General features: G+C 46.2%; 38 protein-coding genes. 25 read left to right on the top strand and 13 right to left on the bottom strand.

The genetic code is table 11. The features are described 5' to 3' along the window. Positions 1-2,084: hypothetical protein (locus IM638_17915; GenBank protein MCA6364913.1), on the bottom strand; the 2,084-nt coding region annotated here is incomplete at its 3' end. Positions 2,085-2,505: 421 nt separating this feature from the next. Between IM638_17915 and IM638_17910 the strand changes: the two genes are divergently transcribed. The 3 genes from IM638_17910 (at position 2,506) to IM638_17900 (ending at position 8,973) form a co-directional block, all read left to right on the top strand. Beyond that, positions 2,506-4,047: a hypothetical protein gene (locus IM638_17910; protein MCA6364912.1), complete on the top strand. Its 1,542-nt coding sequence runs from the start codon at positions 2,506-2,508 to the stop codon at positions 4,045-4,047. A gap of 56 nt (positions 4,048-4,103) precedes the next feature. After that, positions 4,104-5,666: a hypothetical protein gene (locus IM638_17905; protein MCA6364911.1), complete on the top strand. Its 1,563-nt coding sequence runs from the start codon at positions 4,104-4,106 to the stop codon at positions 5,664-5,666. Positions 5,667-5,751: 85 nt separating this feature from the next. Further along, positions 5,752-8,973, top strand: a complete 3,222-nt coding sequence (locus IM638_17900; GenBank protein MCA6364910.1) for a SpoIIE family protein phosphatase — start codon at positions 5,752-5,754, stop codon at positions 8,971-8,973. Between the two features lie 38 nt (positions 8,974-9,011). On the opposite strand, the gene IM638_17895 is transcribed toward IM638_17900, so the two are convergent. Further along, positions 9,012-10,493 (bottom strand): hypothetical protein, encoded by a 1,482-nt coding sequence (locus IM638_17895; protein MCA6364909.1) that lies wholly within the window; start codon positions 10,491-10,493, stop codon positions 9,012-9,014. A 284-nt stretch (positions 10,494-10,777) separates the two neighbouring features. On the opposite strand from IM638_17895, the gene IM638_17890 reads away from it, so the two are divergent. The 6 genes from IM638_17890 (at position 10,778) to ilvA (ending at position 18,235) form a co-directional block, all read left to right on the top strand. After that, on the top strand, positions 10,778-11,665 hold the full coding sequence (locus IM638_17890; GenBank protein MCA6364908.1) for a branched-chain amino acid transaminase: 888 nt from the start codon (positions 10,778-10,780) through the stop codon (positions 11,663-11,665). A 68-nt stretch (positions 11,666-11,733) separates the two neighbouring features. After that, positions 11,734-13,413, top strand: coding sequence for a dihydroxy-acid dehydratase (gene ilvD, locus IM638_17885; GenBank protein ID MCA6364907.1), 1,680 nt, complete (start codon positions 11,734-11,736; stop codon positions 13,411-13,413). A 244-nt stretch (positions 13,414-13,657) separates the two neighbouring features. Further along, entirely contained in the window at positions 13,658-15,355 is a 1,698-nt protein-coding gene (ilvB, locus tag IM638_17880; GenBank protein ID MCA6364906.1) for a biosynthetic-type acetolactate synthase large subunit, read from the top strand. 7 nt (positions 15,356-15,362) lie between these two features. Then, positions 15,363-15,902 carry an acetolactate synthase small subunit gene (gene ilvN, locus IM638_17875; protein MCA6364905.1) on the top strand — a complete coding sequence of 180 codons (540 nt, stop codon included), beginning with the start codon at positions 15,363-15,365 and terminating at the stop codon, positions 15,900-15,902. A gap of 33 nt (positions 15,903-15,935) precedes the next feature. Further along, positions 15,936-16,973 carry a ketol-acid reductoisomerase gene (gene ilvC, locus IM638_17870; GenBank protein ID MCA6364904.1) on the top strand — a complete coding sequence of 346 codons (1,038 nt, stop codon included), beginning with the start codon at positions 15,936-15,938 and terminating at the stop codon, positions 16,971-16,973. Between the two features lie 17 nt (positions 16,974-16,990). Next, positions 16,991-18,235 carry a threonine ammonia-lyase IlvA gene (gene ilvA / locus IM638_17865; protein MCA6364903.1) on the top strand — a complete coding sequence of 415 codons (1,245 nt, stop codon included), beginning with the start codon at positions 16,991-16,993 and terminating at the stop codon, positions 18,233-18,235. 449 nt (positions 18,236-18,684) lie between these two features. On the opposite strand, the gene IM638_17860 is transcribed toward ilvA, so the two are convergent. Continuing rightward, positions 18,685-20,226, bottom strand: coding sequence for a YifB family Mg chelatase-like AAA ATPase (locus tag IM638_17860; GenBank protein ID MCA6364902.1), 1,542 nt, complete (start codon positions 20,224-20,226; stop codon positions 18,685-18,687). A 301-nt stretch (positions 20,227-20,527) separates the two neighbouring features. On the opposite strand from IM638_17860, the gene IM638_17855 reads away from it, so the two are divergent. Next, on the top strand, positions 20,528-20,974 hold the full coding sequence (locus tag IM638_17855) for a hypothetical protein (GenBank protein MCA6364901.1): 447 nt from the start codon (positions 20,528-20,530) through the stop codon (positions 20,972-20,974). Between the two features lie 153 nt (positions 20,975-21,127). Here the strand turns inward: IM638_17855 and IM638_17850 are convergent, their stop codons facing one another. The 5 genes from IM638_17850 to IM638_17830 all read right to left on the bottom strand — a co-directional run bounded on the left by IM638_17850 (position 21,128) and on the right by IM638_17830 (position 26,968). After that, positions 21,128-21,757 carry a hypothetical protein gene (locus tag IM638_17850; GenBank protein ID MCA6364900.1) on the bottom strand — a complete coding sequence of 210 codons (630 nt, stop codon included), beginning with the start codon at positions 21,755-21,757 and terminating at the stop codon, positions 21,128-21,130. An 80-nt stretch (positions 21,758-21,837) separates the two neighbouring features. Next, positions 21,838-22,089 (bottom strand): phosphoribosylformylglycinamidine synthase subunit PurS, encoded by a 252-nt coding sequence (gene purS, locus IM638_17845; GenBank protein ID MCA6364899.1) that lies wholly within the window; start codon positions 22,087-22,089, stop codon positions 21,838-21,840. Between the two features lie 62 nt (positions 22,090-22,151). Then, positions 22,152-22,919, bottom strand: a complete 768-nt coding sequence (gene pssA, locus IM638_17840; GenBank protein MCA6364898.1) for a CDP-diacylglycerol--serine O-phosphatidyltransferase — start codon at positions 22,917-22,919, stop codon at positions 22,152-22,154. Positions 22,920-23,332: 413 nt separating this feature from the next. After that, positions 23,333-24,811 (bottom strand): OmpA family protein, encoded by a 1,479-nt coding sequence (locus IM638_17835; GenBank protein ID MCA6364897.1) that lies wholly within the window; start codon positions 24,809-24,811, stop codon positions 23,333-23,335. Positions 24,812-24,982: 171 nt separating this feature from the next. Continuing rightward, entirely contained in the window at positions 24,983-26,968 is a 1,986-nt protein-coding gene (locus IM638_17830; GenBank protein ID MCA6364896.1) for a hypothetical protein, read from the bottom strand. Between the two features lie 252 nt (positions 26,969-27,220). Between IM638_17830 and IM638_17825 the strand changes: the two genes are divergently transcribed. Continuing rightward, positions 27,221-28,642, top strand: a complete 1,422-nt coding sequence (locus IM638_17825) for an MBOAT family protein (protein MCA6364895.1) — start codon at positions 27,221-27,223, stop codon at positions 28,640-28,642. On the opposite strand, the gene IM638_17820 is transcribed toward IM638_17825, so the two are convergent. The 3 genes from IM638_17820 to IM638_17810 form a co-directional block, all read right to left on the bottom strand. Then, complete coding sequence (locus IM638_17820; GenBank protein ID MCA6364894.1) at positions 28,627-29,835, bottom strand: hypothetical protein; 1,209 nt, start codon at positions 29,833-29,835, stop codon at positions 28,627-28,629. The genes IM638_17825 and IM638_17820 overlap by 16 nt on opposite strands. Before the next feature lie 288 nt (positions 29,836-30,123). After that, positions 30,124-30,546, bottom strand: coding sequence for a TIR domain-containing protein (locus IM638_17815; protein MCA6364893.1), 423 nt, complete (start codon positions 30,544-30,546; stop codon positions 30,124-30,126). Positions 30,547-30,586: 40 nt separating this feature from the next. Beyond that, positions 30,587-31,009 carry a DUF4231 domain-containing protein gene (locus IM638_17810; protein MCA6364892.1) on the bottom strand — a complete coding sequence of 141 codons (423 nt, stop codon included), beginning with the start codon at positions 31,007-31,009 and terminating at the stop codon, positions 30,587-30,589. A gap of 129 nt (positions 31,010-31,138) precedes the next feature. On the opposite strand from IM638_17810, the gene IM638_17805 reads away from it, so the two are divergent. Together IM638_17805 and IM638_17800 are read left to right on the top strand one after the other, a co-directional pair. After that, positions 31,139-32,071, top strand: coding sequence for a hypothetical protein (locus IM638_17805; GenBank protein ID MCA6364891.1), 933 nt, complete (start codon positions 31,139-31,141; stop codon positions 32,069-32,071). A 14-nt stretch (positions 32,072-32,085) separates the two neighbouring features. After that, entirely contained in the window at positions 32,086-32,745 is a 660-nt protein-coding gene (locus IM638_17800; protein ID MCA6364890.1) for a hypothetical protein, read from the top strand. Between the two features lie 21 nt (positions 32,746-32,766). Here the strand turns inward: IM638_17800 and IM638_17795 are convergent, their stop codons facing one another. Continuing rightward, a complete protein-coding gene (locus tag IM638_17795; protein MCA6364889.1) occupies positions 32,767-33,621 on the bottom strand; it encodes a T9SS type A sorting domain-containing protein in 855 nt (284 codons plus the stop codon). Between the two features lie 242 nt (positions 33,622-33,863). Between IM638_17795 and IM638_17790 the strand changes: the two genes are divergently transcribed. The 12 genes from IM638_17790 (at position 33,864) to IM638_17735 (ending at position 49,099) form a co-directional block, all read left to right on the top strand. After that, positions 33,864-34,976: a PorV/PorQ family protein gene (locus tag IM638_17790; GenBank protein MCA6364888.1), complete on the top strand. Its 1,113-nt coding sequence runs from the start codon at positions 33,864-33,866 to the stop codon at positions 34,974-34,976. 59 nt (positions 34,977-35,035) lie between these two features. Beyond that, the gene (locus IM638_17785) at positions 35,036-40,042 is read left to right on the top strand and encodes a hypothetical protein (protein ID MCA6364887.1); all 5,007 of its coding nucleotides are present in this window, start codon (positions 35,036-35,038) and stop codon (positions 40,040-40,042) included. 92 nt (positions 40,043-40,134) lie between these two features. Continuing rightward, positions 40,135-40,989: a hypothetical protein gene (locus IM638_17780; protein MCA6364886.1), complete on the top strand. Its 855-nt coding sequence runs from the start codon at positions 40,135-40,137 to the stop codon at positions 40,987-40,989. A gap of 68 nt (positions 40,990-41,057) precedes the next feature. Further along, positions 41,058-41,591 carry a hypothetical protein gene (locus IM638_17775; protein MCA6364885.1) on the top strand — a complete coding sequence of 178 codons (534 nt, stop codon included), beginning with the start codon at positions 41,058-41,060 and terminating at the stop codon, positions 41,589-41,591. Positions 41,592-41,761: 170 nt separating this feature from the next. Then, positions 41,762-42,301 (top strand): sigma-70 family RNA polymerase sigma factor, encoded by a 540-nt coding sequence (locus IM638_17770; GenBank protein ID MCA6364884.1) that lies wholly within the window; start codon positions 41,762-41,764, stop codon positions 42,299-42,301. Then, on the top strand, positions 42,282-42,554 hold the full coding sequence (locus IM638_17765) for a hypothetical protein (protein MCA6364883.1): 273 nt from the start codon (positions 42,282-42,284) through the stop codon (positions 42,552-42,554). The genes IM638_17770 and IM638_17765 overlap by 20 nt, the downstream gene beginning before the upstream one ends. Before the next feature lie 94 nt (positions 42,555-42,648). Further along, positions 42,649-43,341 carry an ATP-dependent Clp protease proteolytic subunit gene (locus IM638_17760; GenBank protein ID MCA6364882.1) on the top strand — a complete coding sequence of 231 codons (693 nt, stop codon included), beginning with the start codon at positions 42,649-42,651 and terminating at the stop codon, positions 43,339-43,341. Between the two features lie 59 nt (positions 43,342-43,400). Beyond that, a complete protein-coding gene (gene lnt, locus IM638_17755) occupies positions 43,401-45,017 on the top strand; it encodes an apolipoprotein N-acyltransferase (protein ID MCA6364881.1) in 1,617 nt (538 codons plus the stop codon). Between the two features lie 87 nt (positions 45,018-45,104). After that, the gene (locus IM638_17750) at positions 45,105-45,653 is read left to right on the top strand and encodes a hypothetical protein (GenBank protein MCA6364880.1); all 549 of its coding nucleotides are present in this window, start codon (positions 45,105-45,107) and stop codon (positions 45,651-45,653) included. A gap of 160 nt (positions 45,654-45,813) precedes the next feature. Further along, entirely contained in the window at positions 45,814-47,220 is a 1,407-nt protein-coding gene (lpdA, locus tag IM638_17745) for a dihydrolipoyl dehydrogenase (GenBank protein MCA6364879.1), read from the top strand. Positions 47,221-47,322: 102 nt separating this feature from the next. Beyond that, complete coding sequence (hemH, locus tag IM638_17740) at positions 47,323-48,336, top strand: ferrochelatase (GenBank protein MCA6364878.1); 1,014 nt, start codon at positions 47,323-47,325, stop codon at positions 48,334-48,336. 496 nt (positions 48,337-48,832) lie between these two features. Beyond that, positions 48,833-49,099, top strand: coding sequence for a transposase (locus tag IM638_17735; GenBank protein MCA6364877.1), 267 nt, complete (start codon positions 48,833-48,835; stop codon positions 49,097-49,099). A 139-nt stretch (positions 49,100-49,238) separates the two neighbouring features. Here IM638_17735 and IM638_17730 read toward each other — a convergent pair. Further along, a partial coding sequence (locus tag IM638_17730; protein ID MCA6364876.1) for a T9SS type A sorting domain-containing protein occupies positions 49,239-51,069 on the bottom strand: 1,831 nt, incomplete at its 5' end.

The following is a 51,069-nucleotide window of genomic DNA, read 5'->3' as shown; positions in this document are numbered from 1 at the left end:
CTGGCCGTGGCCGTTACAGTGGGCAATGCATTTACTGTAACCGTAAGATTTGATGTACCTGTACAACCCGCAGCCGATGTTCCGGTTACCGTGTATGTGGTCGTAGCCGTGGGCGATACAGTTACCGAAGCACCACTCAGGTTACCGGGATTCCATGTGTATGTGCTGGCGCCGCTTGCGGTGAGTGTGGTGCTGCCGCCTGCGCAAATGCTGGTTGTGCTGGCCGAAGCAGTTACTGTAGGAAGTGGGTTTATCGTAGCAATTACCGGAATTCTTGGCAATATCTGACAACTAGCTCCTATTGCACTTACATAATAAGTGGTGGTTGTAGAAATAGAGGGTGTGGTAAAAGAAGCACCTGTGAAAAGCGGAGTGCCTCCTGTAGCCGAGCTAAACCATTGTATAGTTGATGCATTTGAAGTCGCACTTAGCGTTACTGTTCCTGCACCACAACGGGATGCCGGGGTGGTGGTATTAATCTGGTAAGGTGTATAAATATAACGCTGACCGGAAGCGGGTTTAAAGGTATTCTCATTAATCTCCGCAAACACATCAAAAAGTGTATTCGCATTTGCTGAGGTTGCCCATGTATGTACTGTCTCCAACACAGTACGGCCAAGAAAATCATGGAATGCGCCTGTGGTATCGCCAACAAGACCTACTTCAAAAAAATTAAACGCGCCGGCAGGTTGAGTAAATGCACCGTAAATGATCTGAATTACGTTGGTTGTCTCAAATAACTTAATTTGGAAGTTATAATTCATGCCGGTACCACCCGCAAAACGATAGTTTGACCACTGTATAGTTAATACACGATTGGGTGAAGTACCCGTAGTTTGATAACGTAATACAGATCCTGCCTGGCCTGCCAGATCCCCTCCTAACGCAGAAATAACATTGTCATCAACCGGAAAAGTAACAGGCGCAGTAGAAAAAGTGGTGGTAGTGGCTCCGAGCGAAATGTAACCGTCTGTAGCTGCACAGAATTGTGTGTAGTTAGTTCCGCGGTAATTAAAGGTAAAGCCAATGGGCAATGCGTTAAAATAGTTTGTATCGTTTGCAGTAGTACCAAGTACGGTTCCACCAGTTATTGCAGCATATGTGGAGCTGTTTTGTGTAAACGCAAAACGTGAAGACAATTCACCGCTTATATCCACATATACGGGAACACGTTGTGTATTGCAACCGTTCATTGCCACGAAAAAGGTATCGGATCCATTGATAACAGGAGTAGTATATGTGGCACCCGAACCAAGTATCGTAGTGCTGGTAGCTGTAGAATACCAGTTTATTGTGCCGCTTGATGCGGTAGCATTCAATGTTACCGAAGAACCGGGACAAGCACTTACCGGCGTTACAACATTGGTTAAAGTTGAGGGCGCCCATTGATATCGTAAACCTGAAGAAGGCCGAAAGGTCGGCGCCTCAATACCGCATGATGCATAAAGATCATTGCCCAAAATAACAGGTGTAGCCCACGTATTAACGGTGTTCTCCACATAAACATTATTGAAATCATCGAGATTGGCTGTTACACCACGCAATCCTACTTCTGCAGCAGCAAATGTTAGCGGATCAAGCGTAAAAGAACCATAATTAAACTGAATATTGTTTGATCCTTCAAGCAGTCGGATTTGAAAGTTAATATTATCAGCATTGCCAAAAGTAGAGTAATTGAGCCACTGCACAGTAAGTATCCGATTAGGAGACGTACCTGTAGTCTGGTAGCGAAGCACCGAACCGGTCTGAGCCGCAAGGTCAGTGCCCAAACCGGAGATAACATAATCATCATTTGCAAAAGAAATCGGATTATAGGAAGCCCCGTTTTCAGTGGGCCCCATAATAAGATAGCCATTGGTGTTTACACAAAACTGTGTGTAATTAACACCCTTAAAGTTGAATGTAAACCCAATGTTCAATGCCGTAAAGGCATCATCATCGTTGGCAATTGTACCCAATACAGAACCACCAGTTATCGCACTGTAGGTAGCTGTTGATTGAGTAAAGCAATAGGGAGCTACTTGCGCCTTAAGTCCGGTAAGGCCTAAAAACAGCAAGATGAGGAAGAAATATTTCCTTTGCATGGGAGTGAGTTGTGTGAAGATGTGTGAGTCGTGGCAAAAGTATTTTTCGACTCATCGCAAACAAATTTTTGCAGGGAAAATATTGAGCCAAAATGGATTAAGAATTACAAGTCGAACAGAACAAATAAACACATATAGTATTGATATTCAAGATTTTAACAAATAGCAATATGTTCCTAAAATCACACTTACAGTAAATCTACATAACCATCAAAAAACATATATTGAACAATTCTCTCATTTAATGGTAGTCATAGATTATCTCATCATACATCACCCACCAATAAAAAATCAACGAATACAAGGAACCCGAATACAAATAAGCGTAATTGAATTTACACCTCGTTGAAAAGAATACATCACTCTGCACAAAAGATAAATCGCAAAAAAATATATTTGGCTCAATTAAACTCTTCACAATATGCAGAAGGATGATTTATTTGAACTAATTCACTCAATGAATAAGATTGAGAAAAGTCACTTCAAAAAATATGCCCAGAGACATATACAGAAAGATACCGTAAACTATTTTCTTTTATTCGATGAGATTAGTAAGATGAGCGTGTATGATGAAATTAAACTAAAGAAAAGAATCAACAATAAAAATCTGATAAAAAACTTACCTCGTTTAAAAAACTATCTCTACGAACTCATTCTTAAATCACTACGTAGTATATCCGCACCACAATCGCCGGAATACCAAATAAAGGAAAATCTATTTCGGGCTGAAATGCTTATGGACAGGGCACTTTCTGAGCAAAGTAAAAAATTCATTCAAAAGGCCAGAATAATTGCACAGAGCTATGATATCCCGTTAGGACATATTGAAATAAATCAGGCAGAAAAAAAGCTGGAATACAACTTCACACGTAATCAGCATACTAAAACGAACATCAATAAACTACATGATCATACCATTGCACAGATAAATGAACTAAGTATTCAGGAAGAGTTTAAAAATATCCTTCTATACCTATCAATTTCACACAGTTACAATTCGGGAGATACGAAACATGAGGCGTACATTAATGCTGTAAAGACAAACAAGCTGCTAGCGGAGGATAGTTATTCTAAGCTTTCAATTAAAAATAAAATCTATAGTCATCTGATAAGACATTTTTTTTCTGAAAATGAAAAAAACACTGCCACACTGATTTCTGATCTAGAAATAATAATTCAGCTGATAGAATCAGACACACATTTACGCAAAGTGTTTGCGGCAGAATACTGCAACTCCCTGCTAAATCTTTCAAGTATTCTGATGAGAGATGAGCGATACGACGAGGGCTTTAAACGACTTGAACAATTGAGGCAAGAATATATAGAACAGAATTTTCTTCCAACACATAGTTCATCAAGAAAAGTGATATCGTTTTACTATGCCGTTCTTTTACTTTCAACAATTCAATCGGGAAGAATGGAATTAGCACATTCTGAGTTTGAGAAAGCGCAACAGCATTATGAATTTGAAATCAATCATAATGGAGATCAGCTATTGCTGGCTTACCTGAGTGTTAGTCTGGCCTACCACCTTTTTGTACATGAAAAATACAGACAATGCAATAAAATAATTAATAACCTGCTTAATGATAAGTCCAATATCAACCATTTAGCACATTATGACATGTTGGTTCTGAATTTCATGAATCACTATCACTTGGGAAATTATGATTATCTGAAAAGTACAATCAAACAGATTATCAGAATAATTAAAAACACTGAAAAGATGGGATACTTTAATGAAGTATTACACTACGTCAATCATACAAAAAATGAAATTGTAACCCAAACCGATGCAAACGAACTTCTTGCTGAAATAAAAAACCTGTTACTTACAAAAAGCACACCCGACACTTTTCATCAGACAAGAATAATTAATAAAAGAATTCTACTTGACTGGATTACATGTGCTATCGAAGGGAATTCATTTTATCAGGTTTTGAAAAACAGAAGAAATACTTAATTAATTATGCCGTGGCGTAGTTTAAGCATCTCATTCAGCAACAAAACAGTTCAAAAATGAATAATAAACTTCCCTCAGACGAACTTTATGAACTTGTTCAATCATTGAGTAAAAATGAGAAGCAATATTTCAAAAAGTACGCAAGAATTCATATCAATAGCCGGGATAATAATTATGTTGTTTTGTTTGACGCGCTCTGCAAGCTCAAGGTTTATGATGAAAAAAAGCTCCGGATACAATTGGAGCACACTGAATTTGTAAACAACCTTTCACGCGTAAAAAATTACCTGTACGAACTAATCACTAAATCACTAAAATCCTACCACTCTGAATCATCAAACCCAGCTTTGGTGTTGGATTTAATCCAAAGAGCGGAAATTCTTCTTACAAAGAATCTGGTGGAACATTCAGGAAAATTAATCAGAAGAGCACGGAAAATTGCAGAAAAATACGACTTGAGTTTTTATCTGATTGATATTATTTTGTGGGAGATGATAATTGAAATTAAAGAAATACCCAGTCACCAAGTATCCAGTTATTACGACCGCAAACTGGATGAACTCGATTATCATTCTAAATTACTTCGCGATCAGATTGAAATAGATATTATCGGACGAAAATTATCATTCTTAATTTCCTCACAAATAAACAGAGTTTCAAATACCGGAAATTCTGAATACGTGCACTTATTCGATAGAATAAAGCAATTCGAAAATGAAACGACAAATTATTCTTCACGAAAAAGACTTAGCATTTTACTAATTAAACAGATGGAATTCTTAAGTGGAGGAAATATCGATGAACTAAAAATTGTTCAAAATGAACTCTTCGATTTTTTCCAAAAACAACCACATCTGATTTCTGTTTATCCAACTCACTACATTGCTTCTTTACAAAATCAAACAGTTTCACTTATACAGGAAAAAATGTATGATGAAGCTGCTTCAATGGCTAACAAACTACTTATGTTAGAAAATGACTATCCGGAGATAAATAATGATTTTGCGCGTGAAATTATAAGAGACTACTACTATACTCAAATGCTCGCCTGTTTATCAAAGAAGGGCGATTTGGATAATACGAATCAAATTCTGGAAGACGCTTCAAAACACATAACCCGCAATTCAAAAAACTCTACCAACCCGGCGCGGAAAATGAATCTATTCCACAGTATTGCCTTCTCTTCATTCGTTTCGGGGAATTATAAATTATGCCTCAAAATGACAAATCAGATTATTAATAATAAACAATTTAGAAATCAGTTAATTTATTTCCGAACTATCTTATTGAACATACTAGTACATATTGAAAAAAAGGATACTGACTATGCAAGTTACGCGCTTGAGAACTACAAAGCGCTGCTTCACAAAAAAGGCGATCATCAGGAATTTGATGAATTAGAATTTGAGGCAATAAATAGTGTATGTAAATACTACAGCAAAAATCAGGAAAAAGTAAGCGAGCTATGCAATATGTATATAAAGAAACTGGCAGAACTGAAAAACCCTTACGAAAACGACTACCTTCAAATTTCACAATGGCTAAAAGCAAAAGCAGATAACAACACTCTGGCCGTATTTTTACAGAACGAATACAAATCACACAAAAATCGAATATAACACACACTCCATCAGTCAGTTTTTTTTGAATATTCTTTTTTGGTTGCAAAAGACTGTTTAACTTTCCTGTGTTACTCCGCAGGTTATGTCAGGAAGATTTTTTCTTTTGATTCTTGTTTGTCTCGTAAGGCTACTTTTGCCGGATCGCCTCATCGCGCAGCATCATGGCTACTATATAGAAAATCATTTACCGGCAGCGTACAACGGATTTGATCAGGTATGGCATACTGTACAGGATAAGCACGGGCTTATGTTTTTCGGCGGGACATCAGAAGTATTTTGTTTCGACGGGCAAAACTGGGATCATATTGCTGTAAAACCGGGTGCGGCATGCCGTAACTTGTATTACGACGAAGTGAATGATGTGGTGTATATAGCTTCAGTGGGAGATTTTGGTTACCTGAGGCGAAATACCGGCGGCAATTTTGTGTATGAATCCCTTTGTAAAGGGTTGCCTGAGAAACAAAAAGCGTTTACCGATGTATGGAAAGTAAATGCGGCCGGCGGAGCTATATATTTTCAGTCTGCGGAACGCATTTTTCAGGTAAAGGATAAAAAGATTACCCAAATTATTGAGGCCGGAGTCAATACATTCGCCCTTTCCTTTACGGTTAACGAAAAACTGTATGTACGGCAGCGCAATGTGGGACTAATGGAAGTTTCGGGTAACCGGATATGGCCGGTAGCGGGTTGCGAACGTTTTGCCACCGAACGCCTGATGGGTATGCTTAGTGAAAAAAACGGCACCCTGCTTTTGCTCACCGGTGATCATGGTTTTATGCGCTATTCGCCCGCCCGGAAAACACTGGATACCATTCCTTGCATAAACGATGAATTTCTAATGCGTGCAGGTGTACTCGGCTGCATTTATGCCAACGACTCAAGCATTGCCGTGTGCAGCCGAAGCGGCATTGCGTTCTACACCACCTCCGGAAAAATTATTTCAATTGTCAATAAAAAATCAGGACTCAGCGACGAAACAGTTTCATCCGTATTTACCGATAATTACAAAAATATCTGGGCCACTCATAATTACGGTATAAGCCGTATTACCTTCAATTCGCCCATTCGCATTTTCAATTCACAGGCGGGATTCGAAGGAAGTCTCATTTCTCTTGGCTATGCCGACAGCGTGCTCTACTTCAGTACCACCGAAGGACTTTACGCAGCACGTGAACCGGAGAGCGGATATTCTCCACTTTCCTTTCAGAAAATAGCAAATCTTCAAACAGAAATCTGGGAAATTTTACCCGCAGAAAAAGATCTGTTACTGTGTACAAGTGCCGGACTTATTCTCATTCGTAATCAACAACCACAATACATTACACACTCCTATACCAATTGCCTGCGAAACATACCGGGAAAAGACAAAAGCTATATCGCTTTTGAAAAAGGGAGCATTAGCCTTGTGGAATGTAACGATGCCGGACAATACAGTGTAATTCATCAATTCAATCTTGATGCAGAAGAAATAATCCGTGTTTCCTCACCACAGCAAATCAGCACATCGAATGAAAACTATGTAATCTGGGGAGCAAACCGATTTAAGCAAGGTCTCCGCATCGAGCTCAATCTGAAATCAAACACAATACAGATACGTAAATACGGGCAACAAAACGGATTTCCGGAAAACGACTTTTACCCTGTAATTATTAACGACAGCATATACTATATACACAACCACAGTGCTATTCGCTACCAGCCAGCCAAAGACAATGGCCGAAACGCTGTTTGCTTTACGAATGCGGCTGATATCTTTTCAAAGTTTTACACAAACACCGGCCTGCGCATATCACCACCTGCAGATCCCGGACTTTTGCTGGAACCGCTTGATAACAAACCGGAAATATTATTTGGAAATTTTGGTAATACGGTGCGTTACTTGCCTTATCAGCTTACGAATATGCCCGACAAGTCGGCCATTAACCAGTCGCTGCTTACATCAAACTATATCTGGACGGTTTCTGCCACCACTATCATGTCAATAAGGCATCACAATACGATGCCGGCCTCCGGAAAGCCTTTTGTAGCTATGGTGCGCAAGGTAATTGCGGGCAAAGACTCAATACTGCGTTCCAATATCACGCTCAGCAACTATAGCTTTTCAACCCCAATCAGCTATTCACTCCGTGATATTACGTTTCACTTTTCATCGCCCTGCATTGAGTTTGTATCAGAAATGAGTTTCAGATGTAAGCTCGAAGGCTTTGATACAGCGTGGTTCAATACAGGTTCGCTTACCTTTAAATCATACACCAACCTGCCTGAAGGCAATTACACATTTAGCGTACAGGCCATTTCAGTAACCGGAAACGTATCAGAAAATGCAGTCTTTCATTTTGTCATTCTTCCGCCCTGGTATCGCACCGGATGGGCTTATGCAGGCTACATATTTATTTTGGGTGTGCTTATCACACTTACAGCTAAATTAAGTGCCGCACGCTTACGTAAACAAAAACAGCGGCTTGAGCAAGTGATACAACAACGAACCACCGAAGTACAACAGCAGAAAAAACTAGTAGAAACACAAAAGGCCGAACTCGAAACCGCATATACCGATATCCGCGACAGCATCCATTATGCACGTCGCATACAAAGCGCCATTCTCCCGCTCGAAAGCGATATGCAAAAACTCTTCGGCAGTTTCTTTGTGTTTTATCAGCCACAGGATATTGTAAGCGGCGACTTCTACTGGTGTGCTGAACATCAGGGACTGAAATTTCTGGCATGTGTAGATTGCACAGGACATGGTGTGCCGGGTGCATTTATGAGCATGATTGGAAATACATTGCTCAACCATCTAATCGTTGAACGCGGACTCACACAACCGCACGAAATACTGGAACATCTACACAACGGCGTGCGACATGCACTCAAGCAGGACTCCGTGGGCGAAACGAAAGACGGCATGGATTTGGCCCTCATTGTCATCGACAAACAAAATAACCTGCAGTATGCCGGTGCTAACCGCGCACTCTGGTATATCCGCAACAGCTCATTACATGAAATAAAACCGGTTAAACGAGCCATTGCCGGCGATATGCATGCATTGCCCCCGGCATTTGTTTCACACACGCTTATTCTCGAACCGAACGACTGCATTTATCTCAGCACCGATGGCTATGCCGATCAGTTTGGTGGTGAACGCGGGAAAAAATTCATGGTAAAACGCTTCCACGAATTACTGATCAATCTGCACAAGTTACCCATGAACGAACAGCAAACCATCATTGCAAACACCTTTAACAAGTGGAAAGGTAATTTACAGCAGGTTGATGATGTACTGGTGCTGGGTATTTCAGTATAAATGAAATGTTTGTCCTGCATCTCAAGTAATACAAACAACTATTGCCTGATACGTTGTCCTGAAAATTCATTCATTGTTTTGCCCTTTATTCGTGCTTGTGCCCAAAAAGTAAAGTCAAATAAATTCAATGCATTACGCTCAAAACTATTAACAGCTATTTCATTCAGACTCTTGTGAAGCTCCGTGAGTAAGTGTTGAATTGTATGATTGAGATGCGCTCCTTCGGCTTGCTTTAAAAAACCAAGAACCACTTTCTCTGTCTCATACAACCTTCTTCTTTTCCTGTAAAAATTATAGACAGAATTATACTGATAACCCAGCAACTCATAATTGCCCAACTCATATTGATTGAGCATACCAAGCAACTTAGCCTGATAATAAATATCTGGTCGCTGATCTTCTTTAAAGCTATTAATCACGTGATTAAAATATTTTAGTGACTCGTGAAACTTACCCATAGCAAAACATATATATCCAAACATATAGTACATCGAAATGTAATAGCCTTTCTCCATAGGCGTGGCAATTTTTTCAAGTTGGAGGGCAATCCCTTTTATTAAGACATAACCAGATGAAAAGTCTTTATGTTCAATAAGCATAGCCAGTTCAGACATGGATGAGTACACAAAAACCCTGTCGATTATTGTTTGTCTCGAAATTTTCACACGATCAGGAAATGCACGCATCTTCCGCAAATCAGCTTCTATTTCTTTACGTCCTTTACCTCTTTTCAATGCAAGGAGACGACTGTATATCGTAACATAATCAAGCGGATTTTCATTCCAGTAGATTTCATTACTGTCTATTAAATCAATCAGTCGAAGTGTATGTACGAGTTCTTTTTCCTTATCGTCTTTTATAAAATAAAACAGCGAATAAATCTGATGAAAACGCACTAGCGCCGAAAAAGAAAGTGCATTCTCCTCATTTTCCAAGAGGGGATTATCCATTATTTTCTTAAGCTTTTCAAACACAATCGACTTTTCTCCTTTATTGTAACGTTGCCTGAGCAAGGCTATCCGAAAAAAGATATCCGAATACTTTTTCTGATTTACCGCCTGCTTCGAATAAACAGATATCTCCTTATTTGCCTGATAGGCTACTTTTATACCTTGTGAATACCCCAGGCATTTACGCTCCCAGACAAGGATATCAAGCAGTAGTTGAAAATTTTCTATGGAAAGTGCCAGCCCCTTAGCCCGCTTAATCAATTTCAGACATTGGTCATAAATCCCTTTACTAAAAAGGATTTCTACTGAAATCAAAATCTCTTTTATTTCAAGACTAAGACTTTTTGAGGAATGAAAGGAGTTAAGGGATTTAAGAATATGATGATACAAGTAATTCTTATCAGCAGAAAGATAATCGACGTTGATATTTTGCTTTTTCAACTCAACCTTTAAAAGCACATCATTTTCTTCAACCTGAGAGTCGAGTGCATCAAATAATGAAATATACTTATTCTGACTCCCTATAATATGCCTCGATGACCAAATTTTATAATATCTTTTTTCAGACATAGTCATTGATTTAACAAGCAAGAAGCAGGGATGAGATTTTGAAGCGGACATAATTTTACTTAATCAGACGCACTAATATATAAAAAATATTATTTGTGCTTACACAAAGGAGCGTATATGTTTGCCGAAGTAATCCAGAAGCAAAATGCAACCTGCAAAAAATACATCCTTCATTGTCAATATCATCCCTCTTTAATGAAGATGGAGGAAAATTGCTCATTATGAAGCTCCTTCTCTCTAACAAGTAAGGAGCTTTTTTTATATCTCAACACCACACAAAACACATGTACTACCAACCTAACACCAAAGTATTTTTAAACGGCAGTTTTCTGCCAGCCACCGAAGCCACCACCGGCCTCTACTCACAAACCCTTCATTACGGATACGGTGTATTTGAAGGGATAAGAAGTTATCATACACCACATGGCACTAGTATCTTCAAGGTAAAGGAACACTATGAACGGTTAATCTATTCAGCTTCAAAAGTGCATATTCATGTTCCATACACTGTAGAAGAACTAACCTCCATTACCTATAAACTGCTGAAAGAAAACAACCTGAGTGATGCCTACATCCGTCCGCTTGTGTATTGCGGGCCAAATATGTCACTCACCGAAGGAAACGAAATAAATATATTCATCTGCGCTTGGGAATGGGGGAAATATCTAGGATCAGAACTTCTCGATATTGGCGTTTCCAGCTATCAAAGACCGAACCCGCATTCCTGTCATGTGGAAGCCAAAGTTACTGGTCATTATATTAATTCAATATTAGCCACCTGCGAAGCACGTTCAAAAGGATACAACGATGCATTGCTACTTGACCCAAATGGTTTTGTAGCCGAAGGATCAGGTGCAAATTTCTTTTACGAAAAGAACGGAATATTATACACACCACCCAAAGGCAACATACTCCCCGGAATAACCCGTGCTACAATGTTTGAATTATGCCAAGAACTGGGCTTTACGTTAAAGGAAAAACTGTTTACTCCTGAAGATGTATTTAATGCCGACGGTGCATTTTTTACAGGTACTGCGGTAGAGGTAACCGGTTTGAATTCGCTCAACAATATTCCATTTGTAAAAAAATGGGAAGATACACTCGGAGCGCGGCTTGCTAAAAAGTACAAGGAGCTGGTTACATTAACTGAAGAACGAAACGTTCTTATCTGAAAGCACAGCATAATATCGGCTCCAAATTGCCTTTACGAAAAATACTATGTATCCAAATAAAGCGACGTATGTCAAACAAACTCAACAGATACAGCGCCACACTCACACAAGACCCTACACAACCGGGATCACAGGCTATGCTCTTTGGAATTGGGCTTAAGGAAGCAGATTTCGACAAAGCACAGGTTGGCATTGTATCAACCGGATACGAAGGCAATACCTGCAACATGCATTTAAACGGCCTGGCTCTTGATGTAAAGAAAGGAGTTGCAGACCATGGACTGGTGGGACTGATTTTCAACACCATTGGCGTAAGTGATGGAATTGCCAATGGAACCAGCGGCATGAAGTACTCTCTGGTGTCAAGAGAAATTATTGCCGACAGTATTGAAACGGTCGTTAATGCTCACTGGTACGATGGAGTGATTGCGGTAGTTGGCTGCGATAAAAACATGCCCGGTTCACTCATTGCCATGGGCAGGCTAAACCGTCCGTCGATAATGGTTTACGGCGGCACCATACACTCTGGTTCACACAACGGAGAGAAACTGAATATCGTTTCAGCATTTGAAGCACTGGGACAGAAATTCAGCGAGAAAATTTCCGACTTCGATTTTAAGGCCATAATACGCAATGCCTGCCCCGGTGCAGGTGCTTGCGGAGGAATGTACACCGCCAACACAATGGCATCGGCAATAGAAGCACTGGGCATGGCTTTGCCATACAGTTCTTCGAACCCGGCTATGAGCCTCGAAAAAAAACACGAATGTGCCGAGGCCGGAAAATACATGCGAATACTTCTCGAGAAAAACATCTGCCCTTCTGATATTATGACCTTCCGCGCATTTGAGAATGCAATAAGACTGGTGATGGTACTGGGCGGGTCAACCAATGCCGTTTTACACTTAATTGCTATGGCTCGTTCTGTTGGCGTAAAACTAAATCTCGACGATTTTCAACGACTAAGCAATAACACTCCCTGCCTCGCAGACCTGAAACCCAGCGGCAAATATCTGATGGAAGATCTTCACCACGCAGGCGGAATTCCAGCTGTGATGAAGCTCATGCTTGAGAAAGGAATGCTTCATGGTGATTGCCTTACAGTAACAGGGAAAACTGTGGCGGAAAACCTACGCGATGCCAATCCCCTTGCCGAAGGACAAACAATTATTGCCACACCCGAACATCCGGTAAAACCAGCCGGACATATACAAGTATTATATGGCAACCTTGCTCCTGAGGGCGCTGTGGCCAAAATAAGCGGAAACGAAGGTGAGTTTTTCTGTGGCAATGCGGTTGTATTTGATAACGAAACCGATGCAATACAGGGAATCAGCTCCGGTAAAGTGAAAGAAGGAAATGTAATCGTAATTCGATACGCTGGTCCAAAGGGCGGTCCGGGAATGCCCGAAATGCTAAAACCCACTTCGGCAATAATGGGCGCGGGACTTGGTAAAAAAACCGCACTTATTACCGACGGGCGATTTTCGGGAGGCACACACGGGCTTGTTGTAGGGCATATAACTCCAGAAGCTCAGGACGGCGGACCTATTGCACTGATTCAAAACAACGACCTGATATCAATTGATGCTGTAAATAATACGCTTACACTCCACCTGTCAGAAGAAGAATTTACACTCAGACGCACTACTTATACCCCAAAAGAAGTTCCTGTAAAAAACGGAACACTACTCAAATACTACAAAACAGTACAAAGTGCATCAGAAGGGTGTGTAACAGATGAATAATCAGACTCACTAATATCAAACAAAAATAAATTTGGAATACAAAACAGAATCTCTACTTTTGACTCATGCTTAACACAACCAGCAATACGCAATTTGTAATTGTCATTATTTCACTCACAGACCGAGTCTGAGAGCGATTACGCTTGGCTATATATTAAGCCCTTCTCAGAGTCTGAGAAGGGCTTTTTTCTTACCCAAAAAAAAGCAATAAAATGGACGAGTACGGACAGACATATTAATTAAAATGGGCACTTCCACGAAAATTAACGGAGCCAGAGCAGTTATTCTCAGCCTGCTGGCCGAACATACAGATATACTATTCGGGTATCCCGGCGGCGCAATTATGCCGGTGTATGATGCACTTTACGATTACAATGATCGTATTACTCATATTCTTGTGAGGCATGAACAGGGCGCAATACATGCGGCCGAAGGTTATGCCCGTGCAAATGGCAAAACCGGTGTCTGCCTCGCTACCTCCGGCCCCGGAGCCACAAACCTGGTTACAGGCCTTGCGGATGCTCAGATAGACAGCACACCGCTGGTGTGTATCACCGGTCAGGTTGCATCTCCATTGCTTGGTACCGATGCGTTTCAGGAAACAGACATAATCAGTATCACCTCGCCTGTTACCAAATGGAATTGCCAGGTAACCCGTGCGGCTGATATTCCGTCAGTGCTCGCAAAAGCATTTTACATTGCTCAGAGCGGCCGCCCGGGGCCGGTGCTGGTGGATATAACCAAAGATGCGCAATTTGAGTTGTTCGATTTCGAATATGAAAAATGCACGGGTATTCGAAGTTATACAGCCTCATTACCAGCCAAAGATACCGACCTGCAACAAGCGGCAGCACTAATAAATGAAGCCAAACGACCTTACATACTTGCAGGACAGGGGGTACTGCTATCCGGTGCACGTAACGAGTTAAAATTATTATCCGAAAAAACAGGAAGCCCGGTTGCCTGTACACTACTCGGTTTGGGGGCGATGCCAGCAGATCATCCATTATATGTAGGATATCTCGGAATGCATGGAAATTACGGCCCTAATGTGCTCACAAATGAATGTGACTTAATTATCGCTGTAGGCATGCGTTTCGACGACAGAGTAACCGGCAATGTAAAAACCTATGCCCGCCAGGCAAAGGTCATTCACATCGACATTGATCCTGCCGAAATTAATAAGATCATTAAAGCCGACGTAGCGATAGTGGCTGATGCCAGAGAGGCGCTAATGAAACTATTACCACTGGTAAAGCATCAAGCGCACCCGGAATGGCTTTCTGAATTTGAACGCTGCAAAAACCTTGAACAAAAAACCGTAATTGATTCTGCGATTTCGGGAGATGGAAACGAATTGAAAATGGCAGAAGTAATACACCTGCTGGCAAAGAAAACAGGTGGAAGAGCAATCGTAGTAACCGATGTGGGCCAGCATCAAATGATCTGCAGCCGCTACTATACTTTAAACGATGGCGGTCAGCTAATCACCTCAGGCGGACTTGGCACAATGGGATATGGTCTTCCCGCTGCAATGGGGGCTAAACTGGCCGTTCCTCAGAAAGAAGTTATTGCTGTGCTCGGCGATGGTGGTTTTCAAATGACTTTGCAGGAACTGGCGGTTATTCGCCAGTATCAGATTCCTGTTAAAGTGCTTTTGCTGAACAACAATTACCTGGGAATGGTAAGACAATGGCAGGAGTTGTTTTTCGAAAAAAGATACTCATTTACCGAAATGAGTAACCCTGATTTTATGCTGATTTGTAAGGGCTATGGCCTGAAAACCAATAAAATTAATCAACGCGCACAGCTTGATGAAGCTCTCAATAAAATGCTCCGTGCAAAAGAACCATACTTTCTTGAAGTGACAGTGATGCAGGAAGAAAATGTATTCCCCATGGTGCCTGGTGGTGCCGGTGTGGCTGATGTAAAACTAAAATAAAATTGAAATGAACAACTATGCCATTTCGGTATTCACCGAAAATCAGATCGGAATAATTAACAGGCTTGCCTGCATTTTTACCCGACGGCGGCTTCATATTAACAGTATCACCGCATCGCCATCGGAAGAAGAAGGCGTATTCCGTTTCACAGTATTTGTTCGCGCAAACGAACAAATGATACACAATGTAATCACTCAGATTCAGAAACAGATTGACGTTCTCAACACCAGCTGCCAGCAGGAAAACGAAGTTCTGCAGCAAGAAATTGCTTTGTACAAACTCGGCCTCCGGTCGGCAGCATTTCACGATCTCGATAAAATAATCCGTCGTCACCACTCGAGAATCCTGAGTGTAACGGAACAATTTATTGTGATTGAGAAAACCGGAACGACCGATGAAACCCATGCGCTGTTCAAAGATCTTGAGCAGTATGGAATACTGGAATTTTCACGCTCTGGAAGTATTACAGTAACCCTTTCGGGAACTACATCGGCTCTGGATGTAAATGAAACCTCACAACCTCAAGAAGCAGAAGTATTGAATTAACAACACACCAAAATCAACTAAATATACAATCAAATGACTAAACTAAATTTTGGCGGGGTAATGGAAGAAGTAGTTACCCGCGCAGATTTCAGCATCGAAAAAGCACAGAAATTATTAAACAACAAAACCATTGCCGTACTTGGCTATGGTGTGCAGGGACCAGCACAGGCGCTCAACCTGCGCGATAACGGATTCAATGTAATTGTAGGGCAACGTAAAAATTCGGGCAGTTGGGAAAAAGCATTGAATGACGGTTGGAAAGAAAATGAAAATTTATTTGAACCCGAAACGGCCTGTGCAAAAGCTGAAATAATCATGTTCCTATATTCCGATGCAGGGCAAATAAACGCCTGGCCCATGCTTTTAAAGCATCTCTCCAAGGGAAAAACACTTTATTTCTCTCACGGCTTCGGTGTTACCTTTCACCAGAAAACAGGCATTGTTCCGCCAGCCGATGTAGATGTAGTGCTTGTGGCTCCAAAAGGTTCGGGAACCAGCGTAAGACGACTTTTTTTGCAGCAGAAGGGAATCAATTCGAGTTTTGCAGTTTATCAGGATTATTCCGGAAACGCACGGGAAACTGCACTGGCACTTGGCATCGGCATTGGCTCAGGGTATTTGTTTGAAACCGATTTTACACGCGAAGTATTCAGTGATTTAACTGGCGAACGCGGTGTGCTTATGGGGGCCCTTGCCGGTATTATGGAAGCTCAATACAACATACTCAGAAAAAAAGGACATACTCCCTCCGAAGCTTTCAACGAAACAGTAGAAGAACTCACCCAGAGCCTTATGCCACTCGTGGCCGAAAACGGTATGGAATGGATGTTTGCAAACACATCTACCACGGCACAGCGCGGCGCACTCGACTGGAGGCATGAATTCCGTAAGGCTACCGAGCCCGTATTCGAAAAATTGTACGATAGTGTAGCCAGCGGTAAAGAAGCAGAACGAACCATTACCGCTAATCAAAAAAACAATTATCGTGAACAGCTTCAATCTGAACTGGCCGAAATCCAGAACTCGGAAATGTGGCAGGCGGGTGCGCAAGTCAGAAAATTAAGACCTTAATCTATTATACACTATCAATGGCATCCTTTGATCTTATAGTGAATGAAGCGTATCCCAAACTCAAAAAAATTGTGCGGCATACGCCTTTGCAATACAATGCAGGGCTTTCTTCGAAATTCAATGCGGAAATTTACCTGAAGCGAGAAGATCTTCAGATTGTTCGTTCCTATAAGATCAGAGGAGCCTATAATAAAATCACTTCAGTACCTGCTTCCAAAACCACTAAAGGTGTGGTATGTGCCAGTGCGGGAAATCATGCACAGGGAGTGGCCCTTTCGTGTAAACTACTCGGTATAAAAGGACATATCTTCATGCCTGTTACCACGCCCACACAAAAAGTAAATCAAGTAAAAATGTTTGGCGGTGAGTTTGTGCAGCTCTATTTAAAAGGAGATACTTTTGACGACAGCTACAAAGAAGCTCTTGAGCTTTCGGCAAAAAACAAAATGCCCTTTATCCATCCTTTCGACGATGAGAAAGTCATAGAGGGACAAGCAACAATAGGGCTGGAAATACTTGAAGATTTTGCCGGAAAAATTGATTATATGTTTGTACCGGTAGGTGGAGGCGGACTTGCAGCAGGAATTTGTACCGTATTCAGTAAACTTAGTCCGCATACGCATATTATTGGTGTGGAACCCGAAGGCGCACCGTCAATGAAAACATCGTTACAACTGGGCTTCAATCATACCCTGACGGAAATAGATAAGTTTATTGACGGTGCTGCCGTAAAACGCGTGGGCGACAAAACCTTTGAAATCTGTAAAACACATTTATACGATATTGTTACCGTGCCTGAGGGTAAAGTGTGCAGCACCATACTTCAGCTTTACAACGAAGAAGCTATTATTGTGGAACCCGCAGGAGCACTTGCCATTACTGCACTTGACCTTTACGCATCAGAAATAACACACAAAACAGTTGTATGTATTGTAAGCGGAAGCAACAACGACATTTCTCGAACAGAAGAAATCAGGGAACGTTCACTGATGTACGAAGGCCTTAAACATTACTTCATTGTAAGATTTCCTCAGCGGGCGGGCGCACTAAGAGAATTTCTCGACAAGGTTCTGGATACCGGACAGGATATTACACATTTCGAATACTCCCAAAAAAACAACCGCGAAAACGGGCCCGCATTTATCGGATTGGAAATTTTGAAAAAAGACGACCTTAATCTGCTTCTTCACAGGATGACGCAAAGTGGAATGAAATACGAATACCTGAACAATCGTCCTGAAATCCTTCAGTACCTGTTGTAAATCAAAGCCCGTGTAATTTCTATCTGGCAGGCAATGGATAATTTACCCGTTGCCGGGTAGTGAAGGGATTTTTTATTTCGAGCGATATCCCCACTCTTTCCCAATCACAATAGAAGTAAATATGAATCAATAAAAGTTGAAAATAAAAATTGCCCATGTGTCTGTGTATAGAATGATGAATAAATAAGGGTTTGAACTGGCAAAGCAGTTGGTGTATTTCCTCACAGTGATTTTAACCACTGTGAGGAAATCATGAAACAGTATTTACGGGAAGAGAATCAGAACCTGTTTAAATTTTGTTTTTGAGATTTAGAGGCTGTTTATGCCTGACGAGGCGCGCGCTTACGGGCGCGGGCAATCCATATCGGAAATGATACGGGCAAAAAGGCCAACGAAGTAGAGTGAAAATGCCCCATAACAAAGCCAGAGGGTGAAATTTATTTAAACGCTCAATTGGCGTAAAAATTAGCTCTGTCAAGATTGCGGTATCTCACGGCTGAGATAAGATTATCTTTCGTTACATTTTTGTTCCCGTGCATATCAGCAATGGTGCGTGCCACTTTCAGCATACGATCAAAGCCGCGTGCCGAAAAGCCGAGCCGGTTCATGGCTGTTTGAAGCACCTCTTTTCCGGCTTCATCAAGCGCACAATATTCACGCACCATTGAAGCGGTCATTTGTGCATTGCAGTAAACGCCGGGGGTATTTGCAAATCGTTTCAATTGTATTTCGCGCACACGCATCACCCGTTCCCGCACAGCCGCGCTGCTTTCGCCTGGCTGGTTGTTTGATAGTTCGCGAAAACCCAGCGGCGAAACCTCCACGTGCATGTCGATACGATCGAGCAGCGGCCCTGAAATGCGGTTCATGTAGGCCTGCACGGCGCCGGGCGGACACACACACTTTTTATCGGGATGGCTGAAGTAGCCGCACGGGCAGGGATTCATAGACGCTACCAGCATAAAGCCGGCCGGAAAATCAACCGTAAACTTAGCGCGGGAGATAGTCACCACACGGTCTTCGAGCGGCTGCCGCATCACTTCAAGCACAGTGCGTTTGTATTCGGGCAGTTCGTCGAGAAAAAGCACACCGTTGTGTGCCAGCGAAATTTCGCCCGGCTGCGGAAAGCCACCGCCCCCTACCAGCGCCACATCGCTAATTGTATGATGCGGCGATCGAAACGGCCGGCGTGTAATCAGTCCGGCTCCCGCTCCGCTGCGGCCAGCCACCGAATGAATTTTAGTGGTTTCAAGCGCCTCGCGCAAACTCATGGGTGGCAGAATGCCCGGCAGGCGTTTGGCCAGCATGGTTTTACCCGCACCCGGAGGCCCGATCATGAGAATATTATGTCCGCCGCCGGCCGCCACTTCCAGCGCACGGCGCACAATGTCCTGCCCTTTCACTTCGGCCAGATCGGCATCGGTAAGTAAGGGCTCGGTGGCAAATTCGGCAGCAAGATCAAGTTTCACCGGCTCCGGACGCTGGCCGCAAAAAAAGTCAATCACTTCGCGCAAGTGCTTCATGGCATACACCGGCAGGCCTTCCACCACGGCTGCTTCGCGGGCATTGTCGTAAGGCACAATCATTCCCTCAAACCCGGCAGCCAGCGCCTGCATCGCAATAGGCAGCACGCCGCGAATGGGCCGCAACTCCCCGTCGAGCGCCAGTTCGCCCATCAGCACAAAGCGTTCTACTTCGTGTGCCGGCATTTGTTCCGAAGCGGCCAGAATACCCGCCGCAATGGTTAAATCATAAGCCGATCCTTCCTTGCGGACGTCGGCAGGCGCCATGTTTACGGTAATTTTTTTGCCGGGAATGCGGAATCCGTTGTTGCGCAAAGCGGCATCAATACGCTGCTGGCTTTCCTTTACCGCGCTGTCGGGCAAACCCACAATAAAAAAATTGATCCCGGTGTCGATGTTTACCTCTACCGTTATGGTGTTGGCCTGAATTCCCTGTACGGCACAGCCGTAGGTTTTTACGAGTGTCATGTAATGAAACGTGTATAAAATGAAACAATAAAGAATTACAAGTAACTGAAAGAATCTGCATCAGCCTGAACTGATGAACGTATCGTGCTTTTAACGGCGGCAAAGGTAAAACGCAATTTTCCGTACTTCCAAATTTATTTTTCATCAAGCCCGGGATGAACCTAAAAGTTCATGTTTTTTACTGACGGGTGAAATTCAGTACATCGGTCGAAGAAAAACAGCAGGCGGGCAAAACGCAGGCGGATATTCGGGAGGGTTAATTATCTTTAGAAACTTAAAGCCAACAAACCAGTTTTACCGCATGATTAAAACCGTACTCGCCTGCATAATTGCAGTAGCCGGACTGGGCATTGTGCCTGCCGCCGCACAAACACCCGCCACACCCGCGCAGGATAACTGCTACACCCGCTGGGAAGAAAAATTTGAACAGCGCGGCGCCGAAACAGTAGCCGACGGCACACACGATAATATCATTATCAGCATCCGCACCGGTGCCGAGGCACGCTGCTACAACGGACGAGTGGAAGTGAAAGACGGAAAGGTAATTGCCATGTACCGCCTGCTCGACAACGGCACCTACGAGCCTTACAAACCAAAACTGAAATACGATGTGCCGGCCACCATTGTAAATGGTATTTCGGCCACCCAGCTCACACAAAGCGAAGAACTCATCAACGTGATCTTCCCGAAAACACTCAAGCCCAAAAAAGCAGGCTACACCACCGCACCCGATCCGCCGCAGGATTAATGCGATGAACGAATTACAAAAAACACCGCTTCACTAAGGCGGTGTTTTTTTTATTTGAGAATTGTTGTTCCACGTTACTCCTACTGGTGGCTCAGCTTGTCGAAGCCACCATAGCATGCCTACTGGTGGCTGAGCTTGTCGAAGCCACCACCATTACCACTTCACTCTTCCCGCCTTCTCCACCTCATAATTCAGCACCTGCATTTTTGCACCTTTGGTTTGCGAAGGTCGCGAAACAAGGATTTTTTTTGCCGAATCGGCGGGCATTGCTTTAGGGCCGGCCACAAAAGGAATCAGTTCGCGGCTGCGGTCGTTGTAGAGGTAGTAGCAGTTCTTCTCCATCGCCGTTTTTACCATGCGGTAATCTTCCTGCAACTGAATTTTCCCATCCACATCAAACGGGAAAAACAAGGTATCAGTGCGCTTCTTCACTTGTGTTTCAGCAGTTTCCTTAAATGCAATTTCAAGCGTACCGGTATAACCTCCGTTTACCAGAAACACCAATACCGGGGGCCGGTACGGCTCGTTATTGTTTATAAAATAAAGCAACGGCCCCAACACCAGGGCCACCTGAATAAGCACGGCAAACTCCCAGTGTATGCGTATCAGACTAAGCACAAACGCAAGCACCAGAAATATGCCGGCAATACCCGCAATAATGAACCAGAACTGCGAAAGTGATGTACCGGCAATATAATTCCACAACCACACGAAGCCTGTTACCACCAGCATGGAATAGGCTACCACCGCAATGGGCATCGAGTACCACTTCTGTTTATCCATTCAATAGGCTGTAAACACAAAACAGCAGCAGCGCATGTACAAATGAACTGTTGCTGTTTTGCAAATGATGTATGAATTAATTAGGCTTCCGAAATCTTATACTCGTAGTATTCCATAATGGGATTGGCAAGCAGCTTTTTGCAGGCCTCATCCACTTTCGCCTCCGCAGTAGCTTTTGAGTCGGCCTCTACTTCCAGCGAAATGTGCTTACCAATGCGCACATTGCCGATTTCGGGCAGATTGAGGTTTTTCATGCTGCCGCTTACGGCTTTACCTTGCGGGTCGAGCAACGCCTTGTGCGGCATTACGTCAATTTCGGCTATAAATTTCATCGTGTGCGATAATTCTGTTTTGCGGGGCAAAGGTAGGTGTTTTGGTCGATAATTTACCGCAATCAGGTGGCCGATTGTTTTCCACGGTTCATTAACCACAACCCCACCGAAAGCAGAATGTACGCCACAATGCTCAGCGCAATGCCGGCGTAGCCCAGCAGCACAATCATGGCCAAACAGCCCAGCAGAAAACTGTAACGCACCTCGTTGCCTTTCCAGCCAAACTTCTTGAACTTGAGCGCAAAAAGCGGCAGCTCGGAAATAAGCAGCAACGACATCACCAGCGAAAGAACCATCAGAAAATACGGATTCAGCAAGAAGCCAGGCTTTACCTCTGCTATCCGTAACGCAAAATCAGCACTGCCATCCCAACCCGCCATAAGCGGAATGGCCGCAATGAGCATGGCATTGGCCGGTGTGGGCACACCGATAAACGAATCGCTTTGCCGGGTATCAATATTAAACTTGGCCAGACGCAGCGCCGAAAACAGGGCAATAATCAGCGGAAAATACGTGAGCCAGTGGTTGGCTTCAAAAAAACCAAGTCCTTCTTTGGAATAAAAAACCGCTTTCTGCACCATCACCATCGTCATTATGGCCGGCACCACGCCAAAGGTTACACAATCGGCCAGCGAATCGAGTTCTTTGCCAATGGGCGAGCTGGAGTTGAGCAGCCGGGCCACAAAACCATCAAAAAAATCGAGCACGGCGGCAATACCTACCAGATAGGCACTCCACATCAGATCGCCCTCAAACGCAGAAATTATGGCCAGACAGCCGCAAAGCAAATTGCCCAGCGTAAAAAGGTTGGGAATGGTGAAAAGTTTCATTGTATGCGAAAATACACACTTCGAAGCGATGCGGCCATGCTGTGGCACATTTCCTATGGCTTGAAATAAAATACCGGCAAATAAATAGGAGGAGCGAACCTGAGGGTGCATTACAAAACCGTTCGCTCCCGTCTTCCATTACAAGGCCATCCTTTTCTGAAAAGGCATTGCGGCAGACTTTCCATTACAGCCGGGGCTAAAAATTCACTCCTTCCGGCGCTTTGAAACCGCCACACCTCCGCAGGTGTGCAAGCCATAAACGAGTTCGGAAACTTGTTTAAGGCTTGCACAAAGTTTATCCGGCTTCGCCGAAGAAAACTTTGTGCAGCATTGTCAGTTTTTCAGCTTCGCCCGAAAAAAAACAGCCACGGCCGCCTCTGCGAGGCGGCCGTGGTATATAAAATTTACTTCAGTTAAAATTCAATCTTAAACTCCACACGGCGGTTTTTGGCACGGCCGGCGGGGGTATCGTTGGTTTCAACCGGTTTGGTTTCGCCGTAGCCGGTGGCACGCAAACGTTTCGCATCTACGCCTTTATCGGTCAGGTATTTCATTACTGCATTGGCGCGACGCTGGGAGAGATCAAGATTCTTGGCATCATCGCCCTGATTGTCGGTGTGGCCTTCAATACTCAGTTTGTATTCGGGATTTTCGAGCATTACTTTCACCACGTTGTCGAGAATGGCGTATGATGATTTTTTGATTACATCTTTACCCGTTTCAAACTGCACACCGGCAAGTGCCTGCGCAAGTACTTTTTTGGTTTCTTCCTTCACTTCCGGGCACCCCTTGTTCGTTGCTGGTCCGGCCTGATTGGGGCAGGCATCCTGCGAGTTAATGATACCGTCGCCATCACTGTCGGGGCAGCCTCCAAGGTTGGCACGGCCTCGTTCGGTCGGACATTTATCATCAATATCCGGTGTGCCGTCGCCATCGGTATCGGGGCAGCCGTTAAATTTCGCATCACCGGCCACATCGGGGCAGCGGTCGTCTTTATCCACTACACCATCACCATCTTTATCGGGGCAGCCGTTGTTTTTGGCGTCACCTGCATTGTTCGGGCAGGCATCATCACTGTCTTTAATTCCATCGCCATCCGCATCGGGGCAGCCTTTAGCCGAAGCCACACCGGCCACATCGGGGCAACTGTCATCAGCATCCATAATACCGTCCTGATCTTTATCGAGCGGACAGCCTTTGGCGTCAATTTTCACACCGGGCGGTGTGTTGGGGCATTTGTCGAATTTATCGTAAACCCCGTCTTTATCGGTGTCTTTACGATCTATGTTAAATACAAGGCCAACGGTTGTGGTCAGGAACTGATCGTTCTGATTGCCCGATACGCCCGGACGCGACACACCATCATATATATCGGTAAGTGTCCAGTGATAAGCGGTTTGCAAACGCAGATTTACATTGGGGGCTAGTCGCACACGCACACCGGCACCAACCGGGAAGTTGAAGTCAACCGTAAAATTTGTGCGGGGCATATAGCGGGGCTCGCGGTACACCGCATCACCTACACCCAAAAATACATAAGGTCCGATAAACGCATTTTCCTTGATCCATTTGCCGTTGTTGAATTTTATGCGGGCTACAAAATCCAGATTATATAAATCGCCGCTAAAAGCCGGCACAGCTCCTGCGTAGCCAATACCGCCAATTCCAAAATCGGCCGCAAGGTCTATCCAGGGATTGATATAACGTGCCGCAGTAATTCCGAAGGTTGGGCGAATCGGGTCAAACTTAAAAAATTCATCTCCTGCTTCACCACGGTACTGTAAAGCACCGCCATAGAGACCAAGTCCCCATTTTTTCTCAGCCGACTGGGCGTTTAATACGCCCGCTGCGAATACACAGAAAGTTGCAGCAGCGAGTATTTGTTTTTTCATAATGAATGATAGTTAAGGCGTTGCTGCAAATGTATAAGAAATATATTCAGCCCATTGAAAAAAACGATGTAAAATGACCCGGTATTGCTTGTGCAAACACCTTTAACAACACCAATAGCGGCTACCTGTTTTGCATACAAAAAAAAGAGCCCGCGATATGCCTAAGCTGCGTCAGGGCGTATTTTTGCGGAGATATTTCTGCTCAAGTTCTGCCAGGCGTCGGGTATCGCCCATGAACTGTAGCGTGAGTGCAAGTGCCTGCACAATTTGCATGTTACCGGGTTCAATGCGCAATGCTTTCTCGAGCACCTCACGCGATTGCGGATATTGCTTGGAGATACCATATATATTGCCCAGCAGCAAATAATTGCCGGTATAGAGACTATCGCGCGAGATGCCTGTGTGCAGTGTGTTTATGGCTGCGGCGGTGTCGTTCAGATTAAGTAAGGCCTCGGCCAGTTTGGCGGTAGTATTTTGTGCCGCATCGTTTCGGCGAATCACCCGCGCAAGCACAACGGCAGCACTGTCGTATTGTTTTGCACTATGCAGCGCATCGGCCAGGTTGCGGTCCACATCCTGCTTCGGGTCTAAGGCGCGTGCTTTGTAAAATGCTGCGGCCGACTGTGCATACTCATTCCGGCGGTAGTGGCATACGCCCATCTGATACCAGGCCTGCGCGTAGGTTGAATCGATACGGAGTGTGTTGCGGAATGCGGCCATTGCACTATCGGCTGCGGCAAAACGTTGTGGCTGCGGCGCATCGGGTGCCACACGGTTAATAATAACCGTACCATAATTGTAATAGATGCGCGCACTGCCGGTTTCAGTCTGCGCATCGGCAGTCATGAGTGTGGTGTTGTTTTTCCAGTCGGCATTGCGCGTAAACGTACGTATGCTGTAAGGCAACACCAGTGCAGCTGTAACCAGCAGCGATGCGGTATGCAGCTTTCCGGGTACCTGTTTAAGTGCTCCTGTGTAACGGACAATAAACCAGCCCGCAGCTATGCAGAAACCTAGCAGCGGTGTAAACGTTAATCGTTCGGCCATGGTGGTGCCAATGAGGAAAAATACATTAGACGTAAGTGCAAACGTGATGAAGAAAAACAAAATACCAAATGAAAGCACTGTGCGTTGTTTCCATTGCTTAAACGCCACAAAAAACAGCGCCCCGCAAAGCAACAGTGTAAGCCATACATGCACATTGCCAAAACCGGTTATCGGGTTGTCGTTGTAAGAGTAATCGTACGAAAGCTGCACGGGTACGGCAATAAGCTGAATGTAACGCCAGAAGATGACAATGGACGAAGCCAGTCTTTCGGCAAACGAACCGGCCAGTACCAGCGTATTGTCGTTAAACGTATAAGTGATTTTGGGCGTGGAATCGCCCTGAATGATGGCCGAATGCAGTCCGAACCAGATAAGTGCCACAGCAAGCAGCACAAACCCCATACGGAAAATACTGTTGCGTGTGGCCTGAGTGAAATAGTAAAGTGCCAGCGGAATTACAAGAACAAACAATACCGCACCTTCTTTTGAAAGTAAGGCGAGAAGCAGCCAGCCTGCTGAATTCAGCAAAAGTTTGTTGCCGGGATTTTCGTGCCAGCGAAAAGCCGTTTCCAAAGCCAGCAGCGAAAACAAAAAAGCCAGCAGCTCATCCATACTTTTTACATTGGCCACCACTTCGGTGTGCAGCGGATGGGCAACAAACAGCAGTGTAATGATAAATGGCAACAGCGCTGTGTAGTTGCGTAGCAAACGCGTCAGCACACGAAACAGCAGCACGGCAATGCAGGCATACAAAAGCACATTTTGCAAATGCCCCAGGCGTGCGGCAGCCCAGGCGTGTTCCTGCACCGTTTTGCCACTTGTAAACGCCCAGTCGGCGGCAAACACCACCAGCGAAAGCGGACGGTAAATGCCTGAATTGGCATTGGCAAACGAGGGAGAACCTTTCCAGTAAAATGTGGTGAGGATTTTGTGAATACCACCAAAACCCTGCTGCACATATTCGTTGGTTTCGATTACGGCATAATCATCGAGTGCTGTTTGATGGCTGAGTGTATTGGCATAAAGTAAAAAGGCAAATACAAACAGAATTGCATAAACAAGACGCTTGTTTTCAAAAAACGAAGCCGTGGAAGATGCTTTTTTTGCCATACGGTGAAAGTACTATTTCCGCCGGAAACACAGACTTTTTATTGCACCGGAAGGTTTGAATTTATAGCCCGGATAGTAGTGGAAACCCTGCCGGCTCACCGCAATAACTGCGGGGACAGCGGGCAGGGTTGGAACGGATAGCCGGAACAGGTGGTATTGTATTGATTACAGGTTCGCTCCTGAATTGAACAACACATACGTGCTGATGATTTTACGTATTTTGCACGCAGGCAGCTAAGCTGCTTTACGCGCATGCTTTTCACCTCGTTTGTGTGGCTTGTTTTTTTGCCGCTGGTATTTGCCGGATGGAAGCTGCTGCCTGCCGCATACCGGAAATACTGGCTGCTGGCGGCCAGCTACTTTTTTTACATGTATGGTGTGTGGTGGTTTGGCATTTTGTTGCTGCTTACCACAATAACCGACTGGTACGCCGCGCTGCGGGTGGAGGCCTCACAAACGGCGCGCGCGCGCAAAGGATGGCTGGCCGTAAGCATACTCAGTAATATCGGGGTGCTTGCGGCATTCAAGTACAGTGCATTTTTCTGGAACACGGCTTTGTGGCTGGGCGGCGGGCAACGTGCTGATTTTATTGCGGCCATTGCGGTGCCTGCAGGCCTTTCGTTTTACACGTTTCAGTCGCTGGCGTATGTGATTGATGTCTATCGCAAGCAAACGCCCGCCGAAAAAAACGTGTGGCAGTTTGCATTGTTTGTATCATTTTTTCCGCAATTGGTGGCGGGGCCGGTGGAACGCTACGCACACCTGAACCAACAGCTTACCACACCCAAACCGCTTGATGCGGATGCGCTGGGCAAAGCCGGCAGGCTGATGCTGTGGGGGTTTTTCAAGAAACTGGTTATTGCCGACAGATTGGCCGCGTATGTGGATCCGCTGTTTGCCACACCCGAAAATTTTGGCGGACTCACGCTGGCGCTGGGCGGCTTTTTGTTTGCCGTGCAGGTGTATTGCGATTTTTCGGGTTATACGGATATTGCCACCGGCACGGCGCGGCTGTTTGGTGTGGAACTTATGGTAAACTGGCGGCGGCCGCTGCTGGCACGTTCGCTGCACGATTTCTGGCAGCGCAACCACATCAGCATGACTACGTGGTTCAGAGACTATGTGTATATACCGCTTGGTGGTGGCCGCGCGGCGCAGTGGCGTGTACAGGTCAATTTGCTGCTCACGTTTTTAATCAGCGGTTTGTGGCACGGTGCCTCCTGGGCGTTTGTGATTTGGGGCGCGCTGCATGGCGTAGTGTATTTGCTGGAACGTGTGGTATTTAAACATATTCGCTTACGCATACCGGAAAAGCTTTTGCGTTTGCCCGGCTGGCTGTGGCTTATTGCATTTCACAGTGTGAGTATTATTGCGTTCCGCGCGGGCAGTATGGATGTGCTTACACACTACGCCGGCCGCGTACTGCAAGGCGGCTGGAGCGTGACCAGCGCGTGGCACGAACTGCGCAGCCTGCACGATTTGTTTCCGTGGCTGCTGGCACTGGGTGGCATTGCGCTTTTGTTTGCGCGCGAGTTGCAGGAAGAATACGGCTGGCTGCGCGGGCATAAAATGTATGCAGGTGTGTTGCGTCCGGCTTTTTATGTTTGCGTGTTTGTGCTGCTGTTTCTGGTGGGGGAATTTGGTGCGAAGCCGTTTATTTATTTTGCGTTTTGACTTTCCAGAATTAGCTTAATATCTGGCAGAACGTTTGTTATTGGATTCTCAGAAGAATCTTTATTAGCAAGCACCTGTCTGACCTGACTTGCTATTTCGACTTTATAGCTTTCTAACTTAGGAACCAATGTATATATGTCTGTTGTATCAATAATAATTGTTCTTGTATGGCTCAGGTCAAATGGAATTTGATCATTCTTCCTAATTATTTGAACTGTTGGCAAACGAGAAACATGACGTAATGCCAACTCATAAAACACATTCGGATTGTGAAATGAAAGATCAGCAATTACAAGTTTCGACTTGAAAATATTTTCAATTACCTGATTTGAAATTATTCCTGGTTTTTCAATTTGATCAGCTCTTATAACATTAAGACCAAATTCAACTAATGCAGGGCGAATAATTGATTCGAGAAATAAGTCCGAATGTTTTCGGTATTCAGTATCCTCCGCACCTATAGGAGAAATATAAAAACAGGTGCTATGAAAATCATTGTCAGACTTAAATGTTGACAAATCTTTTACAGAGTTATTTTCAGTATATCTGGTCTCTGCAATACTTGAAACTGTTGAAAAAGAACTATTGCCACTTTGCTCAATAAACTCCTCCACAGATAAGATTCTTTCTGCGCCAGATATTGTTTGTATCAATCCAAGATATTTTAAATTAACAATAAATGTCTCAAAAACAATAGATGAATTTTCATTGGTCAAATCGGGAAACTTTTCTTTTATTACATCTATAGCAATATTTTTATTAGGAACTTTAACATTTATATATTTATTATATAGATATTTATATACCTCTATTTGACTTATAGCCAAATTAAACTTCGCTCTATACGAATCAAGTGAATTAGTATGGGAAACTGCTTTATATCCCAATTCTGTTAATTCAAGAAATTCCGCACTATAACCTCCTTTTGTTAGGTCGTATTTATTTGAATTAACAATCATCATTCTACTTGCACTACTATCTGGTGATCTTCCCCATTCTTTAAAAAAAGTCATTCTTCGAACTTTATCTCCAGATCCTATTTCATATAATTTCTTTGCATATTCAAAAGAATCTTCAAATGGGGTTATGGGAAAGGAGAGTCGTTTTCTGGCTCTTTTACCAGTAACGTTTAATTCTGTATTATCTCCTTGGTTATCGCCAGATAATTCTTGATTGTCGAAATCTTCTGCCATTGAAATTTATTATTTTAATATAGAGCCTGTTTAAAATTCGTTTTTGAGATTTGGGATGATCTGATTTATTCTCAGACAAGGCATCTTTTGAGGGCGATCCTTTGTGAGGATCGACAAAAAGGCAACACCGGATGAGGAAAAATGTACCATCACAAAGCAAAAGGATGATTTTTAAACAGACTCTAGTTATTTTATTGATTTTTATTTAAACATAGTCTACAGGGTTTTATGTAAGACAGAAATCTTTTCTCCTAATCAGTCTTAAAGTGCTGTAAACCTGAAATCATTTTAAGATAAACATTTACGAATTGCCTCGATAATAGAAGCAATATTCCACTTCACAACCTCATCTGCAATCCCCTGAATTTCTTTAGGGATTCTTTCCTGTGCCCAAGGAGACACGAGCACAATTGGCTTTTCGAAATCTTGAGCGATTTTAATTTCTTTCTGAATCCACTCTCTATGATTCACATACATTCCTCCAATAATTATCACACAACTTGCTTGCCTTACCTGTTCTGCCAGCATTTTTTCAAGTTTTTTCATTCCTTCCGGATTTTCGGGATCTATAAGTGGATCATGTTCAGGAACACTATAGTTTCGCCACTTAAAATTAGGCGCCTCTATCAGTTTTTCAACAAGTGAATAGTATTCATCTCCATGACTCCACGCATGTGAAATAAAAAGATCGTAGGTTTTCAATTCAGGCATAAATACATTTTTAGTTTAATTATTGAATGGTTAATTGCTATCAAACGTTTTCCTTCACATACCTCACCCACTCCGCATTTTCCTTATTAATCAATGCCTCAACGCGTGCTACGAGCAACCGGAATGGGGTTTCCGATTCGCTGTAACTGCTGGAGGAGGTGAGAAAAAGCATTTTTTCCTGTTTTAGCAATTCGGCAGTGGAGCGATACTGACTCCATTTCTCGCGAAATTTCAGAAACTCGGAAATGCCTTCCACAATTACCACAAGTGCCCCGAGCGTTCCGAGCAAGATGTTTTTAAAGGCTGCGACAAACTCCATACCCGCAAGCAGCGGAATAAGTGCCGAAAGAATAATCACTGCTATGCGCGTATAGATATGCCAGCTTTTATTCAAGGCGGCTTTGCTGCTGTACCACTTTATTTGCGGAAGCAAACGTTGCGAGAGATATTCTTCCTGAGTCATTGGGCCGATGTATGTTGCGAAGTTCCGGTAAACCGGCTGCCAATGCATCGCCTGATGTGATGGTTTTGTGCTCCTTATTTTTGAGGAAATACACATGTCTGCTGTCTCTATTTGCGCTATACTTGCAGCGTGAAACGCCTTGCCCTCTACTCCGTTATTGCCCTTGCCCTGCTTTGGCTGCTGCGTGAGCTGGAATACGCCGGTGTGCGGCGTGGCGGCACGGGCGAGTTTGCCAAACTCCGCGAAACCTTTCTCGGACGCGACAGCGCGCAACTGCTCATTCTCGGCTCCTCGCGTGCGGCCTGCCAGTTTGTACCCGGGGTGTTTGAACGCGAATGCGGCATGCGTGTGTGGAACGCAGGCATGACCGGCGCCACTGTACCTCTTTTCCGCACTACGCTTGAGGCCTGGCTTGAAACGCATCCTGCCCCGGAGGCGGTGATCATTAACCTCGATATACACGCGCTGGACGATGCGTTTGATAGTGTGTTTGATTACCCGCGTTACCTGCCGTTTCTGCAAAATAAAGCGTTGTACAACGGCCTTTGCCGGCAGGATAATAAATTTACAGCCTATCGTTTTGTGGCGCCGTATGCACTGGCGCAGGGCAACACACGCCTGCTTAACGCCGGCCTGCGCGGCTGGCTGAGCGGCAAACCGGCTCCCGCACAAAAAGGCTATGAAGAATCGGTTAAACGCGGTTACACAGGCAGTATGCATGCACTGCTCTCAACCGGAAAAGCCGCCATGCCGTCAACTACCTACCGCGAAGAACTGCGCTTACTTACGGCCATTTGCCACGCACGAAAAATAAAGCCTGTTTTTGTAATTTCACCGCTCTGGATTGAACGCCAGCACTGCATTACCAACTATGATCACCTGATTGCCGATTTCACCGCGATGGCAAGCGAAAACAAATGTGCTTTTTTCGATTTCAGTAATGCCGGTTTAGCCTACAATGAAGCCTTTTTTACCGATCCGGCACACCTGAATCGTGAAGGTGCTCAGCAATTTTCGGAACTGGCCGCTTTAAAAATAGGCGCTTATCTTCGCAAAAATTAAGACTGCATTTTCTAATGACTGCAAATGCTACACGCACAAAATTGCTCATCTTCCTGTCGGCCGGCATTTTTGCAGCGTTGGGAGTATTCTTTGTTTTGTCAGGCACAGGCGTTTTCAGCAAGAACCTGACTAACGACAACTGCCTGCAAACAGGCCGCTACGTACTGCGCAGTGTGTATCTCGACAGTATGCTGTATGTAAACGGAAGCGAAACCAAACGGCTGGCGAGGCTTGACGTAACGTCCATGTTTACAGGCGGAAAAACCATTACACTTGATTTCACCGGATCAATTTCACGCCGGATCAATAACGGCACTGCAAAAGTCAGTTACCCCGGCGTATATGAAATTCTGTACAATGCCGAAGAACTTACACGTGAACTGAGTGAATGCCACCACGGTCTTACACTGAGTAACGGAAAACTGATGCGTAACGGTAAAGTTGAAACCGACACTGTGCAAAATGCCAATCGTATTACAATACGAAACAGAGCGGTAAGCGATTTTGAAGGCACATACAAATACAGCCACGACACGCTCAACTACAGCTACACCCCTTCGGCGGAATGGCAATGGAAAAATCCGTTCGACACGCTCAATCCGGCCAACAGTGCATTTGTAAATTACCGTGGTGGAAATAAAGTATTCCGGTTTGTGTGGATACGCCAGCAGTAAGTTACAAGCACATCACACACATCAGTAACATACAAAAAACCGTTCGCGTTTGATACGTTGTCCTGAATAAAACTCGGCAATGTACAAACCGGGCGAAAGCTGCTGAAGCGGTACGGTGTGCATACCCTGACTCAATGATTGGCGGTACACGAGCTGTCCGGTTGCGGCATACAAATTGAAATTGCACTGGTCAACCTCCGCCGCCACTTCAATATGAAGCGCTTGCAAGGCAGGCAAATAACCAGCCGTAACAGGCAAGGGCTGATTGTTTATTTCACTTACTGATTTCGGATTGAAACACGTAAACCGAATGGAATCAAGCAGCAGTGCATAGTTTACGATACTGCGGTTGTAGCGGAAAGTAACGCTTGTTATTGGCACAGTATTCCACTGCACCCAAAAACGAATATTGTTGTCGGTAGGGGTCAGCGTACTTCCGTTCCAGTTGTAGGTGCCGGTAACAGTGTTAATTGATGAAGGAGTAACTGAGAAATTGGAAAGTGTTTCTTCTGGAAATCCGTCGTCGTACTCATCATCAATATCACGCACAAGCAATTCGCAGGAGGCTACCGGTGTGGAAAATGAAATAGTAATATCAAATGCCAGCAGCGAGGATGCCGCGGCACTAGAGGGAATAAGCGCCGAGGTAATGGGCTGTCCGGACGAATACGGGCCGGAACCGTTGAAATTTACAATGTGAACCGCCTGTGTGGAAAGCGTAATCCGTGTGGCGGTGTCGCAACCGGGAAAAACGGGCGGACTTACACTCTGGGTAGTTACAGCGGAGGAAGTCCAGCTGAAATCAACCGAATTTTGAGCCGAAATAAAGCTACTCCAAAGTGTGGCAGAGATGAGTAAAAAATGCAGAATTTTCATGTGGTACTGAGGGTTAACGGGGGCTAAAAACAAGATATAAATATATACAAAATGCGGAAGGCGGGCTTAAATCAAATCATTCTTAAACAGCGTTTTACCCAGACAATGAATCAACTCCCGCTGCAGAGATTAAAAAAACCGGGTAAATGCAAACCACACACCCGCCTGACTCGTACAATATTGCCGGTACAAAAGCGTTATTGCGGGGTTCGGTTGTATGCCGTATCTTTAAGCACATTCTGATGAACTCACTGACCCGACTTTATACTTTTTTTCTGCTGTTTCTTGCCGCTGTACCGGCGTGGTCGCAAACGCAGGCCAGCAATGGTACCACAGCGCCTAAATACAGTAATGAATTCCTCGCCATTGGCGTGGGTGCACGCAGCTTCGGCATGTCGGGCGCTACAATTGCTTCGGTTGATGATGTAACGGCCGGTTACTGGAATCCGGCCGGACTTACCCGCCAGCAAAACAATGTACAGGTAGGCCTGATGCATGCCGAATATTTTGCCTCCATTGCCAACTACGACTATGCGGCCGTTTCCGGTCGTATTGACAGCAGCAGCGTGTTTGGCGTGAGCATGATCCGCTTTGCGGTGGACGATATTCCCAATACGACACAGCTTATCGACAATGGCGGCAATATCGACTACGACCGCATTACCACTTTCTCAGCGCAGGACTACGCATTTATTCTTTCCTATGCGCGCACGCTGAAAATTCCCGGCCTGCGTGTAGGAGCCAACGCCAAAATAATACGCCGCACCATTGGCGACTTTGCCGGCGCCTGGGGTTTTGGTCTTGATGCGGGTGCACAGTACGACTGGAAAGCCTGGAAATTCGGTGCCACACTGCGCGATGTGACTTCTACTTTCAACGCCTGGAGCTTTAACCTGAGCGATGAAATGAAAGACGTGTTCATTGCCACCGGCAACGTAATTCCAAACAATTCGCTTGAACTCACCCTGCCGCGTCTGGCGCTGGGAGCTTCACGCCAATGGACACTCGACAAAAAACAACGCTTTACACTGGGCGGCGAAATTTCGCTGGTGAATACATTCGACAGTCAGCGCAATGTGCTCATCAAAACCAATGTGTGGAGCATGGAGCCGATGATGGGCTTGGAAGCAGGCTTTAAAAACATGATTTTCCTGCGCGCCGGCATTGGCAACATACAAACCGCCAAAGACATTACCGGTTCTGATGTAACCACCTTGCAGCCCAACCTTGGTGTGGGCATACGCTTTAAACGTCTTTCCATTGATTATGCGCTGAGCGATGTGGGCGACCAGTCGGTAGCGTTATATTCAAATGTTTTCTCGCTGCGTTTAAACATCGACCGCAGCATCCGCTGATCCGGTTTCTGCCCTGCAGGTGCCGGTGAACATGTTTTGTTTGACCCTACATGCCCTGCATGAAAAGAATTTTACCCATACTGCTGCTTTGTGTGGCTGCTGCCCTGAAAATGGCAGCGCAGCCTTTTGGCAACGAATGGATAAACTACACACAGAAGTACGTTAAAATACAGATCACCCGCACCGGCATTCACCGGGTTGACTCAGCCACACTGGCCAATGCAGTAGCCGCCACCGGCACAACACTGAGCAGTATCGACCCGCGCAACTTCCAGCTTTTCCGTCGCGGCACCGAACAATACATTCACATTGAAGGCGAAGCCGACGGCGTATTCAACAGCAGCGATTTCATTGAGTTTTACGGCGAGAAAAACGACGGCAGTCCCGATTCGCTCATCTACATGCCGGGCGGGCCGCCCAATCCATACTTCAGCCTGTTCAGCGATACATCCACCTATTTTCTTACCTGGAACAGCAGCACCACAAACAGGCGCATGCTGCCCGAAGCCGATACACTTTTTAGCAACTACACCCCGGCGCCCTGGTTCCGCAATACCGAACTCTTTAACAATCCCTGGCAATATTTAGAGGGCACCGCCGATCCGAACGGCGTAACCGATCCGGCTTTTCTGCCCGATGAAGGTTTTTTTGATGCCGAGTTTTTCTACGGGCAAAGCATGGTGCGCAACCTCAGTACGCAAAATGCCTACACCGGCTCAGGCGCGCCCGATGCGGAACTTACACTGAATGTAAGCAGCCAGTCGAACGACTGGAGTGTGTTTAACGACAATTCCATCCGCATCAATTTCCTCAGCACACAGTTTGATACCACTTACGACGGTTACGCCATAAAAACATACCGCTTTACGCAACCACCGCAAGCACTGGGCAGCACAAGTACGCAGGTAAGCGTAACCAGCATAAACAACAACTTTTCTGTGTCTTCAGGCCGCACGGCTTTGGGCTACATACGCCTCACCTATCCGCACACGTTTGATCTGGAAGGACGTGTGCAGTTTGGCGGCATGCTGCCCGACAATGCAGCCGCCCAAAAATCGTTGCTTGAGATTACCAATATTTCGGGCGGCGGTGCGGTGTATGTGTATGACTTTTTCCATCATGCCCGCATACCGGGTGTGTTGCAGGGCGGCCGCTGGAAAGCACTGGTGCGTAACGGCAACGGCAGCGAAAAACCCATTTTCATGGTGCCACAGGGTTCAATGCTGGCTGTAACTGCGGCACAGATGCAACCGGTAAACGGCAACGGAAGTTTTACCAACTACGGCGCACAGCTTGGCGATTCGAGCTTTGTAATTGTGACACACGCCAGACTGATGAATGCGTCGCAAGACTATGCCAGCTACCGCCGAAGTATAGCCGGTGGTGCACGGCACGTAATTGTGGCCGATGTGCATGAACTCTACGACCAGTTTGCCTGGGGCATCAGCAAACATCCGCTTGGCATACGCCGCTTTGCCGATTATCTGATTCAAACATCACCCTCAAAACCTGCGCACCTGCTGCTCATCGGCAAATCATACTACCCCGGCCCTTCGCGCCAAAGCTACTGGAACGATAACCTTGTGCCCAGCGCAGGCAGTCCGCCAAGCGACAACCTGCTTACTGCCGGACTCAACGGCACACAGTACGAGCCCGCCATTCCCACCGGCCGCATTGCCGCCCGCGATTCGGCCACCGTGGCCGATTATCTTGCGAAAGTAATTGACTACGAAAACAACGCGCCCGACGACTGGATGAAATACGTACTGCACTTTGGCGGCGGCACCGACACCACACAGCAGAACACATTCAAAAACTACCTGCTCGGCTACGAACAGATTATCGAAGACACCTCCTTTGGCGGCGTGGTGGAAACCTATCTCAAAACCAGCACCGCTCCTATTCAAATAAATCAATCGGATTCGCTGCGCGACCGTATTGAAAACGGCGTAGCCATTATGACATTTTTTGGCCACGCCTCAGGCACAGGTTTCGACCAAAGCATCGACGATCCTTCCACCTACAACAACACCGGACGCTACCCGTTTCTCATTGCCAACTCGTGTTACGCAGGCGATATTCATTCGCCCGGAATAAGTTCGAGCGAGGCATTTGTGCTGCTTGCCAACCGGGGGGTAATCGGTTACCTTGCCTCGGTAAGTGTGGGAATTGATGGTTTTCTGAACGAATACACTTCACGTTTGTACCGTTCTATTGGTCAAACCGAATACGGAAAAAGTATTGGTGAAAACATCCAGCAAACCGTATTCCGTTATCAGTCGCAAACATTTCCTTCGGTGTACAGCAAAGCCACCATGCTTGAAATGACTTTACACGGCGACCCTTCAATTGTGATTGGTACACGCAAAATGCCCGATTACCGCATTACCAATGCCGATGTGCGTTTTGATCAGGAAAGCGAGTCCGACAGTGTACACATCTTTGCGCGTTTTGCCAATGGTGGCAAAGCAGTAAACGATTCGCTGGTGGTGTATCTGCAACGCATATTCCCCAACGGCGACACCGCCAGCAACGTGCTGCTTATGCGTGCTCCGTACTTTTTCGACACCGCACACTTTGTGATTCCGGTTGATCAGCAGCGCGGCATTGGCCTGAACCGCATCCGCATTACGGTTGATTACTTCGGGCAGATTGCAGAAAGCAACGAAGCCAATAACAGCACCATTCCCGACATTGATCTGCTTATCCGCGGCAATGCCCTTGTGCCGGTGTATCCGTATGAGTTTGCTGTAATTCCTACGGATACCGTCACACTCAAAGCCTCCACCGTAAATGCCATGCTAAGTGCAAGGCCCTACATTTTCCAGCTTGATACGGCAGATACGTTTAACTCGCCGTTTATGCAAAGCACAACCATTACCTCCGCAGGTGGCGTGGTGAGCTGGAAACCACCGGTAACATTTACCGACAGCACGGTGTATTACTGGCGCGTTAGCCCCGATTCACTTACACCGGCCGATGCGATTATCTGGCGCGAAAGTTCGTTCCAGTATATTGCCGGACAAACCGGCTGGGGGCAGGCGCATTTTTACCAGTTTAAAAACAACAGTTATCAATACGTACAATACAACCGTCCGCAGCGCCGGTTCGATTTTTTCAACGATGTAAAAACCATCAGTGTGAAAAACGGCATTTACAATCTTGCCGTGCCGTGGAACGAATCGTGGTATAAGATTAACGGGGCTAACCAGCATATTTTCTCGTGTGTATCGGCAGTTGGCGGTTTCGGGATGAGTGTGGCGGTGATTGATCCGGTGAGCGGAACAGCGTGGAATTACAACGATTCGGTATTTGGTCAGTTGCCGCCGGGCTATTACAATTGTGTGCCGGGGCAAACACTCAATGCGTTCGATTTTTTTGATACCGATACTACGAATCAAGGCTACCTGCGCAACTTTATCAACGCCATTCCCAACGGGCACAAGGTGCTGGTGTACAGCCAAAACTGGCCGTGGGCATTGCGCACGCCTTACACGCCATCATTGCTGAGTGCGTTTCAGAGCATTGGCAGTGCGCAGGTGGGCGGCGGCACCGTGCCCGATTCATTGGCTTACATTGTGTTTGGTACAAAGGGCGCAGCGCCCGGCACGGCATCGGAAGTAATTGGTGCGTTGCGCAGTTCGGTTATCACACTTTCCGATACGCTGGTCACCAACTGGAACGAAGGTGTAATGACATCGCCCGTAATTGGCCCGGCAGTGAGCTGGGGCTCATTTCACTGGCGGCAACGCGCGGCCGAGCAGCCCGATTACGACAATGTATATGTGCAGCTCATCGGCATTCAGGCCAACGGCACGGAAACCGTGCTGGCTTCGTTCCCCGAAGATTCCACCGATGTGCTGCAACTCAACAACTACGTAAACGCCACGTTGTTTCCCTACCTCAAACTTGTGGCGCGCATGACGGATGATACAGCACGTACACCGCCGCAGTTCGACCGCTGGCAGGTGCTCTACACGCCGCAGCCTGATCTGGCTGTAAATCCGCCCCGCTTCTTCAGCCTCAGCAACGACACCGTGCAGGAAGGACAGCCGCTGCAACTCATCACCGCCATCGAAAACCTTACCCCGTGGCCGGTTACCGACAGTCTGCTCATCCGCTACTGGGTTATCGACAACAGCCGCAGCCGCGATACGCTGCCCGATAAACTCCGTGCACCCGTATTTGCCGGCCATGCCTGGTTCCGCGATACACTTCGCGTGCCCACCGAAGGGCTGCTCGGCCTCAACGAGCTCTGGCTCGAAGTAAATCCGCTGGGCGATATAAACACCGTGCCTGAACCGTACCATTTCAACAACGTACTCATGGTGCCGTTTCACGTCACTGCCGACCGCATCAACCCGCTGCTCGATGTGACGTTTGACGGCATGCACATCATTAACGGCGATATTGTTTCAGCCCGGCCAAGCATACTGGTGCAGCTGAAAGACGAAAATCAGTTTCTTGCACTTAACGATTCGTCAGACTTCCGCATCTTCCTGCGCAGTCCGCAGCAAAGCAATCCGCAGCTCATCGGCTGGAGTCAGGATCTGATCTTCACGCCGGCCATGCTGCCCAACAACAGTTGCAAAATCCTCTTCACCCCCGAACTTTTACAGGATGGTGTTTACGAACTCATTGTGCAGGCCAAAGACCGCTCCAGCAACACCTCAGGTTTTAATGATTACCGCATTACGTTTGAAGTGGTAAACAAACCCAGCGTTACGCAGGTGCTCAATTATCCCAACCCGTTCACCACATCCACACAGTTTGTATTCACACTTACAGGTTCGGAAGTGCCCGAAGTATTCACCATCCAGATCATGACCATCACCGGCAAAGTAGTGCGCGAAATAGACCGCGACGAACTTGGCCCGTTGCGCGTGGGCCGCAACATTACACAGTATGCCTGGGATGGCCGCGATGAATTTGGTGATCCGCTGGCAAACGGGGTGTATTTATATCGTGTAATTACAAGGCTGGACGGCAATGCGGTAGAGCTGCGCCAAAGCGGCGCCGATCCGTATTTTACACAGGGGTGGGGTAAGATGTATTTGATGCGGTGATATTGATTAATTGATTTTTTATACGAAGAAGGTACTTTAAAAAGTATCTTCTTTTTATTTATATATTTATCAATCAACAACCCTTACATATCATGAAAATAATATCACCTGCAATTTTCCTTGCACTTTTTTCATTTGGAGGATTAAGTGCTCAACAGCCTTCTCCTATTGGAATGATTTTTAATCCTCGAGTAAATACCTTTGCGATATCCGGAGTTGGGGGAGGCAATATGTATGAATTTACTTTGGCTAATTCATCTACATCTGGTCAGGTAACATTCGACTGGAATTTAGCTCTAAAAGACAGGCAGACCAAAAAAGGCAATGATAAATTCACCACGCTTTTAACACTATTCAAGTACAATCCCTTTCTTAAAAAAAATTACATATCGGGCGATTCGCTCGGACTTGAAAAACTGGCTTTCATAGATAATGAATTTCAATTTTTTCTGGGCTTGAGAGTAATCACCGTTTCTGAAAGTGGACAAGATAAGAATGCACGATTTATGCGCTCATGGTTCTTTGATGCTTCAACAGTTAATTTTAATCTGAAAAGCAGTATATCACCGCTGAACACGGGTTTCAGGAACTTCAACCTGAATGCCGGTTTTCAAATCGGATACATTAACAATACTGATTTCGGGAAAGTGGGTGTAAATATCAGCCCTCAGATTAATTATATCTACATATATGAAAACAGGAATGGTGGCAAATCATTGGAAGAATTAGTACTCAGCAGCTCAAATTTCAGCCGTAACATTCTCGGAGGAGGTGTAAAATTGAACATACCACTAAATGATTTTAACATTTTTTTCGAGGGCAGAAGTTATTTTCCTCTTGATAATTCAACACCCATTCCCGGATTAACTGAAAGGGTTATTTTTTCAATTGGTGGAATTGCTACTGGCAATGTATTCAAATCAAGAACCAAAGAAGAAAAAGATTAATTCCCATAGAATAAACCTTTGCTCTATCCCGACGTCAAAAGGAGACTTACCCATAAAACCACACACTTATGCGCACTTCCCGCCTGCTCCTCTTCTTATTCATACTGGCCGGCACACTTGCCTTTGCCGAAGCTGATGCCCAACCCGGCCCCCGCGGCAACCGTGGCCCGCGGGCAAACCGTCCGGCTGCGCGCCGCGCCGAAAAAGTGCATGCCCGCCGTGTGATCCGCCGCACGGCTGCGGTGATTCTGGTGGCGCAGAAAAAAGTAAAGGAAAACAAAGTTTATACCGGTAACCTGGCCCGCTCAATTGCGCACCAGCGTTATGCACGCCGCCTTTACCTGCAGGGCCGTTATCTCCGCGCCATGCACCACTCGCGCAGAGCCCGCCAGCTGGCTATTCTGGCCATAAAAGCAAATAATGGAACCGAAACGGCCGATATGACGTATAACAAGGAAGATGAAGAGATAATGAATGCCGAGCCTGTTTCGGACAAGGAGCTTGATGATGAGTTGGACAAGGATATGCCCAACCAACCAACAAAAGATGAAGATTTTGTGGATGCTGTGCTCACCGAAATAGATGTCTCGGATTTAGAATAAATCCAACGATTTCTGCACAGCAGATCCCCTGCTGAAACGCTGGCCGGTGTGTGAATGTACACACCGGCTATTTTCATTTTCCGGCGCTGGTAATCAGGTGTTTCAAAAATTAATGCAGAACTTGTGGTGATCTTTGTGTGCATAACGGCACTTGGTATAAAAGGGAAATAATGAACGATACACTCACCCCCACGGCAGCATTGGTGCGGCGCGAATTGTTTACGCGGCTGTATCAGGAAGCATTTCCGGATGTGGCAAACTACATTAAGCGGCGCGGCGGCAGCTATGAGGATGCAGCCGAGTTGTTTCAGCAGGCGGTGGTGGCGTTTTACGAACGCAAACTGCTTCAGGCTGATGTGGCCGAAGGGAAAGAAGCAGCCTACCTCTACGGCATTGTGCGCCACCTCTGGCTGAAGCAACAGCAGCAGAAACAACACCGGCAGCCCGGCCACGAACTGCTGCATGAAGCAGAAACACCGGCCGAAACACTATCAGCCGGCCGCATTGAAAAACTACTGGCTGCCGTAGGACAACGCTGCATGCAACTGCTGCGCGCCTTTTACTTCGAGCAGCAGAAGCCTGCCGAAATTGCCGCCGGATTCGGCTTTTCGGGCGCGCGCTCGGCCACGGTGCAGAAATACAAATGCCTCGAAAAAGTGCGCGAAGTAGTAAACGAAAAACAACTTACCTATGCGCACTTCACCGAATAAGCTGCATTACCTGGAAGAAGGCCTGCACCGCCGCCTGCCGCACGGCGAGCAGCAGTTGTTTGACGCCCGCCTGCTTACCGACGATGCCTTCAGGCAGGAAGCAGAAACATTGCACACCGCCTGCGCACTTGTAGTGGCATCGGCCCGGCAGCAACTCCGCGCCGAAGTAAAAGCCGTGCACGATCACCTGTTTTCGGCACCCGCACACGAAAATTTCAGACGCAAAGTAATGCGCATTTTCGGCCGCGCATAACCCGTTTTACAATCAGCTGAGCATACGTGCTGCTGCATCGCCGGTGCGGAGAGTCAGCGTATTGCTTACACACTTTCACTTCAACATTTTTCACATGAACGGATTCGCTCACGAGTTCCGCCGCTATGCCCTGCACAATCACGGCATCGGCACACTGCACACCGATGGCTATTTCAAACGCATGATGCCGCAAGCCATTACGCCTTACATTATTGAAGAACGTCCGCTGCACATGACGCAAATGGATGTGTTTTCGCGGCTCATGATGGACCGCATCATTTTTGTAGGCGAAGAAGTGCATGAGCAGATGGCCAATATTATTCAGGCACAATTGCTCTTCCTCCAATCAATCGACTCAAAGCGGCCGATTCATTTGTACATCAATTCGCCGGGCGGCTCGGTGTATGCGGGGCTGGGCATTTACGATACCATGCAGTATGTAAGCCCCGAGGTAATTACCACCTGCACCGGTGTGGCGCTTTCATTTGGTGCGGTGCTGCTGTGCGCGGGTGCGGCGGGCAAACGCAGCGCCCTCACCCACTCGCGCATTATGCTGCATCAGCCCTCGGCAGGCACACAGGGCAAGGTTTCGGACATGGAAATTGCCGTGCGCGAATTCCTGAAAATCAAGCAGGAACTGAACGAAATTATTGCCCTGCACACTGGTCAGACAAAAGAAAAAGTAAACGAGGTATCAGACCGCGACTACTGGATGAAGGCCGAAGAAGCCAGGCAGTTTGGCATAATTGACGAGGTTTACAGCGCACATACACGCAGCGGGACATAAACGCAGGCGGGAGAATTTGCAGCGCAGGTAATTTTTTATCTTTACGCAGCAAAGATATTATGCGCCTTAAACTCCTGTTGCTTTCTATTGCCAGTGCCCTGCTGCTGAGTGCGGCCTGGCCGCCGTGGGGTTTTTCGCCCCTTGTGTTTATTGCTTTTCTGCCACTGCTGCTTGTACAGCATATTGTAAGCGGCGATAACCGGCTGCGCGCCAAGCACCTTTTTGTATATGCCTACATTACATTCCTGATCTGGAATGTGGCTGCCACATGGTGGGTGTGGAACTCGTCGGCGGGTGGCGCTTTGCTGGCTTTTCTGGCTAACTCACTGTTGATGGCACTGGTTTTTATGGTGTTTCATAAAGTGAAACGCAACCTGCCTGAGCGTCTTGGAAATTTCGTGTTTATTCCGGTGTGGATTTCGTTTGAATACCTGCATCTCGACTGGGATTTAAGCTGGCCGTGGCTTACACTGGGCAATGTGTTTGCCGGAGATTTTAAATGGATACAATGGTATGAATATACCGGTGTATTTGGCGGAAGTTTGTGGGTGCTGCTGGTAAATGTACTGTTGTTTGAGTTGTATGTACATCGTAACACACTGCTGCGTCCGGTGAAGAAAAAAATCATTCACGCCACTGCAGTTACTTTACTCATTGTAGTGCCGATTGTGGTTTCGTATCTGCTTTTTAATGTGAGCAGCATAACCATGCAGCCCAAAGGCATTGATGTGGTGGTGGTACAGCCCAATGTGGATCCGTACAAAAAATTCAACGGCAACTACCAGGAGGATTTGAACAACATGCTGGCGCTGGCTGCTTCAAAAGCGGATACGAATACGCGATTCATTGTTTTTCCGGAAACGGCTATTGCCGAAAATTTATGGGAGAATGAAATAGACAATACGTGGAGTGTAAACCGCGTGCGTGAATTTGCCAAAGCCTATCCGCGTACTACAATTGTGTTTGGCGCGTCAACCTCGTATTTGTTCGGGCCTGATGAAAAACCTTCTGTGGTGGCCAAGAAGTTTAAGCACGATAATATCTGGTATGAAGATTACAACACCGCCCTGCAATTTGTAAACGGGCAGGCACTTACGAAATACCACAAATCGAAATTAGTGCCGGGCGTGGAGCAAATGCCTTATCCTGCGGTGTTTGGCATTCTGGGCGAACTGGCCATCAACATGGGCGGTACTACAGGCACGCTGGCTAAACAGAAGCAGCGCACCGTGTTTGAATCGGCCAACGGAAAAGTGGCGCCGGTAATTTGCTATGAATCTATTTACGGAAACTACGTGGCCGAATATGTGCGCAACGGTGCCGAATACATTTTCATTATTACCAACGACGGCTGGTGGGGCAACACGCCCGGCTACAAACAGCATTTGCTCTATGGCCGCCTGCGCGCCATTGAAACACGCAAAGCCATTGCCCGCTCAGCCAATACAGGCATTTCGTGCTTCATTGATCCGTATGGTAATATTGAACAGCCGCAGCCCTGGTGGACTGCCCGTGCCATTAAACAACGCATTGCCTCGCAACCCGGCCAGACATTCTATGTGCGTTTCGGCGATTACATTGCCGTGCTGCTGCTTTTTGTAGCGGCAATTGCCACCGGCTGGGCGGCTGTGAGGTGGTATTTGAGAAGGAAGCGGCGAAATATTGCTGTTCAGTAAGCTGACTGCTAATTCCACACCCGCACAGCTCAAATGAGTAAATCTCCCGAACGATATTCAGGTCCGGCTACCAGCAGATACTCCTATATGAATGAGTTCCTGGTGCATTGCCCCAAATGCGACGGAATGGCTTCAGTAAACACAACCCAGTCCTCTCATACCGGCAGCGATAAACTTAGCTGCAGGAATTGTAGTTATGTGGAAATGCGTGATGAACGAATAAGATACAATGCCGAAATAAAACGTCAATGCGACAACTGCGGCAAACCCGTCAGCATCATCATTCCTGATAATAAACAACCTGTTGCCGAATTAGTAATTACCTGCCCGCATTGCAAAGCAGAAAGAACCTGCCAACCCCAAAACCGGAAATACTATTTATACTACACCAACAGCGGTATTTGCGACCCGATTTTCAATTTACCCTTATGGCTGCAGTCTGACGTGAAAGGTAAATCACTTTGGGCATACAATATTTCACACCTCTGTGAAATCAGAAATTATGTAACGGCAAAATTGCGTGAGCGCCAGACATCCGCTTTCACAACAATGGTCGAAAAACTACCTAACTTCATTAAAATTGGCAAAAACCGTGAAGCCGTATTAAAAGAAATAGACCGGCTTTTACGTAAATAAGACTATCCTGCAAGGGTTTCACGATTTAATACCTGCCGGCTTTAATCCGGCTTTCGCCGGGCTGTATCTGAGGCAAATACCTGTTCCTCTTTCCTGCAAAAAATGCCTAATTTTGCACGCTGCCGGGTTGCAATGAAGCAAACAGGCACACACCGTTTTTATGGAACAATTTGATGTTGTTGTAATTGGCTCCGGCCCCGGTGGTTACATTGCCGCCATCCGCTGCGCCCAGCTGGGCATGAAAACTGCCATTATTGAACGCTATGCCACTTTGGGCGGCACCTGCCTCAATGTAGGCTGCATTCCCTCCAAGGCACTGCTCGACTCGTCGGAGCATTTTCACAACGCGGCGCACACTTTTGCCGAGCACGGTATTGAAATTCCTGCGCCCAAAGTAAACATGGCGCAAATGATTAAACGCAAATCGGATGTGGTGAAACAAACCACAGCCGGTGTGGCGTTTCTGATGAAGAAAAACAAAATCACCACATACACCGGTCACGGTTCGTTTGTAAACAGCACCACCGTAAAAATTACGGCCGACGATGGCAATGTCACCGAAATCGGTGCCAAAAACACCATCATTGCCACCGGCTCAAAGCCCTCCACCCTGCCCGGCATTACCATCGATAAAAAACGCATCATCACTTCCACCGAAGCACTCGAACTTCAGGAAGTGCCCAAACACCTCGTAATTATTGGCGGCGGCGTAATCGGCCTTGAACTTGGTTCGGTGTATGCACGCCTTGGCGCGAAAGTAAGTGTAGTGGAATTTACCAACTCCATCATTGGCACCATGGACAGCACAATGGGTGTGGAATTGCAGAAAGTGCTCAAGAAATTGGGCATGGCATTTTACCTCGGCCATAAAGTAACCGGTGTAAGCAGCAAAGGCAAAACTGTAACTGTTACGGCCGAAGACCTCAAGAAAAACGAAATCCTCACCCTCGAAGGCGATTACTGCCTTGTATCGGTTGGCCGCCGTCCTTATACCGATAACCTCGGACTCGAAAACGCCGGTGTAAAAGTTGATGAGCGCGGCCGCGTGGCGGTTGACGATCATCTGCGCACCAACGTGCCGAACATTTACGCCATTGGCGATGTGGTACGCGGCGCCATGCTGGCCCACAAAGCCGAAGAAGAAGGCGTGTATGTGGCCGAACAGCTTGCCGGACAAAAGCCGCACGTAAACTACCTGCTCATTCCCGGCGTGGTTTATACATGGCCCGAAGTGGCAGGCGTAGGCTACACCGAAGAGCAGCTCAAGGAAAGCAAACGCGAATACAAAACGGGCAGCTTCCCCTTCAAAGCCAGCGGACGTGCCCGCGCCAGCATGGACACCGACGGCCTCGTAAAAGTGCTTGCCGACAAGCAAACCGACGAAATCCTCGGCGTGCACATCATCGGCCCCCGCGCCGCCGACATGATTGGCGAAGCGGTGGTGGCCATGGAATTCCGCGCCAGCGCCGAAGACGTGGGCCGAATGAGCCACGCCCATCCCACATTCAGCGAAGCGTTGAAGGAAGCCTGCCTGGATGCAAGTGCAAAACGTCCGCTGAATATTTAACCAACACACCAACCAAAGGCGCAGCACTGAGTTGCGCCTTTTTACAAATTATAAAGACCGGCACGCAAACAAAACCGCCTGCCGTTTGTCTATTTGCTGAAAATGAAAACCGGCATCCTCCTAGTCAATCTCGGCACGCCCGACAGTCCCCGCACTCCCGATGTACGCCGCTACCTGCGCCAATTCCTCAGCGACCGCCGCGTATTAGACATCAACCCGATAGGCCGCTGGGCGCTGGTCAATCTTATCATCGCACCATTTCGCGGGCCCAAATCGGCAAAGCTGTACAGCCATATCTGGACAGGCGAAGGCTCGCCGCTGCTCATACACGGGCTTGCGCTCACGCGAAAACTTCAGGCGGCATTGGGCGATGATTACGTGGTGGCCTTTGGTATGCGCTATCAGAATCCGCCACTCGAAACGGCGCTCGATGTGCTGCGCAAAGCCTTAGTTGACCGCATTGTGGTGGTGCCGCTTTATCCGCAGTATTCGTCGGCCGCAAACGGTTCTACCATTGAAGCGGTGATGAAAGTAATTGGCAAATGGGAAATTACACCCGATGTAAAAATCATCAGCCGCTTTCACGATCATCCGGCCTACCTCAAAGCCCTTACCGCCACCGCCGCGCCGTACAACCACCACGATTACGACCACGTAATGTTTAGTTTCCACGGCATTCCCGAGCGGCAAATTACCAAGGGCGATGCCAATTACGGCAGCGGCGAATGCAAATTTGGCGCCTGCTGCGAAACACTGCACAGCGGCAACCGCTACTGCTACCGCGCCAACTGCGTACAAACCGCACGCACACTCGCAAAAAATCTCGGCATCAGCGAAGACCGCTACACGATCAGCTTTCAATCGCGCTTAGGCAGTACGCCCTGGGTAAAGCCGTATTCCGACAAGGTAATTGAAGAACTTGGTAAAAAGGGCGTGAAGAAAATTCTCGCCTTCTCGCCTGCTTTCGTGGCCGATTGTCTGGAAACCATTCACGAAATAGGCACGGAATACGATGAGCTGCTGCAAGAACATGGCGGCGAAAAAGTGCAGCTTGTGCCCAGCCTCAACAGCAACGATGAATGGGTGGACGCGTTGAAAGAAATTGTGAAGGGGTAAGCAGGGTACTGATTCTTCTTTAGTTTTTTTGGGGGATTTTCTTTTTTTGGGGGGACGATTCTGGTTTGTACTGTTTTTGTGCAGGATTTTCTGTTTGGATTCTATTTATAAAAGGAAAAAACAGCAAAATCAGGCGTTTTCAGCCCGTTAGTGCGACTATGGAGTAACAACAGGGTAACATAACTTACTCCAAAAGGCAATTTTCAATTTTCTGGGCGCGCTCTCCGCGAGACCTGCGGTAAAACCCTTCAATCCCGATTTTTCATCGGGATCGTTATCGCTGATTTTCAATACATTCAATAAAACGATAAAGCCGATCAAAATCTGATCGGCTTTATCGTTTTCAAAAACAGGTTTTCGACATAAAGAAAACACCCGCAAAAAGGTCTCTCGGAAAAACCGGTTGTTCGCTCGTTGAACTTACACTTTCACACACCCAATTTGAAGCCTTCCCTAAAAACCGCTACGCTCAAAACTACTAACTTTCGGAGAGCGTATGAAAAAATCAAAATTCACCGAGAGCCAGATCGTAGCGATACTGGAAGAGCACAAAAAAGGAGTAAAGGTTGTTGATTTGTGCCGTCAGCACGGCATCAGCCAGCCTACATTTTATCAGTGGCAGCGTAAGTATTCCGGACTGAGTGTGAACGAACTCAAACGGATCAAAGAACTTGAAGCCGAACTGGCACAGTATAAGCGCATCGTTGCCGAACAAACATTACACATTACCGTGCTGAAAGATGTAATCGAAAAAAAGTTATAGGGCCTGATCAGAAGCAGGATTTTATCTCACAATCACTGATCAAGCATCCGGCGAACAGGCTCGCGGAGCTTTTACCGCAGAATTTTTCGATGTAGTATTTTTTTTGAATTGGGGGAAGGGGGATCACCGGACGGTTACATTAGTCCTGCTTTATCACCTTCATGGTTTGTGAAGTTGTTCCAACAGTTACTCTTATATAATAAGCGCCGTTTGCAAGGTTAGTAAGATCAATCTGGCGCATTAGATTGCCGTTCAAACCCGAAGCTATATCGCTATACACGACTTGACCGAAAACAGTGTATACCTGAATTCTGATTTCTCTATTACTGGTATTGGTCAACGCCAGATTAAAAAATCCGTTGTTCGGGTTTGGATATACGGTGAAGAGTGTTTCGCTGAACACATTGTCGGCAATACCGGTACACGCATCAACAACAAGTGTTGCTGAGTCGGTAGAGGTACATCCGGTTGTGGTGTCGGTGAAGGTGTAGTAAACCGTGTAAGTACCCACACCAGAAGCAACCGGATCAAAATTTGAACCGGTTACGAACGAACCGCTGAATGTACCGCCTGCGGGTGAAACAGTGAGTGCAAACAATGTATCAAGCGTACACAAGGTATCTTGTGTAAGTGGGAATACGATTACAGGCGCAGTGTTCACCCTAACCAATATAGAGTCTGTTGATGAACAGCCAAGCGAATCGGTAACAGTTACACCGTATAGAGCGGTAGCGATTACTACAATAGTTTGTGTAGTATCACCGTTGCTCCATGCGTAGGTACTTCCGGTGTTGCCTGCATCAAGTATAAGCGAACCGCCACAAAGTGAGGTGTCGTTGCCAAGCGTTACGGTCGGCAGCTGTGTGAAGCTTACGTTCACTGAATCGGTAGCCGAGCAGCCAAGTGAATCAGATACTGTTACCGCGTAGCTTCCGGCTATACCCACCAAAATGGTTTGTGAAGTATTACCGGAACTCCAGAGATATTGCATGCCGACATTACCTGCATCAAGCGTTACGGGACCAACGGCACAACTGCTTATATCGTTACCGAGACTTACCACGGGAAGTGGATTGATAGTGAGCGCAACTGAATCTACAGAAGAACACCCCAGCGAATTAGTAACTAAAACGGCATAAGTTCCGCTTGCTGATCCTGCTATTGTTTGCGAAGTATCGCCAGAGCTCCAGAGGTAGGTGCTTCCTACGTTTCCTGCATTAAGAACAAGTGGTCCGCAAACACTGGTATCAGCACCGAGGCTCACAACTGGCAGTGCATTGATGGTTATCGAAACTGAATCTTCCGAAGAACAGCCATTTGCATCTGTAACGATTACTCCATAAACACCTGTAGTGGTTACACTAAGTGTTTGTGCAGTGGTGTTATTACTCCAGAGATAAGCTGAACCAGAATTTTGTGCATCAAGTACATAGGGACCGCCGCATACTGTTGTATCAACTCCAAGTGCAACAACCGGCACACTGTTTACAGTAACAGTAATGGTTCGTGTGCCGATACAACCAGTTAGAGAGTTGGTTCCTATCACAGTGTAGGTTGTAGTTGCTGCAGGAGATACGTTTACAACAGCACCGCTGAGTGCTCCCGGGTTCCAAACATACGTGCTGGCACCAGATGCATTAAGAGTAACCTGATCGCCAATACAGATAGCTTGAACTGAACTTGTAAGCGTAAGCTGTGGAAGTGGATTAACAGTTACTGATAAAGTGGCCGTATTTACGCAACCTGTTAAGGCATTCGTACCAGTTACGGTATACGTAGTTGTAGATGTAGGTGATACAATAACTGATGCTCCACTCTGGTTGCCCGGATTCCAAACATACGTGCTGGCACCAGTTGCATTAAGTGTAACCTGATCGCCGATGCAGATCGCTGGAACTGAACTCGTAGTTGTTAGCTGAGGAAGTGGGTTAACAGTTACAAGTAGTGTCTGCGTGTTTACGCAACCGGTT

The organism is Bacteroidota bacterium, assembly GCA_020402865.1.
Taxonomy (GTDB): domain Bacteria; phylum Bacteroidota; class Bacteroidia; order Palsa-965; family Palsa-965.
This window is presented reverse-complemented; position numbering and strand designations above follow the sequence as displayed.

Bases quoted from the DNA above. Each gene is read 5' to 3' on its own strand.
- IM638_17905 (MCA6364911.1), top strand. From the start codon at position 4,104: ATGAATAATAAACTTCCCTCAGACGAACTTTATGAACTTGTTCAATCA.
- IM638_17765 (MCA6364883.1), top strand. From the start codon at position 42,282: ATGCGCACTTCACCGAATAAGCTGCATTACCTGGAAGAAGGCCTGCAC.
- IM638_17785 (MCA6364887.1), top strand. From the start codon at position 35,036: ATGAAAAGAATTTTACCCATACTGCTGCTTTGTGTGGCTGCTGCCCTG.
- lpdA (MCA6364879.1), top strand. From the start codon at position 45,814: ATGGAACAATTTGATGTTGTTGTAATTGGCTCCGGCCCCGGTGGTTAC.
- IM638_17860 (MCA6364902.1), bottom strand. From the start codon at position 20,226: ATGACACTCGTAAAAACCTACGGCTGTGCCGTACAGGGAATTCAGGCC.
- lnt (MCA6364881.1), top strand. From the start codon at position 43,401: ATGCGCCTTAAACTCCTGTTGCTTTCTATTGCCAGTGCCCTGCTGCTG.
- IM638_17900 (MCA6364910.1), top strand. From the start codon at position 5,752: ATGTCAGGAAGATTTTTTCTTTTGATTCTTGTTTGTCTCGTAAGGCTA.
- ilvN (MCA6364905.1), top strand. From the start codon at position 15,363: ATGAACAACTATGCCATTTCGGTATTCACCGAAAATCAGATCGGAATA.
- IM638_17820 (MCA6364894.1), bottom strand. From the start codon at position 29,835: ATGGCAGAAGATTTCGACAATCAAGAATTATCTGGCGATAACCAAGGA.
- hemH (MCA6364878.1), top strand. From the start codon at position 47,323: ATGAAAACCGGCATCCTCCTAGTCAATCTCGGCACGCCCGACAGTCCC.
- IM638_17895 (MCA6364909.1), bottom strand. From the start codon at position 10,493: ATGTCTGAAAAAAGATATTATAAAATTTGGTCATCGAGGCATATTATA.
- IM638_17910 (MCA6364912.1), top strand. From the start codon at position 2,506: ATGCAGAAGGATGATTTATTTGAACTAATTCACTCAATGAATAAGATT.
- IM638_17810 (MCA6364892.1), bottom strand. From the start codon at position 31,009: ATGACTCAGGAAGAATATCTCTCGCAACGTTTGCTTCCGCAAATAAAG.
- IM638_17800 (MCA6364890.1), top strand. From the start codon at position 32,086: ATGACTGCAAATGCTACACGCACAAAATTGCTCATCTTCCTGTCGGCC.
- IM638_17750 (MCA6364880.1), top strand. From the start codon at position 45,105: ATGAATGAGTTCCTGGTGCATTGCCCCAAATGCGACGGAATGGCTTCA.
- IM638_17735 (MCA6364877.1), top strand. From the start codon at position 48,833: ATGAAAAAATCAAAATTCACCGAGAGCCAGATCGTAGCGATACTGGAA.
- IM638_17850 (MCA6364900.1), bottom strand. From the start codon at position 21,757: ATGGATAAACAGAAGTGGTACTCGATGCCCATTGCGGTGGTAGCCTAT.
- IM638_17760 (MCA6364882.1), top strand. From the start codon at position 42,649: ATGAACGGATTCGCTCACGAGTTCCGCCGCTATGCCCTGCACAATCAC.
- IM638_17780 (MCA6364886.1), top strand. From the start codon at position 40,135: ATGAAAATAATATCACCTGCAATTTTCCTTGCACTTTTTTCATTTGGA.
- IM638_17775 (MCA6364885.1), top strand. From the start codon at position 41,058: ATGCGCACTTCCCGCCTGCTCCTCTTCTTATTCATACTGGCCGGCACA.
- IM638_17855 (MCA6364901.1), top strand. From the start codon at position 20,528: ATGATTAAAACCGTACTCGCCTGCATAATTGCAGTAGCCGGACTGGGC.
- ilvA (MCA6364903.1), top strand. From the start codon at position 16,991: ATGGCATCCTTTGATCTTATAGTGAATGAAGCGTATCCCAAACTCAAA.
- ilvD (MCA6364907.1), top strand. From the start codon at position 11,734: ATGTCAAACAAACTCAACAGATACAGCGCCACACTCACACAAGACCCT.
- pssA (MCA6364898.1), bottom strand. From the start codon at position 22,919: ATGAAACTTTTCACCATTCCCAACCTTTTTACGCTGGGCAATTTGCTT.
- IM638_17835 (MCA6364897.1), bottom strand. From the start codon at position 24,811: ATGAAAAAACAAATACTCGCTGCTGCAACTTTCTGTGTATTCGCAGCG.
- IM638_17795 (MCA6364889.1), bottom strand. From the start codon at position 33,621: ATGAAAATTCTGCATTTTTTACTCATCTCTGCCACACTTTGGAGTAGC.
- IM638_17770 (MCA6364884.1), top strand. From the start codon at position 41,762: ATGAACGATACACTCACCCCCACGGCAGCATTGGTGCGGCGCGAATTG.
- IM638_17815 (MCA6364893.1), bottom strand. From the start codon at position 30,546: ATGCCTGAATTGAAAACCTACGATCTTTTTATTTCACATGCGTGGAGT.
- ilvB (MCA6364906.1), top strand. From the start codon at position 13,658: ATGGGCACTTCCACGAAAATTAACGGAGCCAGAGCAGTTATTCTCAGC.
- IM638_17830 (MCA6364896.1), bottom strand. From the start codon at position 26,968: ATGGCAAAAAAAGCATCTTCCACGGCTTCGTTTTTTGAAAACAAGCGT.
- IM638_17825 (MCA6364895.1), top strand. From the start codon at position 27,221: ATGCTTTTCACCTCGTTTGTGTGGCTTGTTTTTTTGCCGCTGGTATTT.
- IM638_17890 (MCA6364908.1), top strand. From the start codon at position 10,778: ATGTACTACCAACCTAACACCAAAGTATTTTTAAACGGCAGTTTTCTG.
- IM638_17790 (MCA6364888.1), top strand. From the start codon at position 33,864: ATGAACTCACTGACCCGACTTTATACTTTTTTTCTGCTGTTTCTTGCC.
- ilvC (MCA6364904.1), top strand. From the start codon at position 15,936: ATGACTAAACTAAATTTTGGCGGGGTAATGGAAGAAGTAGTTACCCGC.
- purS (MCA6364899.1), bottom strand. From the start codon at position 22,089: ATGAAATTTATAGCCGAAATTGACGTAATGCCGCACAAGGCGTTGCTC.